Origin of the sequence: Streptomyces deccanensis, assembly GCF_022385335.1 — a bacterium.
Classification (GTDB): Bacteria; Actinomycetota; Actinomycetes; order Streptomycetales; family Streptomycetaceae; genus Streptomyces; species Streptomyces deccanensis.
Genome location: NZ_CP092431.1, coordinates 4738843 through 4793903, shown reverse-complemented (window position 1 = coordinate 4793903; position 55061 = coordinate 4738843). Strand labels below are relative to the sequence as shown.

Genomic DNA, 55061 nt, shown 5'->3' with positions numbered 1-55061 from the left:
CGGGGCGTGGTCCGTGTTCGTCAAGGGCGTCGTCGGCGGCTGAGCACCTTCGGGTGAGTGCAGCCCGGTATCGGGACGCCTGTGCCGTGGCATGGCTATGGTGAAGCCATGGCTGAGACCACCACCATCCAGGTGTCCAAGCAGGCCCGCGACCATCTCGCCCAGGTCGCCAAGGAACGCGGCATGACCCTGGGCCAGCTCATCGAGCAGCTGGCCTCGGAACAGCCGACGGCGGAGCAGATCGCGGAGCGGGTCGCGGCCGATCGTCAGGTCGTGCGTGAGGTGATCGGCCTCGACATCAGCGACGAGGAGTTCGACCGGGCTCCCGACGTGCTGGGCAACATCCAGAGGATCGCCGCCGAGAAGGCCCGCACGGCACGAGGACAGGCCGCGTGATCATCCTGGACACGGGGGCCACCCGCGCGCTCGCCGAGGGCCACAAGACCCTGAACCTCCTCGCCGGGAACATGGCACGAACCCCGGGCGATCTCCTGCGAATCCCGGCCCTCTGCCTCATGCAGGCGGAGTCGGAGGACGCGGACGCGGGACGGCGGGTGCTCGCGTTCTCCTCGGTAGTCGTCGATGACCTGGGTACAGCGGCCTCGATCACCGTTGGCGGCATGATCCGCGACGGTTACGGCGGGCCGGACACCTGCCACGCCCTCTACTGCGCGCTGCCGCGCCCGGAGTTCACAGGTATGTCGATCCTGCTCACGGACCGCGAACAGAACTATCCCCCCGGCGTGATCACGGTCGACATCGACTCCCCCGGCATGCTCGGCTTCCACTGACCCCGAGCGCCCCGGCCCCCGCTCACGCACTCTCCGGAGGCGGAACCGCCGCCCCCGGCAGCCGTACCGTCGCCAGGGTGCCGCCGCCGTCCGCTCGGGACAGGGTGACTTCGCCGCCCGCCTGCTGCACCGTGCGGGCCACGATCGACAGGCCCAGGCCCGAGCCCGGGAGGGAGCGGGCCGACGGGGAGCGCCAGAAGCGGTCGAAGACGTGGGGGAGTTCGTCGGCGGGGATGCCGGGGCCGTGGTCGCGGACCGTGAGGACACCCGCGTCGAGGGAGACCTCGATCGTGCCGCCCTCGGGGCTGAACTTCACCGCGTTGTCGAGGATGTTGACGATGGCGCGCTCCAGCGCGGACGGCTCGGAGCGGACGTACCAGGGGTTCAGGTCCGCCGTGATCGTCAGCTCGGGACCGCGCAGGCGGGCCCGGCGCAGGGCCGCCTCCACCGTCTCCTGGAAGTCGACGACCTGGAGGTGCCGGCCGCCCTGGTGGCCCGCGTCCGAACGCGACAGCTCCTGCAAGTCGCCTATCAGCGATGCCAGTTCGGTCATCTGGGCCTTCACCGAGGCGAGCAGGGCCTTGCGGTCCTCCGCCGGGATCGGGCGGCCCGTCTCCTCGCTGCGGGTGAGGAGTTCGATGTTGGTGCGGAGGGAGGTCAGGGGCGTACGGAGCTCGTGGCCCGCGTCCGCGATCAGCTGTTGTTGCAGGTCGCGGGAGCTCGCCAGCGCGCTCGTCATCGTGTTGAAGGAGCGGGAGAGACGGGCGACCTCGTCCTCGCTCTCCTCCTCCACGGGGATGCGGATGCTGAGGTCTTCGGTGCGCGCCACATGCTCGACCGCCTCGGTCAGCTTGTCGACGGGGCGCAGGCCCGCACGGGCCACGGCGAGTCCGGCCGCGCCGGCGCCGACGACTCCGATGCCGGAGACGACGAGGAGCAGCAGCGCCAACTCGTTGAGCGTGGACTGGGTGCCCTTGAGGGGGATGGCGACGACGTAGGCGGCGTCCGGTGCCACGTACTGCTCGCCGCCCACCTCGACGACGAGCGCCGTGGTCAGGGCCCGGACCGAGTTGCCCTCGCTGTCGGTGCCGTTGCGGATCGTCCCGGACTTGGGATCGGGGTTCGCGGCCATCTCCTTGTCGCTGTCGGCGACGTTCACCACGCCCGTGGAGTTGGGGAAGACGCACGTCGTGCCGTCCGTCCGCACCACCTGGGAGTAGCCCTTGTTCCTCGGCCCCCAGTACGACTGCGACGGCGCCTCGGGGCAGGGGGTGAGGACGTTGTCCTCCACCATCTCCTTGGGCAGCGCTCGGCTGACCATGGCCCTCAGGTCGTTGTCGACCTCCCCGTACAGCTTCCCCTGAACGATGAACCAGCACGTCACCGACACCGCCGCCACCGCGAACGCCACCGCCGCCGCGACCAGCATCGACAAGCGGGCCCTGATCGGCAGGGACCGGTAGCGGCTCAGGAGTCTCTTCACTCCGCGCCGCCCTGTCGCAGTACGTACCCCACGCCGCGCACGGTGTGGACGAGTCGCGGCTCGCCGCCCGCCTCGGTCTTGCGGCGCAGGTACATGACGTACACGTCGAGGGAGTTGGAGGACGGCTCGAAGTCGAAGCCCCAGACGGCCTTCAGGATCTGCTCGCGTGTGAGGACCTGGCGCGGGTGCGCCATGAACATCTCCAGGAGCGTGAACTCCGTGCGCGTCAGCTCCACCGGGCGCCCGCCCCGCGTGACCTCCCGCGTCGCGAGGTCCATCCGCAGGTCCGCGAAGGTGAGCGCGTCGTCCACCTCGGCGGTCGCGGCGACCGCCGCCGCGTACGAGCTGCGGCGCATCAGCGCGCGGACGCGGGCGAAGAGCTCGTCCAGCTCGAACGGCTTGACCAGGTAGTCGTCCGCGCCGGCGTCGAGGCCGGTGACGCGGTCGCCGACGGTGTCGCGGGCGGTGAGCATCAGGATCGGCGTGGTGTCGCCCGCCCCGCGGATCCGGCGGGCGGCGGTCAGTCCGTCCATGCGCGGCATCTGCACGTCGAGGATCACCAGGTCCGGCCGGTACGCGGTCGCCTTCTCCAGCGCGTCGGCGCCGTCCACGGCGACTTCGGTGTCGTAGCCCTCGAAGGCGAGGCTGCGCTTGAGTGCGTCGCGCACGGCCGGCTCGTCGTCGACGATGAGGATGCGCTGGGGTTCGGGGGCGCGGGCGCCTTCGGCGGAGCTCATGTGGTCTTCGTTCCTCGGAAGCGGTGGAGTGCGGGGGCCGGGGCGCCGTGGGGGTTCTCGTGCGGTGCCTGGTGCGGGTCCGGTGGGGCATCTCGCGCAGTTCCCCGCGCCCCTGATGGGGCGCGCGCGGTTGCGCCCTAGCCTTGCACGTCCCCTGGCCGCGCAGTAGGCCGTACCGGATCAGCCGCGCACCGTACGTCGGCGCGGGCGCGCGGCCGTGTTGCGACGGGCCGGGGCATGGGTGGCCGCCACCTCGGGGGCCCGCGTCACCGCCGGGTGGAGTTCGGCCGCCACCGCGAGGGCGAGGCCCAGCCCGGCCGGGTCGACGGCGGTGGCGACGGTGTGGGAGACCTGCGTGATCATGTCGAACTCCTTGGACTCAGCGGGACTGACGGGACGGGAGGGAAAAGACCTGGTCGGAGCGTCGGACCTCAGTCAGACCCGCCCGCCCGCAGCGTGCTCAGGTCGGCCTTGACCGTGTTGATCGGGATGGCGAAGCCGAGGCCGACGCTGCCGGCGCTGGAGGAGGTGGCGTCCGCGGCGGAGTACATCGCGGAGTTGATGCCGATGATGTTGCCGTTCATGTCGATGAGGGCGCCGCCGGAGTTGCCGGGGTTGAGGGAGGCGTCGGTCTGGAGCGCCTTGTACGTCGTCGTCGACGAACCCGTGTCGCCGTTGAACTGCTGACCGCCGAACTCGAACGGCCACTGCCCGCCGCCACCGCCCTGCTGCTGGCCCTGGCTCTCGTCCGTCGAGACCGTGACGTCGCGGTCGAGCGCGGAGACGATGCCGCTGGTCACGGTGCCGGTCAGACCCTCGGGGGAGCCGATCGCCACGACCTGGTCGCCGACCTTGACGCCGGCGGAGTCGCCGAGCGTGGCGGCCTTCAGCCCGGAGGCGTCCCGCAGCTTGATGAGGGCGAGATCCTTCTTGCTGTCCGTGCCGACGACCTCGGCGGTGTAGGACTTGCCGTTGCTGGTCGTCACCTTGATCTGGGAGGCGCCGGAGATCACGTGATTGTTGGTGATGATCTCACCGGTGCTGGTGATGATCACACCGGAACCGGTGGACTCACCCGCGTTCGAGGTGGCGTTGATCTCCACGATGCTCGGGCTGACCGCCGTGGCGACCCCGGAGACCGTGCCCTTCTGGCTGGTCGGCACGACGCTGGTGCTGGTGGAACTGGAGGTCACGGTGCCCGAGCCGGTCAGCTCCTGGATGCCGTACGCCGTACCGCCACCGATCGCCGCCGCGACGAACGCCACGGCCGCGAGCAGCGCGATCGGCCCCCGGGTACGCCTTCTCGGAGCGGGCGCCTGGGCCACCGGCTCGGCGAGGAGCGCGCTCGGAGCACCGTACGTGTCTTGCGCGCCCTGAGCCGACGCCGCCGGCTCGTACGCCGGCGGGGGCGGCCACTCCGGGTTCACCGGAGTGGAGGCCTGCTGCTGGAGGTACGCGGGCTGCTGCTGGGTCTCGCCCTCGGCGTACCCGGAGTGCTGCTGCTGCCCCTGGTAGGGGTTCTCGTACTCGCCGCTGCGGCGGAAGCTCTCGGTCATGACTCAGAGCCTGCCGCCCGACCATGAGACCTTCCTGAGTGCTCCCTGAGAACCCCACCAGAACCTCGTTCGCCCCATATAAAGGCGGCCCGTCGTGCCCGCAGGGGAAACAAAGGGTGGCCGGGCGGTGATGTCACGGAACGCGGCATCCGAATACTTGTGTGACCCCGGTGGATGCCGTGTCCGGTGGGGTCACCGGGGCCTACGATCACCCAGCCGGAGGGGGGCTCCGCGATACGACCCGAGGCCGGGGCAACCGGTGACGGGGCGGTCGGCGTCGTACGCCCTGCTCGGGCGCCCACGACACCCACGCACCCCAGGAGCCCTGAGTGATACGTGCCTTCAAGGCACTGCCCGCCGCCACGCTCGCGCTCGCGCTGAGCGGCGCCGGCGTCCTCGCGGCACAGCCCGCGACGGCGGCCGACGAGCCGGCGCACCCCACGGTCACCCTCGACCAGCCCGCCGCACCCGCGGCCTCCGCCAAGGAACTCCGCCAACGCGTCATCAAGGCGGCGGAGGACCAGGCGAGACCGTCCTCGAACGAGCCCGGGACAGCTGGCGACGCCTCCCCGACGTCCCCGTCACCCTCCTCGCCTTCCTCGCCCTCCTCCCAGTCCCCGTTCATCATCGGCGGCAGCGAGACGACGATCTCCGCCGCTCCCTGGATGGTGCAGCTCGCGTACTACGACGCGACCACCGACGAGGGCTCCTTCTGCGGCGGCACCCTGGTCGCCCCCAACAAGGTCCTCACGGCCGCTCACTGCGTCGACGGTCTCGACTGGGCGGCCAACGGGGCGGTCCTGGCCGGTACGACCGACCTGTACGACGACACGACGGGCACGGTCGCGGGCGTCCTGCGCGCCTGGCAGCACCCGAGGTACGACGAGAAGACCATCAGGAACGATGTCGCCGTCCTCACCCTGGACCGCCCGCTGGAGCAGAAGACACTGCGCTTGGCCGCGTCCGACGACAACGCGCTCTACACCGCCGGCACGAACGGCACCGTGTACGGCTGGGGCCTCACCTCCGGCGGCGCGGACGCCGAGCTCTCCGCGAAGCTGAAGAAGGCGACGCTGCCGCTGGTCAAGGACACGACCTGCGACAGCGCCATGAAGTCGGTGCTCGGCACGGACTACTTCGCCGAGGGCTCCATGGTCTGCGCGGGCACCCCGGCCTCCGGCGGCGACGCGGGCACCACGAGCACCTGCAACGGTGACTCCGGCGGCCCCCTGGTCGTCGGCGGCAAGGTCGTCGGCATCGTCTCGTGGGGCGTCTCGGGCTGCACCGCCAAGGGCGCCTACCCGGTCTTCACCAAGGTCTCCTCGTACGCCTGGGCCGCCCAGCCCCGGATCAACGACACCGACCTGACGTACGACGGCCGCGCCGACCTCCTCGCGCGCACACCCTCCGGGGGCCTGTTCCAGCAGGACAGCAAGGGCACGTCGCTCGCCACGCGCGCGTACCAGGGCAACGGCTGGCAGAACGTGAGCTGGGGCATGCAGGCCGATCTGGACCGGGACTTCTACCAGGACCTGATCATCCGGGACAAGAACGACGGCAAGCTGTACCGCAGCTACATGAACCACTCCACCTGGGAGTGGACGTGGATGCAGATCAGCTCGGTCTGGGGCGGCTACAAGTCGTACGCGATCCCCGGTGACCTGACCGGCGACGCGCTCCCCGACCTCGTCGCCCTCGACGCCGACGGCTCGGTCTACCTCTACCCCGGCAAGGGCAACGGCCAGTTCAACGCCAAGATCCGGGTGGTCAGCAAGGCCTGGAAGGGCGCCAAGCTCCTCGGCCGCGGGGACCTCTCCGGCGACGGCAAGGCCGACCTCCTGGTCCGCTTCTCCGACGGCACGCTCTCCCTTTACCGGGGCACCGGCAAGGCCTCGACCCCCTGGTCCTCCCAGATCAAGGCCCGCACCGGCTGGAAGTTCACGGCCTACGTGACCAACGGCGACGTCACCGGCGACGGAGTCGCGGACGTCCTCGCCCGCGACTCGGGCGGCACCCTCTGGCTGTACCCCGGCACCAACAAGGCCTCGTCGTCCCTGTTCGGCAGCCGCATCAGCCTGGGCACGGGCTTCAACCAGTACAACGCGTTGTTCTGACGGCACTTGTCGTAAGCCGAGGCCCGCGCCGACCTTTGGGGGCGCGGGCCTCGATCACGCTGGGAGCGCGGGACGACCACGTGCTTTGCAGGGGCGCGGGGAACTGCGCGACAAGCCACGACGCACCCGCCGCCGACGACGCACCCCCAAGCCCCTACGGCGCCCCGCGCCCCGGCGGAGCTACGCGCAGCCGCACGACCGTCGAGTCACCAGCGTCGACGGGAACAGCTTCACGCGTTCGCCGCGGGAGCCGGCGACGCGGATGCCGTCGTCCAGGACCAGATCCACCGCCGCTCGGGCCATCCCCGTGCGGTCCGTCGCGATCGTCGTCAGCGGCGGATCCGTGAGCGCCGCCTCCTTGACGTCGTCGAAGCCGGCGACGGCCAGCTCGGTCGGGACCTCGATCCGCAGCTCGCGCGCGGCGCGCAGCACCCCGATCGCCTGGTCGTCGGTGGAGCAGAAGATCGCCGGCGGCCGGTCGGGGCCCGACAACAGCTTCAGCGCCACCTGGTACGCGTCGTACCGGTTGTAGGGCGCCTGGAACAGCCGCCCCTCCGTGGAGATCCCGGCCTCGTCCATCGCGCGCCGCCAGCCCTCGACGTGGTCCGAGACGGGGTCACCGATGAGCGGGGTCTCGGCGACGCCGCCCATACAGGCGACGTACGCGTAGCCGTGGGAGAGCAGATGGTCGACGGCGAGCTTCGCGCCGCCGATGTCGTCGGTCACCACGGCCACGTCGTCGATCGCCTCGGGCCGCTCGTGCAGCAGCACGACCCGCGCGTCCCACGCCTCTATCTCGGCGGCCGCGTTGTCGTTGAGGGCGTGGCTGACGAGGATCAGCCCGGAGACGCGCATCCCGAGGAACGCCCGCAGATAGTGGACCTCGCGCTCGGCGACATAGTCGGTGTTGCCGACGAGCACCATCTTTCCGCGCTCGGCGGCGGCCTGCTCCACGGCGTGGGTCATCTCGCCGAAGAAGGGCTGGCGCGCGTCCGGCACGATCATGCCTATGAGGTCGGTGCGGCGGGAGGCCATCGCCTGGGCGACCCGGTCGGGCCGGTACGACAATTCCTTGATCGCGGCGAGGACACGCTCGCGCGTGGCCGGTGCGACCGGCCGGGGTCCGTTGTTGATGACGTAGCTGACGACGGCGGTCGACGTACCCGCCAGTCTTGCCACGTCATCCCGAGTCACCTTGGCCACGCGCGGAGTCTACGCGGATGGACCGGCCCTGGGCAGGGCGTACGACGGCGCACCTGTGAGTTACCTGTGCGTACGCCGCCCCGGTCCTCGGTCACTACGCCTCGGCCGCGATCTCCACGGCGTCCAGGGGCGCCGTCTCGTCCGCATCCGCCGCCTTTGAGGGGGCCGTCTTGGTCTTCACGTCGTCGCCGACGCGCTCCGCCTTCTCGGGCGTAACGAATCGATAACCCACGTTCCGGACGGTCCCGATCAGTGACTCGTGCTCGGGGCCGAGCTTGGCGCGCAGCCGCCGTACGTGCACGTCGACCGTCCGCGTGCCGCCGAAGTAGTCGTAGCCCCAGACCTCCTGGAGCAGCTGGGCGCGGGTGAAGACGCGGCCCGGGTGCTGGGCGAGGTACTTGAGGAGCTCGAACTCCTTGAAGGTGAGGTCGAGCACGCGCCCCTTGAGCTTGGCGCTGTAGGTCGCCTCGTCCACCGAGAGATCGCCGTTGCGGATCTCCATGGGGGAGTCGTCGTTGACGATCTGCTGCCTGCCCATGGCCAGCCGCAGGCGCGCCTCGACCTCCGCGGGGCCGGCCGTGTCGAGGAGTACGTCGTCGATGCCCCAGTCCGCGGTGACGGCGGCGAGACCGCCCTCGGTCACGACGAGGATGAGGGGGCAGCCGGGCCCGGTGGAGCGCAGCAGCTGACACAGGCTGCGGACCTGCGGGAGGTCGCGGCGCCCGTCGATGAGGATGACGTCCGCACCGGGGGTGTCGACGAGAGCGGGGCCTTCCGCCGGAGCCACGCGCACGTTGTGCAGCAGCAGGCCGAGGGCCGGGAGCACCTCCGTTGACGGCTGGAGGGCGTTGGTCAGGAGCAGCAGAGAACTCATGCGTCTGGTTCCTCCTCGGTCCCTGCGAGGACGCGTGTGGCGGGGGCTCGTACAGCTACGGTCACCTGGCGTTTTTCCGCTCGTATACAAGCTTCCCTAAAGCACGAAAGGACCCGGGGGCTACATTGCCCGAGTCCTCTGTCCAGCAGAATAGCCCACATGAGTGCAGGTCCGGCAGGCCATGTGACGCGATCCTTCGACATTCCGAACTCTGAGACGGCCCATCGAGCCCTTTCGGGGCCGCCGCGAACCCCTTTGCGCGGGTTTCTACGGACTGACGACGGGGTGAATATCGAGGTCGTATACGATCCAAAAGCCGTTGTATACAACGGCGCGGAAGACACCGGAACTCCATCCTCCGGCCACCTTCCCGACCCCTCCGCCGACCACCTCGCCCTGGTCGTCGCGCACGGCTTCACCGGTGACGCTGATCGTCCGCATGTTCGGAGGGTGGTGGCGGCGCTCAGCCGGTACGGCTCCGTCGTCAGCCTCTCCTTCCGGGGCCACGGGCGATCCGGCGGCCGCTCCACGGTCGGTGACCGCGAGGTGCTCGACCTCGCGGCGGCGGTCCGCTGGGCCCGTGAACTCGGCCACGCGCGCGTGGCCACCGTCGGCTTCTCCATGGGCGGCTCGGTCGTCCTGCGCCACGCGGCCCAGCGGGACGCGGGCACCGACGCCGTCGTCTCGGTCAGCGCCCCCGCCCGCTGGTACTACCGGGGCACGGCCCCCATGCGCCGTGTCCACTGGCTCATCACCCGCCCCGAGGGCCGCCTCCTCGGCCGCTACGGCTTCCGCACCCGTATCCACCACCGCGACTGGAACCCCGTCCCCCTCTCGCCCGTGGAATCCGTGCCCCTCATCGCCCCGACGCCCCTGCTGATAGTCCACGGCGACCGGGACGGCTATTTCCCCCTCGACCACCCCGAGATGCTGGCCGCGGCGGCGGGCGACCACGGGGAACTGTGGTTGGAGCGGGGCATGGGCCACGCGGAGAACGCGGCGAGTGGGGAATTGCTGGAGAGGATCGGGGAGTGGGTGGTGAAAGGGGTCGCGGTCAGGGGCGTAGCCTGAGCCCGTCACGACTCATACAAGAGGAACGCAGATGCCAAAGGGCACCGTCCGCTACTGGGCCGCAGCCAAGTCCGCAGCCGGCGTCGCCGAGGAGCCCTACGACGCGGCCACCCTCGCGGACGCCCTGACCGCGGCCCGCGACCGACACCCCGGCGAACTCGTCCGCGTCCTGCGGCGCTGCTCGTTCCTCGTCGACGGAAACCCCGTGGGTACCCGTGCGCATGAGACGGTACGTCTGGCCGAGGGCGGCACGGTCGAGGTGCTCCCGCCGTTCGCAGGAGGGTGACCCCCACATCATGAGCAACCAGCCGTACGGGTACGAGGGCCACCAGGGGCACGACCACCAGGGACAGCAGGGCCACCACGGCAACCAGGGCCACCAGGGCTACGACGCGTACCAGCAGCCGCAGCCCCACGCGCAGCCGCAGCCGCACTGGCAGGGCTACGACGAGGGCCAGGCCGCCCACGCCCAGCAGTACACCCAGCAGTGGGAGGGCCAGACCTGGGAGACCCAGCTCCAGCCCCGGACCTCGCCCGCCGCCAACGTGACGGAGACGGCGTACCTGCCCCAGCAGACGGACGCCGGCCAGTACGCCGCTCAGGCCCAGCACCAGCCCCAGCACCACCCCCAGCATGCGCACCAGCCGCAGCACCCCCAGGCGCAGCACGCGCACCAGTTCCAGGGACAGCCCCAGGCGCACGCTCAGCCCCAGGCCCAGGCCCAGGCGCAGCCCCAGGCCCACGCTCAGCCCCAGGCCGCTCCGGACACCGCCGTCGCCGCCGATTCCGCGGCCGGCTACGGTCCGCCCACGCTCACCGGCAACAGCCGGGTCACCGACGCCCAGCGGGCGCGGGCCGAGGGCCGGTCGCCGATCATCGAGCCCGGGATGCAGCCGGCGCTGATCACGGCCGTACTGGGCCTGCTGCTGGCCGGTGCCGCCGCGATCGGGGAGTACGCCCTCGCCGTACCCCTGGTGGTCCTCCAGGCCGTGACGGCGGCGGGCTGGTTCCGGCTGAACGGCATGTGGCCGGCCCGGCAGGGCATCGTGCTGGCCTTCGCGGGCGCGCTCGCGGCGGACGCGGCGCTCTTCGTGGCCGGCCGGGAGAACGCGCCCGCCGCGATTCTCGGGACGCTCGGCGTGTGGGTGCTGCTCGGCATCGTGCTGGGGCTGCGCAGCCACGCGGACCCCGACGAGCGGATGTACGGACTGATGGCGACGGTGGCCTCCTCGGCGCTGGCGATCATCGCGACCGGCTATCTGGCGGCCGTGGCGGACGCGGTCGCGGTCGGCGGTGTCGCCGTCGCTGTGGCCGTCCTCGCCCGCGCGCTGCCGCTGCCCACCCCGGCCTCGGTGGTCGTCGCGCTGCTGGCGGCCACCGGTGCGGGGATCGCCGTCGGCGGGGCGATCGATCTGGGTACGTCCGGTGCGGGTGCGGGTGCCCTGCTCGGGGCGGGCGCGGGTCTCTGCGCGCTCATCGGGCACCGGGTCGCCAGCTACGACTACCCCTCGCGCTTCGTCCACTTCACCGCGGGGGTGGCGCTGCCGCTGACGGCGGCGGCCCCGGCGGTGTATCTGCTGGGTCGCGCGCTGGTCTGACGGGAGTGCGTCGTCCGGGTGCGGGGGGCGTCGTCGGGTGCGGGTGCGTGGGGCTTCTCGCGCAGTTCCCCGCGCCCCTGAAAAACCAGGCCCTGCGGGCCTGAAAGACACGGCCCTGCGGGCCTGAAAAGCACGGGGCGCAGCCCCTGCTTTTCAGGGGCGCGGGGAACTGCGCGAGAAGCCCCACCGGAGCCGCACTGGACCACGCGCCCGACACCGCCCCCCTGTCACAGCTGATCAACAAGGCGAACCGGCCCTCCCCGCCCCCGCGCCCGCCCGATTACCCTCGCGTAGACACCGTTCGGCCGCCGAGTGGACTACGTGGGGAACACCGAGAGATGCGCGCACTGCGAATACTTGTCATCGTCGCCGTGATCCTGGGCGGCCTCTTCGTGGTCGCGGACCGCGTCGCCGTCGGATTCGCCGAGGACGAGGCGGCCCAGCAGCTGAAGGCGAGCGAGGGCCTGACGAGCACCCCGGACGTGTCCATCAAGGGCTTCCCCTTCCTCACCCAGGTCGCGGGCGGCGAACTGGACGACGTCGAGGTCGGCATCGAGAACTTCGAGGCGAGCACCGGCAAGCCCGACGAGAGCATCCGCATCGCCGACCTGAAGGCGAACATGCGCGGCGTCGCCTTCTCCAGCGACTACAGCTCCGCCACGGCCACCAGCGCGACCGGCACCGCGACCATCTCGTACGACGAACTCCTGAAGGCCGCCAAGTCGGAGCCCACCGACGTGGGTCTCGGCTTCACCGCCCGCGTCGTCGGCCTCTCCGACGGCGGCAAGGGCAAGATCAAGGTCAACGTCGAGATCGACCCGCCGGCCCTCGAACCGCAGACCGTCTCGGTGCTCAGCACCGTCAGCGTCAAGGGCGACAAGGTCGAGGTGGAGGCCGACTCCCTGCCCAGCCTGGGCGGCACGGACCTCGCCGAGAACGTCGTCCGTTCGATCACGGACTTCCAGCAGGCCATCGACGACCTCCCCGGCGGCATCAAGCTCGACAAGGTCGAGGCGGCACCGACCGGTGTGGAGATCACGGTCAAGGGTTCGAACGTCAGGCTGGCGGGGTAGGACGACGGTCGGCTCTCCCCACGGCCGTACCCCCGTCCCGTACCCCCGTGCCGTGTCCGAAGGGCGAGACGACGCCGTCCGCACCGTAGATGTGACGACGGCTACAGGGGGCCGTCCGCCCCGTCACCCCAGCCTCGACGGCCACTGCATCCCACATTCCGGACGATCGCGTCTCAGAATACGACATGCCGGTGACACGCCCGCCTGTCCGTCCCTACGATCGACAACCATGAAGCGACAGGCGGATCTCACGAAGCGGCGGGCAGTAGACCTGTGCCGCGTCGCCGCCATGCTCTGTCGCGCTTTCTGAGCGAGCGAACGGCGGATCGAGAACGACCCCCGCCGCCGCGCGTCCCCCGATGCCTGCCCTGTTCGAGCCAGGGCCCATCCCTGCGCGCCCCGGCCGAACCGCCGGAGGCACCCGCAACCCGCCCCCGCCGTAACTGCCCCGGAGGAGTAAGAGCATGAGCCGCAGCGACGTCCTGGTCGACGCCGACTGGGTCGAGGCCAACCTCGACGACCCGAACATCGCCATCGTCGAGGTCGACGAGGACACCACCGCGTACGAGAAGAACCACATCAAGAACGCGATCCGGATCGACTGGACGAAGGACCTCCAGGACCCGGTCCGCCGCGACTTCGTCGACCAGGAGGGCTTCGAGAAGCTCCTGTCGGCCAAGGGCATCGCCAACGACACCCTCGTCGTCCTCTACGGCGGCAACAACAACTGGTTCGCGTCCTACGCCTACTGGTACTTCAAGCTGTACGGCCACGAGAACGTCAAGCTGCTCGACGGCGGCCGCAAGAAGTGGGAGCTGGACGCCCGCGAGCTGGTCGACGAGGTGCCGGTGCGCCCCGAGACCTCGTACAAGGCCAAGCCGCAGAACACCGCGATCCGCGCCTTCCGCGACGACGTCGTCGCCGCGATCGGCAGCCAGAACCTGGTGGACGTCCGTTCCCCCGACGAGTTCTCCGGCAAGCTGCTCGCCCCGGCCCACCTTCCGCAGGAGCAGTCGCAGCGTCCGGGCCACGTCCCGTCCGCCCGCAACATCCCGTGGTCGAAGAACGCCAACGACGACGGCACCTTCAAGTCGGACGACGAGCTCAAGGAGCTCTACGCCGAGGAGCAGGTGGACCTGGCGAAGGACACCATCGCCTACTGCCGCATCGGTGAGCGCTCCGCGCTGACCTGGTTCGTCCTGCACGAGCTGCTCGGTGTGGAGAACGTCAAGAACTACGACGGCTCCTGGACCGAGTACGGCAGCCTCGTCGGCGTCCCGATCGAGCTCGGCGCCAACAAGTAAGCACCCCAGCGGTACCCGCACCCCCCGTTCGTCCCGACCGGCCTTCCTCCGGTCAGACCCCTTATGGAGAAAGACATGTGTGGAGCGAAGGCCGGCGGCCCGGACGCCTCGACGATCAAGCCCGGTGAGACCACGATCCAGGGTCAGGTGACCCGCGACGGCGAGCCGGTGACGGGCTACGTCCGTCTGCTGGACTCGACCGGCGAGTTCACGGCGGAGGTCCCCACCTCCGCGACGGGCCAGTTCCGCTTCTACGCGGCCGAGGGCACCTGGACCGTCCGCGCGCTCGTCCCCGGCGGCACCGCCGACCGGACCGTCGTCGTCGCCGAGAAGGGCGGCCTGGCGGAGGTCGCGATCGCCGTCTGAGACGGGCTCGTCGAGTCGGTCGAACGGTCGAACGACTGAGGGTCTGAGGGCCGCACTCCCCTGGAGTGCGGCCCTCAGCCGTGCGCGGACCTACGCTGGAGGTATGTACGCCCGCCGGCGCCACCAGTACTTCGCCATGATGGGCACGTGCCTGGCCCTCTTCGTCCTGGCCTGGAGCGTCGTACGCCTCTGGTCGGTCCCGGTCGCGGTCGGCATGTGCGTGGTCGCGATGGTCATCCCGCCGCTCGCCGCCGTCGTCGCCAACCGGCGCGGCCCCGACGACCGCTGGTGGGACGACCCCTCCGGCGACCCGAAGTCCGACGAGTGGTGGGACGAGCTGGACGGCAAGAGACCCCGTCGGTAGCTCTCAGTACACGAGGGCCTGGGTGTCGTCCGCCAGGGCCTCCTGCACGAACACCTGGGCGCCCGCGATCCGTACGCCCTCGATGACGTCCTTCTCGGTGATGTCCCGGCGGGCCGCGCACTGGGTGCACAGGGTGAGCCGGCCACCGGCGAGGACCGAGTCGATCAGGTCGGGCAGCGGGGCGGCGTGCGGCAGCTCGAACTCGGCGGCGCGGCCGGGCAGCGCGAACCACGCGGACTCACCGGTCAGCCACAGGGACACCTCGACGCCGCTGGCGACGGCCACCGCCGCCACCGTGAACGCCTGCGAGCACCGCTCAGGGGCATCGGCCCCCGCCGTCACCTTGATCACGAGCTTCTTCGCCATGGCCGCATGCTAGTGCCGCGACAGGCAACGTTCGCCCCGTCGCGGCGCCCGGCACGCCCTCTCGCCGCACCGGCCGAAAACCCAAGTACATCCAGTACGAGGGCTTTCGGCCGGCACACCGAGAGCACGCACCGGACGCCGCTCCTTGACGGGCAAACGTTGCCTGCCGCGGCACTGGTCCGAATCGTGATCATCCTCGGCGCAACCCCGTGGGCGGCTGATGGGTCTCCTGTGCGCGGATGTGGAGTCCGCGCTGCGAGTTCCGTGTCCGCGTGCCATGGGGGAGTGCCTTGGAAGTGCCGGTAAGACCCGAAGAAGAGTCCGTGGAGGGCGCGGAGCCCGCGGGGCCGGCGGCCCGCGCGCCGCGTCGGCGGCGCGGGGTCCTGTTCGTCGCCACGGCGGCGGTCCTGGGGGTGGTCGCCGGAACCTGCGCCGGATACCTCGTCCAGGCCGACCGCGAGCCCACCGAACTGCCCCCGCTCTCCCAGCCGGTGATGGACCGGGCCCAGGGTGAGGGACCCGAGCCGCTCTCCGCCGCCCAGGACCGCAAGGTGCGGATGGACGGAGATCTGCGCAGGCTGCTGCTCAAGAAGCCGACGGGCGCCAAGGAGGTCGAGTGGCTCGATGACTCCGACGGCTGGATGACCATGGCCGCATACGCCGACACCTTCACCCAACCGAACGACAAGTTCGGCGCCCTCGTCAACGACGAGTTCCGCCGGGCCGCCGTCGTCGGCTGGGAGGTGGGCAGCTCGTACCAGGTGGAGATCAGGCTGGTCCAGTTCCGGCAGCACGACAGCATGGCCGCCGCCGACTCCAGCAACAACCACCAGACCTGGGCGGAGAAGGAGCCGGACACCGACAGCTGGGGCATCCCGGGGACGGGGGACGGCACGGCGTACGTCCACACCCGGCCGGACATCGAGCCCGGATACAAGCCGATGTACAGCGCCGAGGCGCACGCCTGGCGCGGGGACGTCTCGATGGAGATCTGGGTCTACGGCGACAGGCAGATCCCCAAGAAGATGATCATGGATCTGGCCGACCGGCAGATGGAGCGGTTGTGAGCGCGGAGGAGACGCCCGAGCAGGAGATGCCCGGGCAGGGAAGGCCCGGGCTGGGGATGCCTGGGCACGAGACGCCCGAGCGGGACACGTCTGGGCAGGCGACGGCCGTCGTGGCTACGACCGTCGTGGCGAACCCGCCGCGTTCCGCTCGGCCCGCGCCGCTGCGGCGTATCGCGGCCGCCGCCGGGTCCGTGCTGCTCGTCGGGGCCCTGGTCGTGGGTGTGGGGTTCACGGTCGTGACCGTGCGGGGCGCGGACCGCGACGCGGGCGCCCCTACCTGGAAGTTCCCCGACGACAAGGGTGAGAGCGAGAGCGAGGCGCGGGCCCGGGCGAAGAAGGCGACGGCACAGCCGGGACTCGCGGGGCTGCTCGTGCCGTACGGCACCGACACCTGGGTCCAGGGGCCGGATCTCGCGGAGTTCGGCTCCGACGCGGAGTTCAGTGGCGCCCAGGCCACGGCCCTGCGCAAGAAGTCCCTGAGCGGTCTGCCCCGGGCCCAGCGCAAGCGGCTGGAGAGGCAGGTCGACCGGCAGCGCATCAAGGGCATGGCGATGCGCAGCTACTTCAGCGCGGCTACGTTCGGCTACCGGACCGACGAGGGCATCTCCTCGATCAGCATCACGCTCGCGCGCATGGAGAACAGGAGCGCCTTGCGCGACAGTTCGACGTTCCAGAACGAGTTCCTCGCCTCGCTGGACGTCTTCCGCGACGGCCCGCGGATCAAGGGCCACGACAATGCGAGGTGCTTCCTCACCCCGAAGGGCACCGACAAGACCCTGGACGGGATGATCTGCTCCGCCTACGCGGGAGACGTCCTCGTCACCCTCACCGCGAGCGCGGCGAAGCCCCTCGACAAACAGGGCGCGGCCGAACTTCTGCGCACCCAGTTGGACCGTGTCGCCGAACAGGGGGTGTCCGTATGAGCGAGCAGTCAAGCACCACGGAAGAAGCCGTGCCGGAGGCACCCGAGAGACCGGAGGCACCGGCAACGCTGGAGGCACCGGAGACGTACGACGCCCCAGCTTCGGCGGTGGACATCCTGGAGCCGTCGGCCACGGAGCCCTCTGCCGTCGGGCCGGCTCAGCCCCCTGCCGTCCGGCCCCGCCGTGACCGTCGGGTCCTGCGTGTGTTCCTCCGGTGGACCGCCGCCGTCGTCGTCTTCGCCTCGGCGGGGACGGCCACGGCGTACGGGATCGCCGCGGCGCCGCGCACGGACGTACCCGGTCTGGCCACGGAGTCGGACGGGCGCTGGGTCTTCCCCCGGCTTGTCAGGCCACCGCTGCCGTCCGGCAGCCCGGAGCCGTTCGCCGAGGACAACCCGGCCGGAGCCCATCATGCCGATCTGCGTGCCCTCGTCCTGCCCGCCCCCGAGGGGGCCACGGAGGACAAGGCGCTGCGGGGCTCGGACGGCTGGCTGCCGGTGAAGGAGTACCTGGCGGAGTTCGAGGCGGAGGACCGCGGGGAACTGCGGCAGAAACTCGTCGACACCGGCCTGCGGCACATCGCCGCTCGGGGCTGGACCACTCCGGACGGCACCCGGACACGGGTCTACCTGCTCCGGTTCAACACGACGAACGTCGTGGACTCCGAGCTGGCGACCCACGCCCTGGCCCACGTCAGCCCGACGTACCGGGTACGCGGTGCGGGGGAGGTCGAGTACGACGAGGACTTCCCGGAGGAGGCCGCCGTGACGGGGACGGCCCGGACCGCCTATGCCGAGGCGAAGCCGTACGGCGCCGAGCAGGTCCGCCAGGCCTATGTCTCGGCGGGGGACGTGTACGCGGTGATCCTGCAGTCCCGCGAGGCGGGGGCTCCGGCGGTCCCCTTCCAGCAGACCGTGGTCCTGCAGAGCCAACTGCTCGGCTGACGCCCGCCGGGAGGGTAGGGCCGACCTCACGCCGGACCCCGGACCCCGGCCGCGTAAGCTGGGGTCCGGCCCTGTGTGCGTACCGCACGTCTCCCGCTCAATCGAGGAGCACCTCGTGATCATCTTCTTCGAGACCCTGCTGGTCCTGGTCGCCGTCGGCGTTCTCGCCTTCACCGGCCTGGCCGTGAAGAAGCTGTACCAGGGCCAGCGCTGACCCGCGCCCGACCGACGCCCAGGACCTCCAGGACTCCCAGGAACCGCCACTCATGATCGAGATCCCGTCCGACCTCCACAAGGACCTCGTCCCCCTCGCCTTCCTGCTCGGCGACTGGGCCGGCGCGGGCGTCCATGACTTCCCCGGCTCCGAGAAGTGCAACTTCGGTCAGGAGGTCACCTTCAGCCACGACGGCCGGGACTTCCTGGAGTACCACTCCCACACCTGGGTGCTGGACAACGACGGCAACAAGGTCCGTCCGCTGGAGACCGAGTCCGGGTTCTGGCGCGTGGACGCCGACCGCAAGGTCGAGATCGTCATGACCCGCGACGACGGCGTCGTCGAGGTCTGGTACGGCGAGCTGGCCAAGCAGAAGCCGCAGATCGACCTGGTCACGGACGCGGTCGCCCGCACGGCGGCCTCCGGCCCCTACAGCGGCGGCAAGCGGCTCTACGGCTACGTCAACAGCGACCTGATGTGGGTCGGCGAGAAGGCCACCCCCGACGTCGAGCTGCGCCCCTACATGTCCGCACACCTGAAGAAGGTCGTCACCCCCGAGGACGTCGAACGCTGGGCCAAGGCCCTGCCCGACGACATGCCGGACGACGGCATCGCGTTCTTCAAGTAGGGCGACCCAGGTCCCTCCAGCAGAACCCCTGCACGCCCCCTGTCCAGCGGCAGGGGGCGTCGTGTCCGTGAGTGGTTAACTCTGCTGGGGTTAACAGAATTGGCGGCATGGCAATGCGCTTGCGACGGGGGTGAGTCAAGGCTACAGTGACGAATGTCTTCGCGGGATCGTGAATGCGCGGAGCCCCGGTCGCAACTTGCCTGCGACCGGGGCTCCGGAGGCTGTGCCCTGGGTGGCGTGCGATGCAGAGGCGGGCCCAGAACATTCGTAGACCACACTATCACGACGCCTCCGAGGAAGCGTCAGGGCGGGGGAGCCATGAGTAGTCGTCTACCCGAGTGGATGGCCCGAGACCTGTCCCTGCCGCGGCTGCGTCGCTACATCCGCGCCGCGCACGGTGACGCGCGGGCAGCCGAGCGACTGTACTGGTGGAACGTCGAGGCGTCGGCCGCGCTGGTCGGCCCCCTGCACTGCCTGGAGCTTGCTCTGCGCAACGCCCTGCACAGCGCGCTCGTACGACATCACGGCCGACCGGACTGGTGGGAGGCCGCGCCTTTGAACGAGGGTGGTCGCCGGCTTGTGGACAGTGCACGCCGCTCTTGTGGGCGCCGCCTGCGACGTACGACGCCGGACGACGTCGTGGCCGAACTGACCCTGGGCTTCTGGGTGTCGCTGCTCAGCTCCGGCTACGACCGGCACTTCTGGGTGCCTGTGCTGCACTCCGCGTTCCCGCACTACGGCGGACGTCGTGACGACCTGCACCGCGACCTGACCTCACTGGTTCTGCTCCGCAACCGGGTCATGCACCACGAGCCCGTCCATCATCGGCACCTCGCGGCCGACCATGGCACCCTTTACCGCGTGCTCGGCCACCTCAGTCCCGAATTCGCCAAGGAGGCGCAGACCATGGACCGGTTCCCGGACGTGCTCGCCGACCGGGCGGCCGTCATGGGTGGAACCCGCCCGCCTCGGTTCTGACGTACTGACGCGGTGAAGGATCGGCTCGATGGAAGGAGTGGGGCCACATGACGACCGGCTCCGGTGCGCACTCACGCGGCACGGCGGCGATGTCGGGTGCGTTGCTGTCCCGGCCCGAGATCGCGCGCCTCGCGGGGGTGAAACGTCCCGCCGTCACCAACTGGGAACGGCGCTACCCGGAGTATCCCGCTCCGGTCGGTGGAGACCCCGAGCTGTTCCGCGCCGACGAGGTGCTGGCATGGCTGGCCTCCCGTACCATCCCGGCGAACGCCCTGCTTCCCGACGAGCCTGTGGGCACGACCTACGGTGACCGGTTCCGTGCGGGCCTGACCGGCGGGACGGCCGGCAGTCTGCTCCGGGCGGTCGAGCGGCTCGCGGGACCGGACGCGGACCGGATGCGGGGGCCGATGCCGTTGGACCAATATCTCCACTTCCTGTTGTACCTCGTCATGGTCCGGGTGGTGGAGGAGGCCGAGGGCTTGGCCAAGGTCGTAGACGCCTTCGCCACGGCGGACGACGCGTACGACTTCCCGGCGAAGGACTTTCCGCGCCCCCTGCTGACCGAGCTGTCCGACACGCTGGAGCGCACCCCCAGCGGGTCCGAGCAGGAAGCCCGCGAGGCGTTCGACCACGTTCTGACACTGTGGCGTGCCGCGTACGCACGGGAGGGCGGCGCGTTTCTCACCCCGCCCTCCGTCAGCCGGGTCATGGCCGAAGCCCTGGCTGCCCTTCGGCCCGGGGCGGTGTACGTGGAAGACCCGTACGCCCGCGCCGGCGAACTGCTCGTCGCCTACCTGCACGCGGTCGCCGCCCACGGCGGCGCCGAACCGCCTCGGGTCGCCGGCCAGGTGCCGGGGAACATGGAGCGCCAGGTGGCGGAGTGGAGCCTGCGCGTCCATCACGGGCTCAGGGCGCAGCTCGGCGAGGGGCCCGTCACCCCGGCACTCGATCCCCTCGGCCTTCGGGGCGAATTCGACGTGCTCCTCACCAACCCTCCCTTCGGCCGCCTCCCGGAGGACGTGACCCCGCCCCCGTACTGGACGTACGGCCCCGCCCGCCGGACCGAGTACGACTGGCTCCAGTACGCCGTCGCACGGCTCGCACCCGATGGCCGGGCCGCCGTGCTGATGCCGGCCGGAGCCTCGTTCAACACCGGGGCCGCCGAGACGGTACGCGGAGGGCTCGTGGCGGCCGGAGCCGTGGAGTGTGTGATCGCGCTGCCCGCCGGGCTGTTCACGCTCACGGCCGTCAAGACGCAGATCTGGTTCCTGCGCGCCCCCGGCTCCGGTGGAACCCCCGACCCCAACGTGCTGTTCGTGGTCGGCGAGCACCTCGGACACCAGGTCACCCGGACCCAGTGGGCCCTGTCCGACGACGACATCGCCCGGCTGGTGGGGGAGTACGTGTCCTGGCACCGGACAGACGCGGCCGGGAACGCCTTTGAGGGCACCCCGGGCCTGAGCCGGGCCGTGCCGGTGGCGGACATCGTGGAGCAGGGCCACAGCCTGGATCCCGTGAGGTACGTCCGACCTCCAGAGCCGGGCTCCGCCGTCCACGCGGCCGGCCCGGATGAGATCCGGGGGCGGCTCGCGGGGCTGACCGACGAGATCGCGGCCCTGCGCGCTCGGGCGGACGCGGCCGAGGCCGAGGCAGCCCGGTGGCTCGGGAGGTACGGACTGTGACGGACCGACGGACCGGGTCGTCTCCGCTGCCGAGCGGCTGGCCGATCTGCTTGTTGAAAGACCTGTGGGCCTCAGCCCAGGCTGGCCCGGGTCGGCGTCCTGAGGACAAGGACCTCACCCGGGCCGACGGTGGCGTCCCCGTCGTACTGCCACGCGACCTTCGGGGTCTGAGGATCGTCACCGGAGAACCCTGGGACGTCCCCGCGATCCCGTGGGACCGGGCGCGGACACTGGCGAAGTACGAACTCACCGAAGGGGACATTCTCCTCACCCGTACCGGCACCGTGGGGCCCTGCGCACTGGTCACCGGGGAGCACACGGGCTGGCTGTTCCACCCCAACCTGGTGCGGCTCAGGCTGCCAGAGACGGGACTCGTCCAAGCCGCGTACCTCGCCGCTTATCTGAGTGCGACCACGGCACAGGACTGGATCCGGGCCCGGACGGCCGGTTCGGTGATCCCTTCGCTGAGCATCCGCACTCTGGGGGAGCTGCCCGTCGTCCTGCCACCGCTCGCCGAGCAGGAGGTGATCGGTGCGACGCTCGCCGCGCTCGACGACAAGATCCAGGTGCATTCCGAGATCACCCGCGCCACCCGTGCCTACCGCGCTGTGCTCGCCGACGCCTTGCTGAACGGTGTCCTCTCGGCGGACCCCCTGACCCTGCCCGGCCCGCCCTAGACTGGACCCGTGGTGAGCACCCAAGGCACTGACTGGAAGAGCGACCTTCGGCAGCGCGGTTACCGGCTGACGCCGCAGCGGCAGCTCGTGCTCGAAGCCGTGGACGCCCTGGAGCACGCGACTCCTGACGCCATCCTCGTGGAAGTGCGGAAGACGGCGTCGGGGGTCAACATCTCCACGGTCTACCGGACCCTGGAGCTCCTGGAGGAGCTCGGGTTGGTCAGTCACGCCCATCTGGGGCACGGGGCGCCGACGTACCACCTGGCCGACCGGCACCACCACATCCATCTGGTCTGCCGGGACTGCGAGAACGTCATCGAGGCCGATGTCTCCGTGGCGCAGGACTTCACGGCCAAGCTGCGCGAGACCTTCGGGTTCGACACCGACATGAAGCACTTCGCGATCTTCGGCCGGTGCGAGGACTGCACACTCAAGGCTTCAAGTACCAAGTCGTAGGCTTAGGCATATGAAAAGCCCTCTGCTGTCCCTGCCCGGCGCCGTCCCCGCCGAGGGCGTGGACGAAGGCGTCGCCGCCCACTACGGCGACCTGTTCCGTGAACAGCGCGCCCTCGCCGACGGCACCGGATTCGTCGACCTCTCCCACCGGGGCGTGATCGCCGTCTCCGGGGAGGACCGGCTCAGCTGGCTGCACCTGCTGCTCACCCAGCACGTCAGCGAGCTGCCCACCGGCGAGGCCACCGAGGCGCTGATCCTCTCCGCCAACGGGCACATCGAGCACGCGCTGTACCTGGTCGACGACGGCACGACCGTCTGGGCCCACGTCGAGCCCGGCACCCAGGAGGCGCTGCTCGCCTACCTGGAGTCGATGAAGTTCTTCTACCGCGTCGACGTGGCCGACCGGACGGGCGACTTCGCGGTCGTCCACCTCCCGGCCGGTTCGATCGCCGAGGTCCCCGAGGGCACGGTCGTCCGCGAGACGCCGTACGGTCGTGATCTGTTCCTCCCGCGCGCGGACCTGGAGTCGTACGCGGAGAAGACGGGCCCCGCCGCCGGTCTGCTCGCCTACGAGGCGCTGCGGGTCGAGCACCACCGGCCCCGCCTCGGCTTCGAGACCGACCACCGCACGATCCCGCACGAGCTGGGCTGGATCGGCACGGCCGTGCACCTCCAGAAGGGCTGCTACCGGGGCCAGGAGACCGTCGCTCGGGTCCAGAACCTCGGCAAGCCCCCGCGCCGCCTCGTCTTCCTCCACCTGGACGGCAGCGAGGTCCACCTCCCGCCGCGCGGCGCGGAGATCCGGCTGGCGGACGAGGGCGCCGAGGGCCGCAAGCTCGGGTTCATCACCACCTCCGTACGCCACCACGAGCTGGGTCCGGTCGCCCTGGCCCTGGTCAAGCGCAACATCCCGGTCGACGCGCGACTGCTGGCGGACACGACGGCGGCGGCGCAGGAGGTCGTGGTCGAGCCGTAGGCCGGGCCCGTGCCTGCGTCAGGGCTCACATCTCCAGCAGCACCGTGAACGGGCCGTCGTTCGTCAGGGACACCCGCATGGACGCGCCGAACCGTCCCGTGGCCACGGTCGCCCCCAGCGAGCGCAGCTGGGCGACGACCTCGTCCACCAACGGCTCGGCGACGTCCCCGGGTGCCGCCGCGTTCCAGGTGGGCCGCCGGCCCTTGCGCGCGTCCCCGTACAGCGTGAACTGGCTGATGACCAGCAGCGGGGCGTCCACGTCGCTGCACGACTTCTCGTCGTGCAGCATCCGCACGGACCACAGCTTCCGGGCCAGCTGCGCCGCCTTCTCCTTGGTGTCCTCGTGGGTCACCCCCACGAGGACGCAGAGCCCCTCGCCCTCGATCGCCCCGACCGTCTCGCCGTCCACGACGACACTCGCGCCGTCGACCCTCTGCACCACCGCTCGCATGCCGACCATGATGCCGCCGCCGTCCATCAGCCGTACGTCAGGGGGTCCCTCTTCCGGGGGGTTTGTGATCACGGGGGTTTGAAGAGCGCTTTGCCCGGTCTTTCTCATTGATCCATTACCGCCCATCTGGGGTGGATCGCGGGGACTCGGTCACAAAGCGGCCACGGAGAGTGGCACGATGCTCACACACACCGGTCGAGGGGACGGTTGAGGCGCATGAGCACATCGAGTACCGGGCAGCCCCCGGGGACTGCGACGTTTACCCGTACGACGCCGGGGCCCGGCCCCGGCGTGCGTCGGCCACCGGTCCAGCGCACGGACAGCGGACCACTGCCGCCGCCGGATCAGGCCGAGCACGAGCTGGCCCGGCTGCGGCTGCCCGAACTGCGCACGCTGCGCCGGGACGCCCAGCGGGACGAGGCCGACCTCAGTTATCTGCGGCGGCTGCTCCAGGGCCGTATCGACATCCTGCGCGCCGAACTGGCCCGCCGGGGCGGTGCGGCGGATCCCACGGCACCGTCGTCGGGCTCGGCTGAGCCCTCGGCGCTCGTGGACAGGCTGTCGGCGATCCTCACGGACGCCCCGGCCCGGCACCGTTCCTCGGCCCGCCATGTCACGGTGGGCACGCCGCACGGAGAGGAGTACCGTCGGCTGGCCGCCGAGATGCTGGACGAGGTCGAACTCTCCGACCTCGGGGCCCGCACCGACGAGGAGCTCACCGCGGGCCTCGCCCGCCTCGTCCACCACGAGCAGCAGATCTCCGGCCGCCGCCAGCACCTGCAGCGCACGGCGGACGACTGCAGCGCCGAGATCGCCCGTCGCTACCGGGAGGGTGAGGCGCAGGTGGATGATCTGCTGACGTAGCGGGTGCGTCGTCGTCTGCGGCCGAGTGGGGCTTCTCGCGCAGTTCCCCGCGCCCCTGAAAAGCAGGGGCTGCGCCCCATGCTTTTCGCCCCTGAGTGGCCGTAGGCCCTCAAGGGGCGCGGGGAACTGCGCGACCGGCGGGGGCGAGGAAAAAGCCGGAGACACACCGCCGACACCCCCCTAGCGTGACCCCATGAGCCCCTCCCACGACACAGCCGTACGCCCCGTCACCGACGACGAGATCCCGGCCTGGCTGAACGCGCTGAACATCGGCTTCCTCCGAGCCCCGGAAACCCTGACCCCCCAGGAGCTCAAGGACCGCTCGTCCCACATAGACCCGTCCCGAACGCTCGCCGCGTTCGACCCCACCGCCCCCGCCCGCCAGCCCGTGGCGACCTTCCGCTCCTTCCCCCAGGAGCTCACCGCCGTCGGCGGCCGCCCCGTCCCCGCCGACGCCATCTCGAACGTCACGGTCAGCCCCACCCACCGCCGCCGGGGCCTGCTCACGCGGATGATGGCCCAGGACCTCACCGCCGCGAAGGACCGCGGCGACGTCGTCGCCACCCTGATCGCCGCCGAGTACCCCATCTACGGCCGCTACGGCTTCGGCCCCGCCACCTGGACCACCGAGTGGACCATCGACGTCACCCGCACCGGCCTGGACCCCCGCTGGTCCGGCCCGGCGGACGGCGGCCGCGTCGACCTCGTGGACGGCGCGACCGTACGCGCCCTCGGCCCCGCCCTCCACGACCGCCTGCGCGCCGCGCTGCCGGGCGCGGTGAGCCGCGACGAGCGCTGGTGGCGGGTCAACACGGGCGACCTGCGGCTCCACGGCTCCTGGACCGAGCCCTTCTACGCCGTCTACCGCTCGGCGGCCGGCGAGGTCGAGGGCATGGTCTCGTACGAGGCGGACGACACCTGGCAGATGAAGCAGCCGCAGAACACGGCCGACGTCAACTGGCTGATCGCGACGACCCCCGCCGCCGAGCGCGCCCTGTGGCACTACCTCTGCTCGATCGACTGGATCACCAAGGTCAAGTGCGGCTGGCGGGCCCCCGACGACCTCCTGCCGCACTTCTTCCCCGACCCGCGCGCCGTGAGCGTCACCACCCACGCGGACTGGCTGTGGGTGCGGATCCTGGACGTCGTACGGGCGCTGGAGGCGCGTACGTACGCGGGGACCGGGACGCTGGTGCTGGAGGTGGTGGACGGGGGCGGCTTCGCCGACGGGCGGTACCGGCTGGACGCGGGCCCGGACGGGGCGAGTTGTGTGCCGACGAGCGAGGACGGCGACCTCGTCCTGGAGGTCGCGGACCTGGCGACGCTGTGGCTCGGCGACGAGTCGGCCGTACGGCTCGCGGCGCTCGGGCGGGTGCGGGAACAGCGGAAGGGCGCCGCCTCCGTGGCCGACGCCCTGCTGCGGACGTCCAGGCGCCCGTGGTGCCCGGACATCTTCTGAGGTCCTTGGGACCTCTGGGGACCTTTCCTGGTGTGTTGCGGTTATCCGTAGCTGTTCAGTTGTTTCGCTTCGGTGCTGAGCTGTTCAGTTGTGGTTGTGGCTGCGCATTCAGTTGTGGCTGAACCATTCAGTTGTGACGGTGCGGACCGGTCGAACTCCCGGCTCCCCTCCGGAAGGGAGGTCGATCGGTCGGTCCTGGGTGAGGGTCGGTGGCAGTTGCCAGAGTCACCAACCATCGGAAAGTTTGACCAGGTTGCGAAAGTTGGCGACCAACTTCACCTTACTTATCTCCGCTTGGAGTCGTCTCATAACCACCTTCCCACGAACTGCCCAAAGATGGCGAGAAGTTGTAGTGTTTGTGCGTGGAGCGGGAACGCACGGCCGTCGACGGGCGGAAGTCGTCACAGCGGCCCCAGAGGTCACACCACGAGGTGGCTGACGTGTTGCGCGGCCGGATCAGGTCCGGCGAGCTGCGACCGGGACAGCGCATGCCCACGCAGGCGAAGCTGGCCGACGAGTTCGGCGTGGAACGCGGTGCCGTACGGCAGGCCTTGCGCATCCTGCAGTCGGAGCACCTGCTGACCAACGTTTCCAAGGGCAGTCCGGCGACTGTCGCCCCCCGCCTGGGCGCGGCGGCCGTCGGCGGTCCGGGAGCCGCCCCACGGCCGACGATGGTGGAGCTCGGCCCTCGCATATCCGCCGCCTTCGCGGCCCCGCACGTGAAGATCGACGCCCTCTGTCTGACCTCCGTGTCCCTCACGCTCGCCGTGGGTGAGTCGTTGCGCGAGATTCACGCGGGGCGCATAAAACCGGCCAGGGTCGACGTCCGGGTGATGCTGCCCAGCCGTGACATCCCGCTGGCCTTCCCGGCCCCGGTCGACGCGTCGGTCGACGGCCGGCTGCAGCGCCGCTGGCTCGCCCAGCGCAACGCCCAGGGGCAGGTGCTCAAGCACAACCTGCTGGCGTTACGGTCCACGCACGGCGTGGACGTCCATGTGTCCTTCCGCGCCCTGCCGTTCACCCCGCCCGTGAAGCTGTACCTCCTCAACGGCCAGGAGGCGCTGTTCGCGTACTACACGGTGCAGCGGAAGGAGGCCGAGGTGGACAGTGAGCAGCTGGAGATGTACGACGCCGAGGGCACGCAGTCCACGCTGTTCGCGTTCGAGCGGAGCGCGGGCGCGGCGCCTCGGGACACGACCTTCGTCGAACAGTCCCGCCTCTGGTTCGACGCGCTCTGGGAGACCATCAGCTCGGACCTGCTGCTCACGAGCTGAGGGCCGCCGATCACCGGCTGACGGCCGCCGGCGTCGGCCTCGGGGCAGGTCGTCTCACATCGCCGGTCCGGCGAACATCAGCGCGAGGATGACCGCGCCGATCGAGCTGCATGTGTGGTTGTTCGCCTTCAGCCCGACCGTGAGGAACAGCAGGCCGACGATTCCCATGGTGCCGTAACGCCATTCGACGAAGCGCTGGAGGGCGACGACGGCGAGGGCGGAGACGAGGGCGATGGCAGCGGGCATGGTGGTACCTCCTCCGAAGGGCTGGGGCGGGCGGAGCCATGAAGAAGGGGAACTTCCACCAACTCGACAAAGTTGGCAACCAACTTCGTTTAAATGGTTCCCACTTGGTCTATGTTCATAACCACCTTCCTCTGAACTCCCCAAAGATGGGTGAGAGTTGTAGCGTTTGGTCGTGACCCAGGAGAACGTTGCAGTGAACGGCAGCAAAAAGCTCTCGTCCCAGGAGATCGCCGCCACCCTGCGGGAGCGCATCCGCGGCGGCGACCTCCGCCCCGGCGAGCGCCTGCCCACCCAGGCCGAACTGGCGGAGGAGTTCGGCGTGGAGCGCGGCACGGTCCGCCAGGCCCTGCGCGCCCTCCAGGACGACGGGCTGCTGAGCAACGTGAGCAAGGGGAGCCCGCCCCGGGTCGCCGAGGTCGGCCACGCCCCCCGGGTCGAAGCGCCGCAGCCCACGATGGTGAGCCTCGCGCCCCGCCTGGCCGAGGCGTTCTCCGCACCGCACGTCCGCGTCGACGCGGCCTGTCTCACCGCGGAGACCCTGATGCTGGCCCTCGGCGAACCGGTCCGCCTCATCCATGAGGGAACGATCCGCCCCGAGTCCATCGACGTACGCATTCTCCTTCCTTCCCGGAAGATCAACCTGGCGTTCCCGGTGCCGGTGGAGGCGCGGGGCGAGGCGGACGAGGAGGACCCCGTCCACCGGCGCTGGCTCGACCAGCGCAACGCCCAGATCCGCGTCCTGCGCCACAACCTCCAGGCCCTGCGCACCTCGCACGAGCTCGACGTCCGGGTGACCTTCCGGGCCCTGCCCTTCACGCCGCCCGTCAAGCTGTACCTCCTCAACGGGCGGGAGGCCCTGATCGCCTACTACATGCTCATGAAGCGCGAGGAGCAGATGGACGACGGCCCCCTGCAGATGTACGACGCGTTCGGCACCCAGTCCCTCCTCTTCTCCTTCGAGAAGGAGACCGGTCCCCGCGACGCCGCCTTCGTCGATCAGTCCCAGCAATGGTTCAACGCCCTCTGGGAAACCATCACGACGGACCTGACACTCTCCTAGTGACTCCTGACACGGCTGATACGGCGCAGACTGAACCGGTGACAGCAGAGACAGACGCCCTTCGAGAGCTTCGAGAACTGATCACGCCCGTCCGCTTCGTGCTCTGGGACCTGGACGGGCCGATCTGCCGACTGTTCTCCGGGCACCCCGCGCACCAAGTGGCCCGGGATCTGGTGGCGTTGATCGACAGGCGTGGGCTGGGCGGTCTGCTGACCGAGCGGGAGCGGGGCACGGCCGACCCGCAGGTGGTGCTCCTGGGGCTGGGCCGGCGTCATCCGAGCAGCGACCTGATCATCGACGTGGAGGAGTGGCTCACCCAGCAGGAGCTGACCGCGGCGCCCAAGGCGTACCCCACCACCTGGGCCGACCCGCTCATCCGGACCTGGTCGCGGCGGGCGAGGTTCGCCATCACGACCAACAACTCCGCGCTCGCGGCCGCCCGTTACATCGAGACCCGGGGTCTCACCGACTGCTTCCCCTACATCTACGGCCGTACGCGCGACCTCGACCGCATGAAGCCGCACCCCCACACCCTGCGCCAGGCCCTCAACGCGATGGGCGCCGAACCGTCACGCTCCCTCATGCTCGGCGACGCCCCCACCGATTTCGAGGCCGCCCGTGAAGCCGGCGTTCCGTTCCTGGGCTACGCGCGTAACGAACGCAAGCTCAAGGCTCTCCTGGAAGTGGGCGTCCCTCTCTCCCACACGGTGAACTCCCTGAAACCGGTCCTGGACGTCCTCCGCACCCACCTCCCGGATCAGGCCTGAACCATCAGGAGGAGGAAGAGGAGCGCCGTCCACCAGGCCAGGCGTGCCTGGCCGATCCGCAGGGCCACGGCCACGACGACCATCAGGAAGAGCCCGAGAGGGCCGAGGGCCCGCCCCACCAGATGGGCCGCGAGGAATTGGACCGCTGCCACCAGCACCTCCCAGAACACCATGTTCGCCACCCCCGTCCGGCCGACTGCCCCGGCAGCCAGTCCAATTGGCCAGTGATTGACCTGTAATTGGTGTTCCCGATTGGACTGATCCCTTAACCAGCGGTCCAGTTGGGCTGCTGGCGACCGAAACTGGTTTGCCCGCGGGCGGGAGGCGGTACGGTCGGGACGTGGGCGATACATGGACCGGTGAGGGTGGCGGCAGCAAGTTCGAGCATGCCCTGGAGACACTGCGGGCCGGGATGGCGGACGGAACGTACCCGGTGGGGACGTCGCTGCCTCCCCAGCGGCAACTTGTCGAGACGCTCGAAGTCTCCCGTGACACCCTCCAGAAGGTGCTGGCCCGGCTGAGGGAGGAAGGCCTGGTCGAGACCCGGCGGGGGAGCGGGACCCGGGTGCGGGGCCGCGCCCGGCCCCGGGCAGCGGTCAAGGTGACACCGCGCTCGTTCTTCGATGCCGCCTTCGAGCAGCGCGAAGTGCTCCTGGACATCCACACCCTGACCTCGGAGTCCCTCAGCACGCACATCCGGCTGCAGGCGGAACGGGTGCGCGACGGGGAGATCAGGCCCGAACGCATCGTGCTGCGCATGCTGCTGCCACGCGAGTCGATGCCGCTGCCGTATCCGACCGCCAGAGGGGCCGAGGAGGACACACGGCCGCAAGAGCGCCTTCGCGGCATCACCCGGGTGCAGGAATCGTCGTTGCGCGAGGCGCTGGAGGATCTCCAACGCGAGGGCCTCGTCCCGCACGTCGACGTCGAGGTCCGGCACGCGCCGATCACTCCGACCTTCAAGGTGTATCTGCGCAACCAGACCGAGGCGCTGCACGGCTTCTACACGGTCGTCGTGCGTCCGATCGAGGTGGGCGGGGGCGAACTGGTCGATGCCCTCGACGTGCTCGGCCTGGGCGCCACCCTCACCCACCACGTCAAGGACAGCGATCCGTCGTCCCAGGGGAGCGAGTTCGTCGACGCCGCGCAGGCCTGGTTCGACTCGGTCTGGACCCTGCTCACGGACGAGCGTGACTGAGCGGGTGGAGGTGGCCGGCCGGGTGAGGTGCGCACGCGGCGATCAGCTCCGCGTGTGAGGCGACCACGGCGTGCGCCCCCGCGTGGCGCAGTCGGCGGTCCCGCTCATGGTCCGGCGCGTAGCCCAGGAACCCTACGCCTGCGGACGCCGCCGCCCGCAGGTCGCTGGGCTGGTCGCCGATCAGCACGGCGGCGTCCGGCCTGATGCCCCCCAAACGTTCCAGGGCGAACCGCACCGCACTCGGGTCGGGCTTCATACGGCGGGGGTCACGCGGGTCGCGGCCGCAGACCGCCTCGAACTTCCGGGACATCCCGTGAAGTTCGAGGAACTTGCGTACAGGTCCTTCCGCGTTGTTCGTCACGATCGCCAGCCGCTTCCCGTGTTCGACCAGGGTGTCCAGCAGCAGATCGACCCCCGGCGCCGGCATCGCGGCAGCCACCGCCTCGTCCTCGTACCGCGTGACGATGTCGCTCGCGGCGCGAAGGACGGCGGGGTCGAGGACGGCGGGGTCGAGGGCGCCGGGGTCGAGGGCGGACTCCCTCCTTCGGTCCAGCATGTCCCGGAGGAGCTGGAGGACGGTGTGCGAGTCGTCGCACGCCTCCACGGCGGGGTCCAGCACATTCCACTTCTTGCGTGCCATGGCCTTGATCTCCCTGGCGACGGGCCGGGTCGACCGTCCGGCGAACAGGTCGCAGACCGGGCCGTCGAAGTCGAGGAGGACGGCTCGGACGTCGTCGAGCAGCCGGCGCGGTCGGGGCGGCTCGGTCGTCTTGGGGAGGGTGGGGTTCATGGCAGTCATCGTGATCAGTGTGGTGCAGTCGACCGTCCGACCCACGCGTGGGACACCTTCGGACAGTCGCGCGATGCGTGTCAGTACGGGGGACGACGCGTGAGCGTTCAACCGGTGGACCGTCACCTGCGAAAGCCGCGCTTCTGGCACGATGCTCGCCCACGGAGGAGTACCGTGCCTCCACTTCCTGGATTTCACCACGGGTGCGACCACGGCGAGAGAACGGGCGATGCCAGCTGAATCGGATTCCACGGGGCGGCGCCGCGCCGGTGAGATGAGCGCCGACCCGGGTGAGGTGGAGGGACCGCTCAGCGGCTACCACCACGAGACGTATGTCTTCCGCCTGCCCCGCGAGGCCGGCGTCGGTGGGGGCGGACGCTGGAAGTGCCGTGAGCCGCGCGACAGCCTGCTGTGGTTCGACCGGCGCTGCTTCCATTCGGAGGAGCGCCTGCTCACGGAGCTCCAGGGGCGTATCGGCAACATTCCCGACCTCATCGAGGTCGAGGGAACGGTCCTCCAGCGGTTCATCGAGGGAGAGACGCTCGGGGCGCTGCACCCGTCCGACACGTCGGTCCCGGACAAGGAGTTCGAGCAGATCCTGGAGCTTTTCCGGCAACTGGTCGAGGTCCAGCCCCAAGCCCTCCTCGTGAAGCGCAGGTGCGAGGGGCTGGACCGCGCGCGGGAGGGCGACAGCGCGGGCTTCCTCGACCGGCTGATCTGCTTCACCGAGGACCGGGTGTACGGGGACAACCTGCCGGAGTACGGGAACCTGTTCGCGGACCTGAAGCTCGACTCCGACTCCTTCCGACAGCTCAGGAAGCACGTGTCAGGCCTGCGCGAGCGCCCCTTCTGCCTCCTGCACGCCGATCTCCACCGCGAGAACCTCATCGTCGACCGCGACCGCCGTCTCTGGGCCATCGACTGGGAACTCGCGATGTTCGGCGATCCCCTCTACGACCTCGCCACCCACCTCTACCTGATGCGCTACCCGCTGGACCAGGAACGCCGGATGACGGAACGCTGGTGCGCGCTCGTGGAGGACGTCCGCCCGGGAAGCTCCCGAGGCTGGCGGGATGACCTGCCGAAACTGCTCGACTACAAGAAGGCGCAGTCGGTGTTCACCGACGTCATCCGCACCTCGCAGGCGCTGTGCCTCGCGCCCACGGCGGACCGCGCGGAACACCGGGCCCGGCTCCGCCGCGCGAGCTGGGCGCTGTGGGACGTACTGAGCAAGGGCGCGTACCCCCTGGGCGTCGCGGAGGTCCCGGGTGTGTCGGCGATCGAGGCCGCGCTGACCCGGTGGCTCCGGGACCACGGCGGCGATGCCTAGGCTCGACGGCATGAGTGAGCGCGGGAGCGGGAGCGGGAGCCGGGGCGACGGCGGCAGCGGCAGCGGGCTGCGGGAGCGTAAGAAGCGGCGGACGTACGAGACGGTGTCGGACGTGGCGATCCGGCTGTTTCTGGAGAAGGGGTTCGACGCGGTGTCCGTGGCCGAGGTGGCCGCGGCGGCGGAGATCTCGAAGCCGACGCTCTTCCGGTACTTCCCGGCGAAGGAGGACCTCGTCCTGTACCGGATCGCCGATCACGAGGACGAGACGGCGCGGGTGGTCGCGGGCCGGGCCGAGGGCGAGTCGGTGGTCGGGGCCGTACGGGCGCATTTTCTGGCGGGGCTGGCCCGGCGGGACCCGGTGACCGGGTTGAGCGACCATCCGCAGGTGCTCGCCTTCCACCGGCTGCTCTACGGGACGCCGTCGCTGGTCGCGCGGGCGTACGGCCATCTGGAGCGGGCCGAGGCGGCGCTCGCCGAGGTGCTCGGGGGCGGGCTCGACGCGCGGGTCGCCGCCGGGCAGATCGTGACCGTACGGCGGGTGCTCGCGGAGGAGAACCGGCGGCGGGTGGAGCGGGGGGATCCGCTGGAGGAGGTCGAGCGGGACGCCGTCGCCGCTGCCGAGCGGGTCTTCGGGCGGTTGGAGGGGGCGCTGCCGCTCGGGGTGGGGTGAGGGGAGGCCGCCCGCAGCCGCTCGCAGGTTCTTGATCCTCGGTAATAAATGTAACTCGGTTGCGTTTTTGGGTACGCTCGGCGGAATGACGCCTCGCGAACCTGCCGACCACTACGCCGCCGACCCCGCCGCCGATTCCGCCCTCCTCCAGGACGTCCTGGCCAGGGAACGCGCGTACCACGACACCTGCCGCGCCGCTCTCGCCGCCATGGTCGCGGGGGCGGACGAGCAGGTCGTCGTCGGCGAGGACGTCTCCGCCTCGGGCGCCGACGCGGAGGTGCTCGGGTACCGGCTGCGCAGTCGTGCCAAGGAGATGCGCGAGCTGCCGGAGGGGCCGCTGTTCTTCGGGCGGCTCGACTTCGCCGCCCAGGTCGACAGCGACCATGCCGGGCAGGCGCACGGTGACCATGCCGGGCAGAGCTATCACCTCGGGCGGCTGCGGATCAGCGAGGACCCCGGTGTGCCACCGCTCGTCGTGGACTGGCGGGCGCCGGTCTCGCGGGCCTTCTACCAGGCGAGTTCGCGTGATCCCCAGGGCGTGGCCGTCCGGCGTCGTTTCGGGTGGGCACCGGGGAGCCGGGGGGACTCGGCCGACCTCACGGGGCTGGAGGACGACCACCTGGCCGGTGCCGGTGCCGGTGCCGGTGCTGCTACTGGTGTGGATACATCCTCCCCGGGCAGTCTCCTCGCTGCCGAGATCGAGCGGCCTCGGCTCGGTCCGATGCGGGACATCGCGGCCACCATCCAGCCGGAGCAGGACGATCTCGTGCGGGCGGATCTCGCGACCTCCGTCTGTGTCCAGGGCGCCCCCGGCACCGGCAAGACGGCCGTCGGGCTGCACCGCGCCGCGTACCTCCTCTACACCCACCCCCAGCGCATCCGTCGCGGCGGACTGCTGATCCTCGGCCCCAACCGCACGTTCCTCTCGTACATCGCCGAGGTGCTGCCCGCGCTGGGCGAGACGGGCGTACGCCAGTCGACGGTCACGGACGAGATCGCCCGGCACGAGGTGCGGGCCGAGGACGCCGAGCGGGCGGCGGTCGTGAAGCACGACGCCCGGATGGCGGGGGTGCTCCGACGAGCGCTGTACGCCGGCGTCGCAGGTGGGGAGCGGGCGCGTGCGGAGGCGTTCGGGGCCTTGGTGCTGGCGGAGGGCTCGTACCGCTGGCGGGTGGCCGGGGACGAACTGCGGCGCATCGTGGCGGACGTACGCGCCGAGCAACTGCCGTACGACATCGGGCGGGAGCGGGTCCGGGCACGGGTGGTTGGGCTGCTGCGGGAGCAGGCGGAGCGGCGGGCGGGGCCGCGCCCGAACGCCTGGCTGTACCGCATCTCGCGGTCGCGGCCGGTCGGCGCGTACGTCGACGCCGTATGGCCGAAGGTCCGGCCGGAGGAGGTCGTGGCCCGGCTGCTCGGGGACCCGGACGCGCTCGCCGACGCGGCGGAGGGGCTGCTCGACGCCGACGAGCAGAAGGCCATCGGCTGGGCGAAGCCGCCGCGCACCTGGCGGTCGGCGCGCTGGTCAGCCGCCGATCTCGTCCTCCTCGACGAGGTCGCGGGGCTCCTCGCCCACCCCGACGGCTACGGGCATGTCGTCGTCGACGAGGCGCAGGACCTCTCCCCGATGGAGTGCCGCGCGATCGCCCGCCGGGCGGCCTACGGCTCGGTGACCGTCCTGGGCGACCTCGCCCAGGGGACCACCCCGTGGGCCGCCCGCGACTGGCCCGGCCTCCTCGCCCACCTGGGCAAGCCGGATGCCCACGTCGTCCCGCTGACCACGGGATTCCGGGTGCCGCAGGCCGTCGTGGGACTGGCGAACGGGCTGCTGGGGCGCCTGGGGGTGGACGTGCCGGCCGCACGGTCCCTGCGGCGGGACGGGGAACTGCGGATCAGGAGGGTGGAGGGGGCTGAGGGGGCTGAGGCCGGGGCGATCGCGGTTGGTGCGGAGGTCGTCGCCGAGGCCGTGGCCGCCGTGCGGGACGCGCTCGGGCACGAGGGGTCCGTCGGGGTCGTCGCGGCCGACGGACCCGACGTCGTACGGCTGCGGCAGGCGCTCGACGAGGCCGGCATCGCGACGGGCGGCCCGGACGAACTCCGGTCGCGGGTGACGGTGTTGGGGGCAGGGGTGGCGAAGGGCCTGGAGTACGACCATGTCGTGGTCGTCGAACCGGCGGCGATCGCGGCGGCCGAGGAACGGGGGCTGCACCGCCTGTACGTCGTCCTCACCCGCGCCGTGTCGCGACTGGACGTGGTGCACACGCGTGCGCTGCCGTGGTGACCCGGGCGGGGTGCGTGTTACCGGAAGGCGGCGGAGTCATGACCGTACCGGCACCTCGCTGATCAGGGCCGTGGCTACGGTGAGCGGGTGCCGGTGAGCGGCGGTGCGAGCCCGATCTCCCTCCCCCCAGGGGGCTCGTGGCCGCCGCTCGCCGGTGGTTCACACGGTCGCTCGTCCCACCGCGCCCGGCGGCCTCCGACGGGCCCGCGTCCGTGCCTCTCTCACGAGGCCGCGGTCTCGCCCTCGCGCTCCGCCGCCCACTCCGCGGGTTGCGTCGCGGCCTCCAGCACCGGGATGAACTGCTCCTCCTCGTAAGCGAGATGGGCTTCGAGTTCGTCGATGAGGCGCTCCACCTCGGGGAGTACGACGACGGGGTCGGCGTTCTCGGCCGTCACCACCCGGCGTAGATCCTCGACGAGGGCGGCGATGCGCTCGTGCTCCTCGTCGAGGCGGATCAGGGCGGGGGCCAGCTCGGGGTGGCGTTCGCCGAGGAAGGGGAACAGGCCCATGGCCTCGCCGGTGTGGTGGTTGTGCAGCCCCTGGCAGAAGGTGAGGCAGTTGACGCGGAGCTGGGCGCCGAGTCCGGCCCGGCCGCCGCTGGCGATCAACTCCTTCTTGATCAGGGCGAGTTCGCGCCGGAAGGCGTCATGGACCACCTTGAGGGCCTCGCCCATGGAGTCGGCGTTGACGTTCGGCGGTCCGGCCACGGGCACCTCGCGCAGGGCGACGACCGGGATCGTACGGTCCGTCTTCGCCTGGTACTCGGCCCACCCCGGTTCGTCCTCGACGGCCCGCGCGAAGGCCCGGTCCCGTTCCTCGCCGTGCAGGACGACGGCGTCGGCCTCGTAGGTGAAGGCGCCGGTCTCCACGGTGACCCGGGGGTCGGCCGTGATGTTCCGGTACCAGTCGGGGTGTTTCGGTGATCCCCCGGCCGACGCGATGACCAAGATCGTGCCGTCGCCGTCGGGGAGGTAGCCGAGGGGGGTGGTGTGCCGGTTGCCGGTGCGGGCGCCGGTGGTGGTCAGGAGGATCAGACGGGCGCCTTCGAAATAGCCGCCGACCTCGCCGTGACGGGCGCGGAATTCGTCGATGACTTGCTGGTTGAAGGGGTTGGGCATTCTCTGCTTTCGGAGACGGCGACGTGCTGCGTCGCGGAATTCGGGCATGGGTGATTACCGCGGCGCGCGCGTCAGCACAGTGCCGTCAGCGCGGTTCCATCGAAATACGCGTCGACAGAGGAAGGGTCGACGGAAGCGGTGGAATGCGGGCAGCGGCGGCGGAATGCACGGCAAAAGGCATGGCGCCTTGCGGTGTTGGTGTGAAGGGGAGTTCGACGCGCGCGACGGAACACCGGCAGTTCGCAACGGTGTTGGAGAACGTCATGGAGGCGCGCGGAACTTCAACGGGCGGGCTCCTGGCCCGCCCCGGCCTCACTCGGAGGCCGGGTAACCCATCCGCTCACGGCACAAGGCCGACCCGGCAGTCATGCGCTCACAATAAGGGATGTCGGTAGGACTGGGCAATGTGTATTTAGGGACAGGCCTGCGGATTGCCTCTCGGCGAACGCCTGTTGCCAGCCGTTTTCACGCTTTTCCGTCGGCCTCCTTGGCCAGGCGTTCCAGGCGGTCCCGATAGTTCTCCCACCACGCCGGGTCGGTCGACGGGAGGCTGGTGTTGCCGTCGTTCATGCCCACCGTGCCGTCGATGAGTTCCCGGAGGATGTCGGCGTGGCCGGCGTGGCGGTGGGTGTCGGCGATCACGCGGACGACGGCGTGGTGCAACGTCACCTCGTCCCGGCCGTCGGGCCACCACGGCACCCGGCCGACGGTGTCCAGCGGCAGCGCGTCGATGGTCGCGTCCGCGTGGGCCCAGGCCCGGCGGTAGAGGCCCACGATGTCCTCACGGGACTCGGCGGCGGTGGCGTACATGTCCGCGTTGGGGTCGGCGTCGAAGTCGAGCTGGGCCAGAGGTTCTGTCGCGGGCCGTCCGAACGTGTCGCCGAGATAGCCCAGTTCGACACGGGCGGTGTGCTTCAGCAGCCCCAGGAGGTTGGTGCCGGTCGGCGTGAGCGGGCGGCGGGCGTCGTATTCCGACAGCCCGTCGAGCTTCCACACCAGGGCGTCGCGGGCGGCTTGCAGATAGTGATGGAGATCGGCCTTGGCGTCTGTGTCGGCGGCGGTCATGCCCCCAGTCTCCCGGCCACGGGATCTCTGTCCACCACATATCCGCGCCCGCGCCCGTGGCTGGGGCCCGGGCCACGGCGCCCGGCTCCCAGCGCCCCGCTGCCCGCCGTCGGTTCCCGCTCATCGAGGCGTCAGGCCGGCGGAGGACCCGCCTCGGGCTCGGGCTCGGGCGCGGTCGACGAGAAGTCGTACACCGTGAAGTCGGTGAGGCGGACGTACCCGAGACGCTGGTAGAGGGCGTTGCTGGTGGGGTTGCCGGGGTCCGTGAACAGCACGACCTCCTTCGCGCCCGCGGCCAGCGCGGCACGGCTCGCCTCGACCGTGACGGCCCCCGCGTAGCCGCGGCCCCGGAGGTGGGCCGGGGTGTAGACGGGGTCCACCCTGACCATGCCGCCGACGATCGAGGTCGCGGCGGCCATGGAGACGGGGCTGCCGTCCGGGGTCTGCCAGAACGTGAAGTTCCTGTCCCCGAAGCGTGAGTCGTCCCAGGCGCCGGCGTCGATCAGGTCGATGGAGTACTGCTCCCCGACATCGACGCAGAACTCACGGCACCAGCGGATGAGTTGCTCGCGGTCCCCCTCGCCCACGAGGTGACCCCGGCCTTCCGGGAAGGGGTCCTGTGGGGTGAGCGTGCCGAGGCGGTAGAGATGCAGCCGCGTGGTGACCACCGGCTCCGCGCCCGTACGCCGCTGCCAGGCCTCGGCGAAGGCGGTCGACGCGTCGTGGTCCGCGCTGACTCCGTGAACCGGGTGCCCCAGGTCCGCCAAGCGCGCGGCGAGCGCGTCGGCCTGCTCGGGGGTGACGGAGGTGAGGCTCAGGGGGCTGGTCGAGGCGCGCTGGTAGAAGGCGGCGTGGACCTCGCCGTCGCGCTCCAGTCGGCCGAATACGGGGGGTTCGGGGTGGCGCGAGGACGTCCCGTTCGCGCTCGTCCCGTTCGTGATCGGCCCGTTCGTGAGCCCTGCGTTCGCTCGGTGCTTCTCGGTCGCCGTCAGGTGCATGGTGTGCAGGGCGGGGCGCGAGCGCAGGAACTCTCCGGCTCGGGCGAGGTACTCGTGGACGTCTTCGGTGAGGTGCCAGTCATCCGGGCGCATGCCTCATGATTTCCCGCGCCGCGCAGCTGCCTCGCGCTTTTCCGCCAGGGTGGGGGAGCGGCGCCCCCATGAGGGGCAGGGCGGGGTGGGACCCGTCGGCGGCGCGGGGGCGGGGCGGCGGGCGAGGGCGTCCTCGCGATCGTTGTCCGGAAAACGTCGGCTCGTGGGTGCTGGCAGCCGCTGGGCGCGTTGCGCCACGTCGGTATGCCTGTGGCGCCACCGTGGTTCTCGATGGCGCTCGGTGGCGCCATTCGGTGTCAGGTGGCGCCATACGGTGCCATGTAGTGCTGCATTGGCGCCACTCGGAGGTGTCGGCGGCTCACCGGAAGCCCCATTGTGCCTGCGCGTGCCGCGTCGTGCGCCGCAATCGGAAGTGGCTCTGACCTGCGACAACTGTGTGGCTCTCGCCCGGTCGGCTAGATCGCCGACGCCCCGCCTGTGCCACTCCGGCTTCACATGGCGCCATCGATGTGCCATGATGGCGTCATGGACCTCACCCCCTACGTCGACCGCCTCCGCCAGGAGCTCGTCGTCGCTGCCGAGGCCGGCGGTGACGAGGCCCGGGCGTTGGCCGAGCGTCTCGTCGCGCCCCTGGACTCCGCCACCCGCCTCACCCTTCTCACCGCCCTCTCGGCGGCGATGGGCGAGGTCACCCGAGAGCTGGCCCCGGGCTCGGTCGACGTACGACTGCGCGGTGCCGACCCGGAGTTCGTGGTGACGCTGCCGCCCACCACGGTCGCGGAGGTGGCCACGCCCTGGGTCGAGTCACCCGCCCCGCCCCCCGTGCCGGAGAGCGACGACGGCGCCTCGGCCCGTATCAACTTCCGCCTCCCCGCTCACCTCAAGGCCCGCCTGGAGGAGGCGGCCGGCCGCGAAGGGCTCTCGGTCAACGCCTGGCTGGTCCGCGCCACCTCCGCCGCCCTCACCCCGGGGCCCGGCGCCCGTACGGCCGCGCCGCCCGCCCCCGGGCAGAACCGCGCACCCGGAGACAGGAACTTCACCGGCTGGGTCCGCTGACCGTTCCTGGGGACTGAGCATGAGTGAGCCCGCCCAGCCGCACGCCCCGAACGGTCTTGGGCGTACTGGTCCCCGGCGTACTCAACCCCAGGGCGGCGACACGCATCCTGTGCGTGGTCCGATCCCGGGAGGCCGGTTCCCTCACGACCTGGCCAAGGGGGTACGGACAGAGGGCGACGGAAAGGCCCCAGACCTTCCCTCCGGAGGAAAGGGGGCTCCGCACGCTGGCTCCGTTCCCGGTGTCCCAGATCGCCCGCTCACCGTAGCCCGAACAGCCCACACCGCCGCAAGCCGGGAAGCCGACCATCACACGATCGAGCTCATTCACCCTCCTACGCACCTCCCGGCAAGCAGTTGGCAACCCCTGCTCCAGAGCCCCGCACTCGCACTCCACCCTCACCCACCCCTCCAGAGAGGACGGGAGATCCGTCATGCCTTCGTACGACACCCCTGAGCCGATCACCGCGATCGTCGAGTACTCCATCGGCAACACCCGGATCATCGCCTCCGACCGCACCGACACCATCGTCGACGTCCAGCCCTCCAACCCCGCCTCCGACGCGGACCTCAAGGCCGTCGGCCAGACGAAGGTGACCTGCTCCGGCGGTGTCCTCACGGTGAAGGGCCCGCGCAAGAACTCGCCCTTCGGGAAGGTCGGTGGCATCGACATCACCATCGCCCTGCCGACCGGCTCCACCCTGGAGGGCACCACCCAGGTCGGTGACTTCCACTGCTCCGGACGCCTCGGCGAGACCCGGCTGAAGACCTCGGTCGGTGACCTTCACGTCGAGGAGGCCACCACCGCCCGGCTGAAGAGCGAACTCGGCATGGTCCACCTGGACCGCGCCACCGCCTCGGTCGAGATCATCGCGGCCGGCCGTGTCACCGTCGGCACGGTGGAGGGCGGCCTGGTCGTCAAGAACGGCAACGGCGACACCGAACTCGCCGAGATCACCGGCACGTTGGAGATCTCCTCCGCCAACGGCAGGATCGACGTCGGCGCCGCCCACTCCGACGTGGAGGCCAAGTCCGCCAACGGCGGTATCCGGCTGGGCCGCGTCAGCCGCGGCAAGGTCACCCTGCGCGGTTCCACCGGAGACCTGGAGGTCGGCATCCCCGAGACGACCGCCGCGTGGCTCGACGTCCACACCAAGGTCGGTGTCCTGCGCAGCACCCTCGGCTCCGCCGACGGCCCCGGCGACGCCGCCGACACGGTGGAGGTCACCGCCCGCACCTCGGTCGGCGACATCCACATCCGCCGGGCCTGACGGCTACGGGCGACGCCGGCCCGTAACCGGCGGGCGACGCCCCCCGTAGCCCCCGCCCGGCGCGCCCCGCCCCGGCCGCCCGCCGCCCTTCCTCCGTCGGAGCCCGCCTCCCCGCCTTCGTAGAACCCCTCTTGCTTCTCGAACTCCGCCAAGGAGCTATCTGTCATGCCCGCATCAAATCGTGCGTCCAACGCTGCACCCGCCACGAACACCCCGCACCCCGCCCGCGACACGACCACCACCGGCCTCACCACGGCCGGCATCCCGACCACCGGCACCCCCGCCGCCGGCCTCACCGCCACCGGCCTGACCAAGTCGTACGGCGACAAGCAGGTTCTGCGCGGTATCGACCTCGACATCCCGGCCGGCACCGTCTTCGCCCTGCTCGGCCCCAACGGCGCGGGCAAGACCACGACCGTCCAGATCCTGTCGACGCTGATCGCCGCGGACTCCGGCACCGCCCGCCTCGCCGGTCACGACCTGGACCGCGAGCCCGACGCCGTACGCAAACTCATCGGCGTCACCGGCCAGTTCGCCGCCGTCGACAACCTCCTCAACGCCGAGGAGAACCTGCTGCTCATGGCGGACCTGCACCACCTGTCCCGCCGCGAGGGCCGACGCCGCGCCGCCGAGCTGCTCGCCCGCTTCGACCTCACCGAGGCCGCCCGCAAGCCCGTCGCCACCTACTCCGGCGGGATGCGCCGCAAGCTGGACCTGGCGATGACGCTGGTCGGCGACCCGCGCATCATCTTCCTCGACGAGCCCACGACCGGCCTGGACCCGCGCTCCCGCCGCACCATGTGGGAGATCATCCGCTCCCTGGTCGACGAGGACGGCGTGACGATCTTCCTCACCACCCAGTACCTGGAGGAGGCCGACCAACTGGCCGACCGTATCGCCGTGCTCGACGGCGGAGAACTGGTCGCCGAAGGTACGGCGGAGGAGCTCAAGCGCCTGATCCCCGGCGGTCACATCTCGCTCAGGTTCGCCGATGCCGAGGCCCTGGAGCTGGCCGCGTCCCACTTCGCCGCGACCGCTCGCGACGACGAGGAACTCACCCTCCAGATCCCCTCCGACGGCACCGTCCCCACCCTCCGCGCGGTCCTGGACATCCTCGACGGCGCCGGGGTCACCCCCGAGGCGCTCTCGCAGCACACCCCTGACCTCGACGACGTCTTCCTCACCCTGACCGGCGACAAGCAGCAGCAGGAGATCTCCCGATGAGCAGCGTCAGCTACGCGGCCCGCGACTCCGTCACCATGTTCCGCCGCAACATCAAGCGCGCGATCCGCTATCCGTCCGTCGTCATCACCATCGTGATGATGCCGGTCCTCTTCCTGCTCCTCTTCAACTACGCCTTCGGCGGCGCACTCGGCGCCGGTATCCAGGTCCCGCAGGCGCCGCAGGGCGGCGGCGCGGCCGACATCGACTACATCGACTACGTGGCGCCCGGCATCATCCTGATGACCGTCGCCACCGGCTGCATCGGGGCCGCCCTCAGCGTGTGCATGGACATGACCGAGGGCATCGTGAACCGCTTCCGCACCATGTCGATCTCCCGGGCCTCGTTCCTCACCGGCCACGTCCTGGGCAACCTCGTCCAGACCGTCCTCGGCACCGTCGTGGTCACCGGCGTGGCCCTGGCCATCGGCTTCCGGCCGAACGCCACCGCCCTGGAGTGGCTCGCCGTGGTCGGCCTGCTGACCGTCCTGGCCCTCGCCCTGACCTGGCTCGCGGCCGGAATGGGCCTGGTCGCCAAGACCGTCGAGTCCGCGAGCAACATGCCCATGCCCATCACCTTCCTCCCCTTCCTGGGCAGCGCCATCGTCCCCACCGACTCCATGCCGACCGGTCTGCGCTGGTTCGCCGAACACCAGCCCTTCACCCCCATCAACGAGACCCTCCGCGGCCTGCTGATGGGCACCGAGATCGGCAACAGCGGCTGGATCGCCCTGACCTGGTGCGCGGCCATCGGCCTCACCGGCTACCTCTGGTCCAAGTCCGCGTTCAAACGGGGCGTCCGCAACTGACCCCGCGGGACCCGTCGCTGATCCCTCCGCTCAACCCGGCCGAGCCCTCCGCTGACCCCGCGGAGGGCTCGGCTTCGCACCCCAAGGCGGTGGCGACGGAACCCGGCGAGCGGGCGGGGTCGTGGGCGGGGGCGGGGCCGGGCCCCGCCCCCGCGACTCATCGCACGGCGACGTGATCCCCGGCCGACGACTTTGCTCCGGAGGTGGAGTTCCCGTAGTACGTCCACCGCCACGTACCCGGCCCGGTGGCCTTCACCGTGGTCCTGAGCGCTCCCGTACTGCTCGATTTCGCCTTCGTGACGGTCCTGTACGAGGAGGAGCCCGCCGCCTTGAACTGCAGGCTCACCGTGCGCCCGGCGTAGCCCTGATACGTGTGGGTGTCCCAGTTCGCCCGGGTGATCCGCCCGGTCACGGTGAGGGTCTTCCCCTGTGTGACCGGCTCCGGCGAGGCGTTGACGGTGACGCGGGTGGCCCGCAGGATCCGCAACGGGAGGTTCTCGTCGTCAGCGTCGTGGCCGTCGCCGGCAAGGAAGACCCGAGCAGCGGTCTTCCAGGTGCCGGCGTCCTCGTTCCCGACGTCGGGGTGCTGCGGGTCGATGTACAGCCATTCCTCGAAGTCGCAGATGCCTTTTGCCCTGTCCACGACCTCACAGTCGCTCGTGATGACGGCGTTGTGCACGGTGTCCGCGTTGTCGAGCCTCCCCCGGTAGGGGAACACGATCGGCCCGAAGTCGTACTTGAGCGTGGTCGTCATCCGGAAGGACGCACGCACCTCGACCTCCTCCTTGACCCCGATCACGATCGGCTTCCCGCCGTTCACCGCGACCCGGCTGAAGGAGACCCCGCCCTCCGCCGCTCCAGCCGGCCCCGCCGCCACCCCGGTGAACACGACCGCCGCCCCACCTGCCACCACCGCTCTCCACATCGCCTTCCCCATCCTCCACCCGCCCTTTCCCTCGCAGCCTGGACCGAGCGCGCAGACGCATCGGCCGGAGGTTCACCCCCGCGACTGAAGAGGGGACAGCAGAGCACCGGGCCGGGTTGTACGCGATGCGGCAACGATTCGATCACCGCGAAATTCCCCGACCTGTCACGCCGGGCCCCGGAACCCGCAACTCCTCGCGTGCCGACACGTACCGCCCCGAACACAGCCGCCCCAGTGCTCCCCACTCACGGACCCGGCCGCGCCTACGCACCTGACCTGTCTTGCATGAGTCCGGGCAGAGGTCGCTATCTCACAGTCCGGCGGGTTGCGTTCGCCGGGGCTGCGGTGGGCTCAGGCGTCGAGAGCGGTCGGGTCGAAACCAGCCGTGGTCAGGACATCCGCGGCGACTCCGCGGCCGACCTGGGCGAGGCCGATGAGCAGGTCGTCGCAGTCGATGTGGTCGGAGCCGTTCTGCTTGGAGCGCGACTCGGCGATGGCGATGGCCTTGCGGGAGTAGGGCGTCCAGGCGATGCGCTCGGCCGCCTGGGAGGCGCCCATGCTCAGCCTGGTGCCGACGGATCGGTGGACCGTCTCCGGCAAGATCCCGACGGCCCGCAGAAGCCGGGTGGCGCTGTTGTCCTCCGTGGTCAGTCCCCAGAGCAGGTGCTCGGTGCCGATGTAATTGTTGCGGTGGTGCACCGCCGCCTGCTTGACGTGGACCATCGCCTGTCGGAGGTCGTCGGTCATGGTGTCGGGGCTGTAGCGCTTGTGCGGCGCGTGGAAACGCTGCTGGACCGCCTGTCGGGTCACGCCCAGGGCGGTGCCGATGTCGGTCCATGAGGAACCGTGCATCCGGCAGTGCTCGACGTAGTCCTCGACCAGGTCGTCTGCCAGCGCCTGCATCTGGCCTGCGAGTTGGGCGGCGACGGTGAGCAGAGCGAGCCAGTCGGGCTGTTCTTGTCCGCCGGGGCTGCGGTGTGCGGTGTCGCAGCGCCGGTCGACTTCCGCGATGAGATCGTCCAGGTCTGGTAAAGCCATGAGGCAAGTACGTCTTGACAATTCCACATTGTCAAGACGTACTTGCCTATCCCATCTGGGGAGCAGCGCCTGTGCGGCCTCCGGACTACGTGTCTTGGGGATGCTGGTGAGTGCGCCAGAGGCGTCGGAGGGCTTCGAGTTCGGTTCGGGGGAAGTGCTCGCCCCACTTGCCCCTGTAGCCACTCTCGCCGTGGGTGTGTGCGACCTCGTCGAAACAGCGGATCACCGCGCGGGCGAGCTGGTCGATGCCGAGCTGGCTGGACCAGATCTCGGCTCCTTCGTTGTCGTGATCGCTGCCGTCGCACAGTTCCAGCACGCGGATCTAGATGTCCTCGCCTTCGCGGTAGAAGATCCACCGGTAGGCAGTCGGCTCGGCCTCGAACTGGGCACGCGTCTCTGTTTCGCCCGCGACGAGCCGGGCCACCGCGGTCAGGAACTCCTCGGGCGCACTGGAGATGTAGGACGCGGTCAGCTCGGCCTTCGCGTGCTGATCCTCAAGGGTGCAGTCGGCCCATCCGTGTGCCCCCAGCGTCCAGGAGATGCGCAGGCTGGATGTCAGTGCTGCTCCCCGGTGAGGAAGTGCCGGACGTGGGCCGCCAGGGAAGCCATCTGCTCGCCGGCCTCCAGCCAGGTGGTCACCGAGGCTCCCCAGCCTCCAGCGGCCTGTGGCCAGGGCCGCAAGGCCCAGGTCAGCCCGACGTGGCCGCCGGAACGGAAGACGGCCGACACCGCCAGGTCTCGGTCGTCGGTCCGCCAACTCCGTTGGCCGTCCCATCCCCGGTAGTCCGCGGCGAGCGCTTCCAGGAACGTGGTGAGATCGCTGTCCCAGGTCCAGGCGACGACCTCGTCGACACGAGCGGTCAGGCCCGGGGCTCGAAGCTCGACGGCATAGTGCACGGAGTCCGCGTCGAAGCCGAACCGATCGCAGAAGGTCACGCCGACGGAGGCGTTGTCCTGGCAGCGGATGGTCACGCTGAGCCTGTCGTCGGTGTCGTCGTCCGGGGAGGTCATGCGCGGAACGCTAGGCCGACGTCGCGTTCGACGTCATCGGGATTCTCCCCTTTCAGGTCTCTGCACCGCCAAGTCGACGGAGAAGGTGCTGTAGGGAGAGGAGGGTTGACGCCCCATGGTCGGGTTCTGGCTGCCCAGCGGACGGTCGGCGCCGGGACGGGTACCCACACGTCAGCAGTGGCGCTGCAAGGGCGGTGCGGCACGGCCGCTCGTCACGGTGGCTGCACGCGATGGGCCAACCTGCGGCCCCAGGTCCGGCTCGGTGCTTCGATGAAACGATAGGTCAGCATGCACAAGGGCAGCAGCACGACGAAGAACGCTATTCCGAGCGGAAGACTGTCCTGCCGCCGGCGGCCGACCGTACTGTCGATCACCGCCAGCAGCACCGGATGCACCAAATAGACCGAGTAGCTGATCGTTCCCAGTCCGGTCAGCAGACGCGGTATGCGCCGGCGACGCGACGCCAGTCCGGTGCCGAAGGTGAGCACAGCCAGTAGGAATGCAACGATCCAGCCGCGCCGTGTGAAGTGGTCACCGTCGCCGTACCGGTACGCGCTCCCCATGGCACAGGCGACCACCACGACGGCAGTGCCCGTCGTGTACCTCCAGGTGCTCTGACCGTTCTCGGCACGGTAGACGGCGGTGCCGAGGAACATCACCGCGAGGATCACCAGACCCTCCCACAGCGGTACCGTGCCGTTGAATGCGGCCAGAACGAGCGCCAGCACCCCACCCAACGCGCCCCCGAGCACCCGGAGTACGGGTGGCCTGGCGCTCGCACAGCAGATGGCGACCACCATGGCGATCGAGGCGAACGCGATCAGCGGACCGGTGCCGACTGCGCCGGACAGGGCGGAGGCCGGCAGCACGACCCCTGCCGTCACGCTCACAGCGGCGAGCACGGCCAAGATGACGGCGACCGCCGCAGACCGCCGGTGAAGGCGGACCGTGAAAAGGGCGACCACCAGCAAGTAGAAGGCCATTTCGTACGAGAGCGTCCACAGGACCAGCAGGAGATTGGGTGTCCCCAGCAACTCCTGGAGCATGGTCACGTGGGCGACAGCCACCGTGGCAGCGCTCTGCTGACCGAAGTCACGCATCTCCGCAATGCCCGAGAGGTTGACGGCGAGGAGCACAGTGACGACAGCCGCCCACAGCGGATACACACGGAAGATCCGCCCGATCCAGAACGTCCGGACGCAGCCTCGGCGCTCCAGCGACGCGGGGATGACGTAGCCGCTCACCAGGAAGAACACCATGATGCCGTAGCGGCTGGTGTTGAACTGCGGCATCAACTCCCGCCGGAAGTCCGCCATGAAGGTGTACGACGAATGGTCGAACACCACGACGAGTGCGGCGAGGCCGCGCAACGCATCCAGCCAGCCCAACCGCGACGGACCGGCCTTCGCCATGATTCTGAGTAATCGTGAAGTGATGGAGGGTGAGTCGTCCGGTGAAGTGGGGGCGACGGGTGGGGATTCCATGCCTGGACAAAAATCCTTTTGGTGAGGTGTTGGTTGGGCTCGTCGTGGGGGGCGCGCCGACGTGGTCCGTAATCGGCGGTGAGTGCGCCGAGGGGCGACGTAGACCTCCGCGCCTGCAGGCGGCCTCAACGCTCGCCAACCACCAGCAGGGCGTTTCCCGCCGCTCGCATCACCGAGTTCAGTGGCTGGCGCATTGTTCGGCAGTACCGTGCTGGCGGCCGAACAACGAATGCAGGAACAGCCGGAGGGGAAGAGGGCGTGGCGGGTCGGCGTGAGGTGCCGGTGGATCCGGCGGCGGGTCCGGTGCAGCGGTTCGCGTTCGAGTTACGCAAGCTGCGGGCGGAGGCGGGCGGGGTCACCTACCGGGCGCTGGCCCAGCGGGCGGGTTACTCGGTGACCACGCTGTCGCAGGCGGCAGGGGGTGAGCAGCTGCCGACGCTGCAGGTGGTCCTGGCCTATGTGCGCGGCTGCGGCGGCAATGCGGCGCAGTGGGAGGCCCGGTGGAGGGAGGCGGTGGAGGAGTCCGCCTGTGACGGCTCTCAGGGCAACGACGGAACACTCCCGCCGTACCGGGGCCTTGCGCGGTTCGAACCCGGTGACAGCGCCTTGTTCTTCGGTCGACAGCAGCTCACCGCCGACCTGGTGGACCTGCTGAGCCGTCGGCGGTTCGCGGCGGTCTTCGGCCCCTCCGGCAGCGGCAAGTCCTCCCTGCTGCGGGCCGGCCTGGTACCCGTCCTCCGGCAGGCTCAGGAGCCGGACCTGCGTCCGGCCGCGATCCGCATCCTGACCCCGGGCGAGCGCCCCGCCCGCACCCACGCTCCCCTCCTCACACCCGCAGCTCCCCGCGACGGCGGCGCCGGTGCGGACACGCTCGTGATCGTCGATCAGTTCGAGGAGGTCTTCACCCTCTGCCGCGATGCCGCCGAGCGTGCCCGCTTTATCGGCCTGCTGCTGGCCGCCCGGCAGCCCGAAAGCCGCTTGCGGGTGCTGTTGGCCGTGCGCGGCGACTTCTACGGCCGCTGCGCCGAGCATCGCGACCTGGCCGACGCACTGTGCGATGCCAACCTGCTGGCCGGTGCGATGAGCCCGGCGGAACTGCGCGACGCTGTCGTCAAGCCGGCCACGGCCGCCGGACTGACCGTGGAACGCGCCCTTACGACCCGGCTGGTCAAGGAGGTCGCCGACGCGCCGGGCGGGCTGCCGCTGTTGTCCCACGCGTTGCTGGAGACCTGGCGTCGACGCCGCGGCAAGACGCTGACCATGGCGGGCTACGAAGCGGCGGGATGTCTGGACGGCGCGATCGCCAAGACCGCCGAGCAGATCTACGGCCAGTTCACCGAGGACCAGGCGGCTGCTGCCCGCCGGGTGGTGCTGAGGCTGATCGCCCCCGGCGACGGTACTCCCGACACCCGCCGTTCCGTCGACCGCTCCGAACTGTCCGGCAGCGAACGGAATGACACCGCCCAGGTGTTGGAGGCACTGGCCGGGGCACGGCTGCTCACCCTGGACGGCGAAACGGTGGAGTTGGCCCACGAGGCCCTGATCACGGCTTGGCCCCGGCTGCGCGGATGGATCGAGGAGGACCGCGAACGCCTGCGGGTGCACCGGAATCTGACCGACGCCGCCCACGCCTGGCAGGAACTGGGCCGTGAGGACGGAGCCTTGGTCCGGGGAAGCCGACTCGCCGCCGCCCAGGAACACTTCGGCGGTGCATCGCGCGAGGACCTGACCGACTTGGAGCACGCCTTCCTCGAAGCCAGCCGTGACCACGAGCAGAAGGGGCGTCGCCGGTACCGGCTGGTGCTGGCCGCGGTCACTACCGCCCTGTGTCTCGCCCTCGTCGCCGCAGGCCTCGCTGTGGGGCAGTGGCAGAGCGCGGTCACCGCCCAGCACCTCGCCCAGTCCCGGCAACTGGCCGCTCAGTCCGGTGCGTTGCTCGACTCCGAGCCGGACCTCGCCTCACTGCTCGCTGTCCACGCGTACCGCACCAGTCAGACCCGCGAAGCCACCGCCGCCCTGTACGCCGCTGCGGCGCTACCGCTGCGCAAGCGCCTGACCGGCGGCACCGAGCCCGTGGACGCCATCGCGCTCAGCCCGGACGGACGGACCCTCGCCGCGCACAGCGGAGACGGCTCGGTGCGGATTTGGGACCTGCCCGGAGGCCGGGTCCGACGAGCCTTGTTCACTGGCCACAACACCAGCAGCGAAGCCGCGGCGTTCAGCCCGGACGGAAGCAACCTCGCCGTCGCTGCTTCCGGGGGCACCGGGGCGGTGGTAGGCCTGTGGGATCCGGTCACCGGCAGGAAACTCAGAACCCTCACCGTCCCCGATGGTTCGGTACGTGGGATGGACTTCAGCCCTGACGGTCGTGCCGTGGCCGTGTCCTCCCCGGCGGCTGTACGGGTATGGGACGTGGCCACCGGGCGCAAGCGGCACAGCTTCACCAGCCGCACCGACGAGGAGGTGGTCGCCTTCGGCCCTGACGGACGCACCGTTGCCGCGATGAGCCGCAACGGGGTGGTGCGGGTGTGGGATATGGCCACCGGCCGTACCCGCACTGTCCACGACAGGCAGGTCGAGCGTGGGCTGGGTTTCAGCCCCGATGGCCGGACATACGCGGTTGGCCGCACCGACGGTTCGGTGCAACTGCGGGAAGTGGCCACCGGCATCGTCCGACGCACCATCAGGGACGGCGCCATGAAGGTGGACCAGGTGGCCTTCGCCCCGGACGGGCGGACCCTCGCCATCCCAGGCCCTGCGGACACGGTCCGACTCTGGGACACCGCTTCCGGCCCGGCGCGAGCCACCGTGACCGCCGGTCACCAGGGACGCGGGCTCATGGCAATGGCCCTCGGCGCGGACGGCCGCACCCTGGTCACCAGCAGCTACTCGGAACCCACCATCCGCGTCCACCGCCTCTCCGTTGATCAGCCGCTGCTCTCTCTTCGAGGCATTGCCGGCGCGTCCGTTGATGACATGACCTTCAGTCCGGACGGGCGCACGGTGGCCGCGGTTCACCAAGGACTCCCCGGCCGTGGGTCGGTACAGGTCTGGGATGTCAGGACCGGCGATCGCAAAGCCACACTGGCGCTCGACACCGACCTGGCCCTCCAGGGAAAGCAACTGCCTTCCTCGGTTTGGCGCCTCAGCGCTGCGGGGTTCAGCCCGACCGGGCGTGCCCTGGCCGCAAGGGCCGTGAAGAACGGGGTGGTGATCGAGGTGCGGGATGTCGCCACCGGCCGCCTTCACCAGAGCCGAGCACTGGGCGCCATCAGGGCGGTCTTCAGTCCCGACGGGACGCGGCTCGCCGTCGCGGGCGGGAAGGGATGGGTGCGGATCTGGCGCCTCTCCACGGGGGCGCTGCACACCGTCCGCACCGGCCATGGCCAATCGGTCAGAACGTTGGCGTTCACCCCGGACGGACGCACCCTTGCCGTCGTGAACGTCGAGGACAGGGGCGGCGACCAGGTCACGCTGCTCGACGCCGCGACCGGCCGCACACAGCGCACCATCGAGCCGAGCAGCCGGAGCCCGTTGACCCTCGCGTTCAGTCCTGACGGGCACACCCTGGCCACCGCGAGCGCCGGCAACGGCCTCGTGGAGACGTGGGATGCGCGCACCGGTCGGCTCCAGGACAGCTTCAGTGTCAGCGGGGAGGTGGAGTCGTTGGCTTTCAGCTCCGATGGCCGCACCCTGGCCACAAGCAGCGCCAGAGGGGTCCAGTTGTGGGACCTTGCCACCAGTCAGCCCAGACGCACCTTGCCGACCCGCTCGCCCGGGGTGGTGGCGTTCAGCCCGGACGGACGCACCCTGGCTATCAGTACGGGCAGCTCCGTCGAACTGTGGAACGTCGACCTGCCCGACCCGGCCCGCGCGATCCGCACCATCTGCGGGACCGTCGACGCCGCCCTCACCCGTCGAGAACAGTCCCGCTACCTGCACGACCAGTCCGCTAGGACCGGCTGCCCACCGGCTGGGCGACAGGACCCCGCTGCGTCACCGGCCAAGGTCGACTGAGACACGCAGCCCGATGACTCAGATGGACCGGGAGTGGCCCACCTTCAGCGAGACGGCACATTACGCCCCCTACCCCCGTCGCAGTGGTCTAGCGCACTTTTGCAAGCGGGTGCTTGCAATAGTTAGCGGGGGTGGGGCATGGTGGAGGCATGGCATCGCTCAACGTCGGCAATCTCGGTGAGTACCTGCGTGAACAGCGGCGAAACGCGCAGCTGTCGCTCAGGCAGCTCGCCGACGCCGCCGGGGTGTCGAATCCGTATCTGAGCCAGATCGAGCGCGGGCTGCGCAAGCCGAGCGCGGAGGTGCTGCAGCAGGTCGCCAAGGCGCTGCGGATCTCCGCCGAGACGCTGTACGTCCGGGCCGGCATCCTCGACGCCGAGCGGGACCGGGACGAGGTCGAGACCCGTGCCGTCATCCTCGCCGATCCCACGCTGAACGAGCGGCAGAAGCAGGTGCTGCTCCAGATCTACGAGTCCTTCCGCAAGGAGAACGGATTCGAGATCGGGGTCGGGGTCGACAGCGAGGTACCGGCGGCGACCGGGGGTGACGTCGGGACCGACCACGTCGCCGGCGCGGGGACCGACGCGGCGGCGGATTCCGCGGGCGCCGAAGAAGCGTCCGCCCCCGGCCCTCGTGCAGCCGACGGCGGCGATGCCGGTCCGCGGCGGACGGCGAGTTGACCACGTGAACGACCACGACGAAGCTGTCGAACCGGACCAGAACGACACAAAACCCTCAGTCGCAAGCCAACCGGAGGACCCTCACCATGGCCATCACCGACGACATCCGCAAGGCCGTCACCGACCCGACCCCCTTCTACTTCGCCGCCGGCACCGCCGACCTCGCCCTCCAGCAGGCGAAGAAGGTCCCCGGCCTCGTCGAGCAGCTGCGCGCCGAGGCGCCGGCCAAGATCGACGCCGTACGCCAGACCGACCCGAAGGCCGTGCAGGAGAAGGCGACCGCCCGCGTCAAGGAGACCCAGGAGAACCTCCAGACCAAGGTCACCGAGATCATCGGCACCCTCGACACCGACCTGAAGAAGCTTGGCGAGACCGCTCAGGACCTCGCGCTGCGCAGCGTCGGCGTCGCCGCCGAGTACGCGGTGAAGGCCCGGGAGACGTACGAGCGGGTCGCCGAGCACGGTGAGCAGGCCGTGCGGACCTGGCGTGGCGAGGCCGCGGAGGAGATCGAGGAGCTCGCGATCGCCGTCGAGCCGAAGTCCCAGCCGGTCGAGGTCAAGGACGAGCCGGCGGCCGCGAAGCCGGTTCCGGCCCAGGCCGCGCCCGCGCCCGCCGCCGCCAAGAAGCCCGCGCCGAAGAAGGCCCCGGCGCGGAAGACGACGGCCGCGAAGAAGACCACCCCGCCCGCCAAGTAAGCGGCACGGCGAGCCGCCCCAGTGGGCGACATAACCGACGACGGAGTCGGTGACAGAGCGAGGGGTACGCGAGTGGTGCTTCTTGAAGCATTTCAGTACCTCGCAGTACCTCGCAGTACCTCGCGGTAGACGACGGGCCGGGCACCTTTGGGGTGGCCGGCCCGTTCTACGGGTACGGTGGCCGCGTGGGAGAAACGGTCGGCATTCGTATGCGTGAACGGAACGGGCGGTGGTGGGCACCATGCTGATGAGCGGCTTCGCGGGGTTCATGGGGCTGTTGCAGCTCGTCGTGATCGCACTCGCCGCGTTCGCGGTGATCGACGCCGCGTTCCGGCGGGAGGACGCGTTCCGTGCGACGGACAAGCAGACCAAGGTGTTCTGGCTGATCATCCTCGGGATCGCGCTCGTCGTGAGCCTGCTGTTCCCGCTCCTGTCGTTCCTGCCGATCATCGGCCTGATCGCCAGCATCGTGTACATCGTCGACGTACGTCCCGCGGTGCGGCAGATCTCCGGCGGCGGTGGCCGCGGCGGCAACCGAGGCTCCAGCAGCGACGGCCCGTACGGCCCGTACAACGGCGGTCGGTGACCTCCTCCCAAGTCACCTCGGAGGTCATCTCTGAGGTCACCTCGGAGGTCAGGCCTCCCGGTCCAGCAGGAGGACCGCCACGTCGTCGGTCAGTTCGCCGCCGTTGAGGGCGCGGACCTCGTTCACCGCGGCGCGCAGCAGTTCCTCGCCGCGCAGACCCTCGGCGAGCTGGCGGCGGACCATCTCCACCATGCCGTCCTGGCCCAGCCGCTCCTTGCCCTGGCCGATCCGGCCCTCGATCAGGCCGTCGGTGTAGAGCATCAGACTCCACGCGGCGCCCAGTTCGATCTGGGTGCGCGGCCAGCGGGCGTTCGGGAGCAGACCGAGGGCGGGACCGCCGTTGTCGTACGGCAGCAGCTCGGCCGGCGGGGTCGGCCGACCGCCCTGGCCGTGGCGGGCGATCAGCGGGGACGGGTGGCCCGCCAGGCAGAGGCCCGCCCGGCGGCCGTCGGGGGCGATGTCGACCGTGCAGAGCGTCGCGAAGATCTCGTCGCTCTCGCGCTCGTGCTCCAGGACGCGCTGGAGCGTGGACAGCAGCTCGTCGCCGCAGAGCCCCGCGAAGGTCAGCGCCCGCCAGGCGATGCGCAGCTCCACGCCGAGCGCCGCCTCGTCGGGGCCGTGCCCGCAGACGTCGCCGATCATCACGTGCACGGTGCCGTCCGGGGTGCGGACGGTGTCGTAGAAGTCGCCGCCGAGCAGGGCGCGGGAACGGCCCGGCCGGTAGCGGGCGGCGAACCGCAGGGACGAGCCCTCCAGGAGCGGGGTAGGCAGCAGGCCCCGTTCCAGGCGGGCGTTCTCCTGAGCGCGCAGCTTGGACTCGGTGAGCCGGCGCTCGGCGGTGTCGGACCGCTTGCGCTCCACCGCGTAGCGGATCGCGCGGCTCAGGAGGCGGCCGTCCACTTCGTCCCGGAACAGGTAGTCCTGTGCGCCCACCCGTACCGCCTCCGTGCCGCGTTCGGCGTCGCCCGAGTCGGTGAGGGCCAGGACCGCGTGGCGGGGGGCCAGGTCCAGGACGTACTTGAGGACGGCGAGTTCGTCGTCGGGGCGGTCGGCCGACTCGGTGTCCGGGTCGGCCGGGCGGGCCGGGGCCGGGAGTGCCAGGTCCAGGAGGATGCAGTTGACGTCGTCGGTCAGCAGCCGCTGGGCCTCGGTGAGGTTGCGGGCGGTGCGGACGCGGATCGGTTTGCCCGCCGAGTCGAGCAGT

At 70.6% G+C, this 55061-nt stretch carries 57 protein-coding genes (2 of these 57 only partly in view); 37 read left to right on the top strand and 20 right to left on the bottom strand.

Annotation, left to right across the window (positions count from 1 at the left end; translation table 11 throughout):
• The 3 genes from L3078_RS21365 to L3078_RS21355 all read left to right on the top strand — a co-directional run.
• Positions 1-43, top strand: the end of a protein-coding gene (locus L3078_RS21365) for a DUF397 domain-containing protein (protein ID WP_239755605.1). It extends 158 nt beyond the left edge of the window; only the last 43 of its 201 coding nucleotides appear in the window; its start codon lies off the left edge, out of view; it ends in the stop codon at positions 41-43.
• Positions 44-108: 65 nt separating this feature from the next.
• Positions 109-396: a hypothetical protein gene (locus L3078_RS21360; RefSeq protein WP_239755603.1), complete on the top strand. Its 288-nt coding sequence runs from the start codon at positions 109-111 to the stop codon at positions 394-396.
• Positions 393-791 (top strand): PIN domain-containing protein, encoded by a 399-nt coding sequence (locus tag L3078_RS21355; RefSeq protein WP_060884175.1) that lies wholly within the window; start codon positions 393-395, stop codon positions 789-791. Before L3078_RS21360 ends, L3078_RS21355 begins: the two co-directional genes overlap by 4 nt.
• Before the next feature lie 22 nt (positions 792-813).
• On the opposite strand, the gene L3078_RS21350 is transcribed toward L3078_RS21355, so the two are convergent.
• The 4 genes from L3078_RS21350 to L3078_RS21335 form a co-directional block, all read right to left on the bottom strand.
• Entirely contained in the window at positions 814-2220 is a 1407-nt protein-coding gene (locus L3078_RS21350) for a sensor histidine kinase (RefSeq protein WP_420864179.1), read from the bottom strand.
• A 50-nt stretch (positions 2221-2270) separates the two neighbouring features.
• A complete protein-coding gene (locus L3078_RS21345; RefSeq protein ID WP_239755601.1) occupies positions 2271-3011 on the bottom strand; it encodes a response regulator transcription factor in 741 nt (246 codons plus the stop codon).
• A gap of 180 nt (positions 3012-3191) precedes the next feature.
• On the bottom strand, positions 3192-3374 hold the full coding sequence (locus L3078_RS21340) for a hypothetical protein (protein ID WP_045555929.1): 183 nt from the start codon (positions 3372-3374) through the stop codon (positions 3192-3194).
• A 68-nt stretch (positions 3375-3442) separates the two neighbouring features.
• A complete protein-coding gene (locus L3078_RS21335) occupies positions 3443-4567 on the bottom strand; it encodes a S1C family serine protease (protein WP_239755600.1) in 1125 nt (374 codons plus the stop codon).
• A 329-nt stretch (positions 4568-4896) separates the two neighbouring features.
• Between L3078_RS21335 and L3078_RS21330 the strand changes: the two genes are divergently transcribed.
• Positions 4897-6681, top strand: a complete 1785-nt coding sequence (locus L3078_RS21330) for a trypsin-like serine protease (RefSeq protein WP_239755599.1) — start codon at positions 4897-4899, stop codon at positions 6679-6681.
• Between the two features lie 180 nt (positions 6682-6861).
• Here L3078_RS21330 and L3078_RS21325 read toward each other — a convergent pair whose 3' ends face one another.
• Positions 6862-7884 (bottom strand): LacI family DNA-binding transcriptional regulator, encoded by a 1023-nt coding sequence (locus L3078_RS21325; protein ID WP_239755597.1) that lies wholly within the window; start codon positions 7882-7884, stop codon positions 6862-6864.
• Between the two features lie 94 nt (positions 7885-7978).
• Complete coding sequence (locus L3078_RS21320) at positions 7979-8758, bottom strand: winged helix-turn-helix transcriptional regulator (protein WP_239755596.1); 780 nt, start codon at positions 8756-8758, stop codon at positions 7979-7981.
• A 159-nt stretch (positions 8759-8917) separates the two neighbouring features.
• On the opposite strand from L3078_RS21320, the gene L3078_RS21315 reads away from it, so the two are divergent.
• From L3078_RS21315 to L3078_RS21285, 7 genes are all read left to right on the top strand, one after another.
• Entirely contained in the window at positions 8918-9829 is a 912-nt protein-coding gene (locus L3078_RS21315; RefSeq protein WP_239755595.1) for an alpha/beta hydrolase, read from the top strand.
• A gap of 31 nt (positions 9830-9860) precedes the next feature.
• Positions 9861-10115, top strand: a complete 255-nt coding sequence (locus tag L3078_RS21310) for a MoaD/ThiS family protein (RefSeq protein WP_033526019.1) — start codon at positions 9861-9863, stop codon at positions 10113-10115.
• Positions 10116-10125: 10 nt separating this feature from the next.
• Positions 10126-11427 carry a hypothetical protein gene (locus tag L3078_RS21305; protein WP_239755594.1) on the top strand — a complete coding sequence of 434 codons (1302 nt, stop codon included), beginning with the start codon at positions 10126-10128 and terminating at the stop codon, positions 11425-11427.
• 338 nt (positions 11428-11765) lie between these two features.
• Entirely contained in the window at positions 11766-12500 is a 735-nt protein-coding gene (locus L3078_RS21300; RefSeq protein ID WP_239755593.1) for an LmeA family phospholipid-binding protein, read from the top strand.
• A gap of 464 nt (positions 12501-12964) precedes the next feature.
• Positions 12965-13804: a sulfurtransferase gene (locus L3078_RS21295; protein ID WP_239755592.1), complete on the top strand. Its 840-nt coding sequence runs from the start codon at positions 12965-12967 to the stop codon at positions 13802-13804.
• 75 nt (positions 13805-13879) lie between these two features.
• Positions 13880-14170: a DUF1416 domain-containing protein gene (locus L3078_RS21290; protein WP_184892349.1), complete on the top strand. Its 291-nt coding sequence runs from the start codon at positions 13880-13882 to the stop codon at positions 14168-14170.
• A gap of 103 nt (positions 14171-14273) precedes the next feature.
• Positions 14274-14534: a DUF3099 domain-containing protein gene (locus tag L3078_RS21285; RefSeq protein WP_239755591.1), complete on the top strand. Its 261-nt coding sequence runs from the start codon at positions 14274-14276 to the stop codon at positions 14532-14534.
• A 3-nt stretch (positions 14535-14537) separates the two neighbouring features.
• On the opposite strand, the gene L3078_RS21280 is transcribed toward L3078_RS21285, so the two are convergent.
• The gene (locus L3078_RS21280) at positions 14538-14900 is read right to left on the bottom strand and encodes a DsrE family protein (protein ID WP_239755590.1); all 363 of its coding nucleotides are present in this window, start codon (positions 14898-14900) and stop codon (positions 14538-14540) included.
• Positions 14901-15196: 296 nt separating this feature from the next.
• Between L3078_RS21280 and L3078_RS21275 the strand changes: the two genes are divergently transcribed.
• The 9 genes from L3078_RS21275 to ygfZ all read left to right on the top strand — a co-directional run bounded on the left by L3078_RS21275 (position 15197) and on the right by ygfZ (position 23445).
• Positions 15197-15967 (top strand): hypothetical protein, encoded by a 771-nt coding sequence (locus tag L3078_RS21275; protein WP_239755589.1) that lies wholly within the window; start codon positions 15197-15199, stop codon positions 15965-15967.
• Positions 15964-16890: a hypothetical protein gene (locus L3078_RS21270; protein ID WP_239755587.1), complete on the top strand. Its 927-nt coding sequence runs from the start codon at positions 15964-15966 to the stop codon at positions 16888-16890. The genes L3078_RS21275 and L3078_RS21270 overlap by 4 nt, the downstream gene beginning before the upstream one ends.
• Entirely contained in the window at positions 16887-17834 is a 948-nt protein-coding gene (locus L3078_RS21265) for a hypothetical protein (protein WP_239755586.1), read from the top strand. Before L3078_RS21270 ends, L3078_RS21265 begins: the two co-directional genes overlap by 4 nt.
• A 266-nt stretch (positions 17835-18100) precedes the next feature.
• A complete protein-coding gene (locus L3078_RS21260; RefSeq protein WP_239755584.1) occupies positions 18101-18676 on the top strand; it encodes a heme-binding beta-barrel domain-containing protein in 576 nt (191 codons plus the stop codon).
• Positions 18677-18994: 318 nt separating this feature from the next.
• Positions 18995-19654 carry a hypothetical protein gene (locus L3078_RS21255; RefSeq protein ID WP_239755583.1) on the top strand — a complete coding sequence of 220 codons (660 nt, stop codon included), beginning with the start codon at positions 18995-18997 and terminating at the stop codon, positions 19652-19654.
• A gap of 47 nt (positions 19655-19701) precedes the next feature.
• A complete protein-coding gene (locus L3078_RS21250; protein ID WP_239755582.1) occupies positions 19702-21336 on the top strand; it encodes an N-6 DNA methylase in 1635 nt (544 codons plus the stop codon).
• Positions 21333-22013: a restriction endonuclease subunit S gene (locus L3078_RS21245; RefSeq protein ID WP_239755580.1), complete on the top strand. Its 681-nt coding sequence runs from the start codon at positions 21333-21335 to the stop codon at positions 22011-22013. Before L3078_RS21250 ends, L3078_RS21245 begins: the two co-directional genes overlap by 4 nt.
• 9 nt (positions 22014-22022) lie before the next feature.
• On the top strand, positions 22023-22469 hold the full coding sequence (locus tag L3078_RS21240; RefSeq protein WP_239755578.1) for a Fur family transcriptional regulator: 447 nt from the start codon (positions 22023-22025) through the stop codon (positions 22467-22469).
• A gap of 10 nt (positions 22470-22479) precedes the next feature.
• Positions 22480-23445 carry a CAF17-like 4Fe-4S cluster assembly/insertion protein YgfZ gene (gene ygfZ, locus L3078_RS21235; protein ID WP_239755576.1) on the top strand — a complete coding sequence of 322 codons (966 nt, stop codon included), beginning with the start codon at positions 22480-22482 and terminating at the stop codon, positions 23443-23445.
• 25 nt (positions 23446-23470) lie between these two features.
• On the opposite strand, the gene dtd is transcribed toward ygfZ, so the two are convergent.
• Entirely contained in the window at positions 23471-23896 is a 426-nt protein-coding gene (gene dtd, locus L3078_RS21230; protein ID WP_239760403.1) for a D-aminoacyl-tRNA deacylase, read from the bottom strand.
• A gap of 216 nt (positions 23897-24112) precedes the next feature.
• On the opposite strand from dtd, the gene L3078_RS21225 reads away from it, so the two are divergent.
• The 3 genes from L3078_RS21225 (at position 24113) to L3078_RS21215 (ending at position 27493) form a co-directional block, all read left to right on the top strand.
• Complete coding sequence (locus tag L3078_RS21225) at positions 24113-24760, top strand: RsiG family protein (protein WP_239755574.1); 648 nt, start codon at positions 24113-24115, stop codon at positions 24758-24760.
• A 193-nt stretch (positions 24761-24953) separates the two neighbouring features.
• The gene (locus L3078_RS21220; RefSeq protein WP_239755573.1) at positions 24954-26219 is read left to right on the top strand and encodes a GNAT family N-acetyltransferase; all 1266 of its coding nucleotides are present in this window, start codon (positions 24954-24956) and stop codon (positions 26217-26219) included.
• A gap of 431 nt (positions 26220-26650) precedes the next feature.
• Positions 26651-27493, top strand: a complete 843-nt coding sequence (locus L3078_RS21215) for a winged helix-turn-helix domain-containing protein (protein ID WP_239755572.1) — start codon at positions 26651-26653, stop codon at positions 27491-27493.
• A gap of 54 nt (positions 27494-27547) precedes the next feature.
• On the opposite strand, the gene L3078_RS21210 is transcribed toward L3078_RS21215, so the two are convergent.
• Complete coding sequence (locus tag L3078_RS21210) at positions 27548-27739, bottom strand: hypothetical protein (RefSeq protein WP_033526007.1); 192 nt, start codon at positions 27737-27739, stop codon at positions 27548-27550.
• A 193-nt stretch (positions 27740-27932) separates the two neighbouring features.
• On the opposite strand from L3078_RS21210, the gene L3078_RS21205 reads away from it, so the two are divergent.
• Entirely contained in the window at positions 27933-28799 is an 867-nt protein-coding gene (locus tag L3078_RS21205) for a GntR family transcriptional regulator (protein ID WP_239755570.1), read from the top strand.
• A gap of 38 nt (positions 28800-28837) precedes the next feature.
• Positions 28838-29566: an HAD family hydrolase gene (locus L3078_RS21200; RefSeq protein ID WP_239755569.1), complete on the top strand. Its 729-nt coding sequence runs from the start codon at positions 28838-28840 to the stop codon at positions 29564-29566.
• On the opposite strand, the gene L3078_RS21195 is transcribed toward L3078_RS21200, so the two are convergent.
• Positions 29557-29739, bottom strand: a complete 183-nt coding sequence (locus L3078_RS21195) for a hypothetical protein (RefSeq protein WP_239755568.1) — start codon at positions 29737-29739, stop codon at positions 29557-29559. The genes L3078_RS21200 and L3078_RS21195 overlap by 10 nt on opposite strands.
• 167 nt (positions 29740-29906) lie before the next feature.
• Between L3078_RS21195 and L3078_RS21190 the strand changes: the two genes are divergently transcribed.
• Positions 29907-30764, top strand: coding sequence for a winged helix-turn-helix domain-containing protein (locus L3078_RS21190; RefSeq protein ID WP_239755566.1), 858 nt, complete (start codon positions 29907-29909; stop codon positions 30762-30764).
• Here the strand turns inward: L3078_RS21190 and L3078_RS21185 are convergent.
• On the bottom strand, positions 30745-31563 hold the full coding sequence (locus L3078_RS21185) for an HAD family hydrolase (RefSeq protein WP_239755564.1): 819 nt from the start codon (positions 31561-31563) through the stop codon (positions 30745-30747). The genes L3078_RS21190 and L3078_RS21185 overlap by 20 nt on opposite strands.
• 220 nt (positions 31564-31783) lie before the next feature.
• On the opposite strand from L3078_RS21185, the gene L3078_RS21180 reads away from it, so the two are divergent.
• From L3078_RS21180 to L3078_RS21170, 3 genes are all read left to right on the top strand, one after another.
• Complete coding sequence (locus L3078_RS21180; protein ID WP_239755562.1) at positions 31784-32884, top strand: aminoglycoside phosphotransferase family protein; 1101 nt, start codon at positions 31784-31786, stop codon at positions 32882-32884.
• Positions 32885-32894: 10 nt separating this feature from the next.
• On the top strand, positions 32895-33554 hold the full coding sequence (locus L3078_RS21175; RefSeq protein ID WP_239755561.1) for a TetR family transcriptional regulator: 660 nt from the start codon (positions 32895-32897) through the stop codon (positions 33552-33554).
• Between the two features lie 85 nt (positions 33555-33639).
• A complete protein-coding gene (locus tag L3078_RS21170) occupies positions 33640-35832 on the top strand; it encodes a HelD family protein (RefSeq protein WP_239755560.1) in 2193 nt (730 codons plus the stop codon).
• A gap of 221 nt (positions 35833-36053) precedes the next feature.
• On the opposite strand, the gene L3078_RS21165 is transcribed toward L3078_RS21170, so the two are convergent.
• The 3 genes from L3078_RS21165 to L3078_RS21155 form a co-directional block, all read right to left on the bottom strand.
• Complete coding sequence (locus L3078_RS21165) at positions 36054-36950, bottom strand: nitroreductase/quinone reductase family protein (protein WP_239755559.1); 897 nt, start codon at positions 36948-36950, stop codon at positions 36054-36056.
• Positions 36951-37415: 465 nt separating this feature from the next.
• Positions 37416-38015: a DinB family protein gene (locus L3078_RS21160; protein ID WP_239755558.1), complete on the bottom strand. Its 600-nt coding sequence runs from the start codon at positions 38013-38015 to the stop codon at positions 37416-37418.
• A gap of 131 nt (positions 38016-38146) precedes the next feature.
• The gene (locus L3078_RS21155; RefSeq protein WP_239755557.1) at positions 38147-39106 is read right to left on the bottom strand and encodes a GNAT family N-acetyltransferase; all 960 of its coding nucleotides are present in this window, start codon (positions 39104-39106) and stop codon (positions 38147-38149) included.
• Between the two features lie 486 nt (positions 39107-39592).
• Between L3078_RS21155 and L3078_RS21150 the strand changes: the two genes are divergently transcribed.
• The 4 genes from L3078_RS21150 (at position 39593) to L3078_RS21135 (ending at position 43421) form a co-directional block, all read left to right on the top strand.
• Entirely contained in the window at positions 39593-40123 is a 531-nt protein-coding gene (locus tag L3078_RS21150) for a toxin-antitoxin system HicB family antitoxin (RefSeq protein WP_239755555.1), read from the top strand.
• A gap of 431 nt (positions 40124-40554) precedes the next feature.
• On the top strand, positions 40555-41391 hold the full coding sequence (locus L3078_RS21145) for a DUF4097 family beta strand repeat-containing protein (protein WP_239755554.1): 837 nt from the start codon (positions 40555-40557) through the stop codon (positions 41389-41391).
• Between the two features lie 165 nt (positions 41392-41556).
• Positions 41557-42615 carry an ATP-binding cassette domain-containing protein gene (locus L3078_RS21140; protein ID WP_239755553.1) on the top strand — a complete coding sequence of 353 codons (1059 nt, stop codon included), beginning with the start codon at positions 41557-41559 and terminating at the stop codon, positions 42613-42615.
• Complete coding sequence (locus tag L3078_RS21135; protein WP_239755551.1) at positions 42612-43421, top strand: ABC transporter permease; 810 nt, start codon at positions 42612-42614, stop codon at positions 43419-43421. The genes L3078_RS21140 and L3078_RS21135 overlap by 4 nt, the downstream gene beginning before the upstream one ends.
• A gap of 157 nt (positions 43422-43578) precedes the next feature.
• Here the strand turns inward: L3078_RS21135 and L3078_RS21130 are convergent, their stop codons facing one another.
• The 5 genes from L3078_RS21130 to L3078_RS21110 form a co-directional block, all read right to left on the bottom strand.
• Positions 43579-44358 carry a hypothetical protein gene (locus L3078_RS21130; RefSeq protein WP_239755550.1) on the bottom strand — a complete coding sequence of 260 codons (780 nt, stop codon included), beginning with the start codon at positions 44356-44358 and terminating at the stop codon, positions 43579-43581.
• 339 nt (positions 44359-44697) lie between these two features.
• On the bottom strand, positions 44698-45384 hold the full coding sequence (locus L3078_RS21125; protein ID WP_239755548.1) for a Clp protease N-terminal domain-containing protein: 687 nt from the start codon (positions 45382-45384) through the stop codon (positions 44698-44700).
• 85 nt (positions 45385-45469) lie between these two features.
• A complete protein-coding gene (locus L3078_RS21120; RefSeq protein WP_239755547.1) occupies positions 45470-45700 on the bottom strand; it encodes a hypothetical protein in 231 nt (76 codons plus the stop codon).
• Positions 45701-45939: 239 nt separating this feature from the next.
• The gene (locus tag L3078_RS21115) at positions 45940-46395 is read right to left on the bottom strand and encodes a DUF6228 family protein (protein ID WP_239755545.1); all 456 of its coding nucleotides are present in this window, start codon (positions 46393-46395) and stop codon (positions 45940-45942) included.
• A gap of 212 nt (positions 46396-46607) precedes the next feature.
• Positions 46608-47807: an acyltransferase family protein gene (locus tag L3078_RS21110; RefSeq protein ID WP_239755544.1), complete on the bottom strand. Its 1200-nt coding sequence runs from the start codon at positions 47805-47807 to the stop codon at positions 46608-46610.
• A 330-nt stretch (positions 47808-48137) separates the two neighbouring features.
• On the opposite strand from L3078_RS21110, the gene L3078_RS21105 reads away from it, so the two are divergent.
• The 4 genes from L3078_RS21105 (at position 48138) to L3078_RS21090 (ending at position 53857) form a co-directional block, all read left to right on the top strand.
• The gene (locus L3078_RS21105) at positions 48138-51896 is read left to right on the top strand and encodes an nSTAND1 domain-containing NTPase (RefSeq protein WP_239755542.1); all 3759 of its coding nucleotides are present in this window, start codon (positions 48138-48140) and stop codon (positions 51894-51896) included.
• Positions 51897-52045: 149 nt separating this feature from the next.
• Positions 52046-52576 carry a helix-turn-helix domain-containing protein gene (locus L3078_RS21100; protein ID WP_239755541.1) on the top strand — a complete coding sequence of 177 codons (531 nt, stop codon included), beginning with the start codon at positions 52046-52048 and terminating at the stop codon, positions 52574-52576.
• Positions 52577-52662: 86 nt separating this feature from the next.
• Positions 52663-53271 (top strand): hypothetical protein, encoded by a 609-nt coding sequence (locus L3078_RS21095; RefSeq protein ID WP_239755540.1) that lies wholly within the window; start codon positions 52663-52665, stop codon positions 53269-53271.
• A 241-nt stretch (positions 53272-53512) separates the two neighbouring features.
• A complete protein-coding gene (locus L3078_RS21090; RefSeq protein WP_239760402.1) occupies positions 53513-53857 on the top strand; it encodes a DUF2516 family protein in 345 nt (114 codons plus the stop codon).
• Positions 53858-53905: 48 nt separating this feature from the next.
• On the opposite strand, the gene L3078_RS21085 is transcribed toward L3078_RS21090, so the two are convergent.
• A protein-coding gene (locus L3078_RS21085) for a PP2C family protein-serine/threonine phosphatase (protein WP_239755538.1) crosses the window boundary here: on the bottom strand, positions 53906-55061 show its 3' portion. The gene runs 263 nt beyond the window's last position; the window shows 1156 of its 1419 coding nt (coding positions 264-1419); the start codon falls outside the window, past its right edge — the gene reads right to left on this strand; it ends in the stop codon at positions 53906-53908.

Excerpts from the sequence above, each read along its gene's own strand:
- L3078_RS21320 (WP_239755596.1), bottom strand. The coding sequence starts at position 8,758 with ATGAGTTCTCTGCTGCTCCTGACCAACGCCCTCCAGCCGTCAACGGAG.
- L3078_RS21255 (WP_239755583.1), top strand. The coding sequence starts at position 18,995 with ATGAGTAGTCGTCTACCCGAGTGGATGGCCCGAGACCTGTCCCTGCCG.
- L3078_RS21335 (WP_239755600.1), bottom strand. The coding sequence starts at position 4,567 with ATGACCGAGAGCTTCCGCCGCAGCGGCGAGTACGAGAACCCCTACCAG.
- L3078_RS21295 (WP_239755592.1), top strand. The coding sequence starts at position 12,965 with ATGAGCCGCAGCGACGTCCTGGTCGACGCCGACTGGGTCGAGGCCAAC.
- L3078_RS21265 (WP_239755586.1), top strand. The coding sequence starts at position 16,887 with ATGAGCGAGCAGTCAAGCACCACGGAAGAAGCCGTGCCGGAGGCACCC.
- L3078_RS21165 (WP_239755559.1), bottom strand. The coding sequence starts at position 36,950 with ATGCCCAACCCCTTCAACCAGCAAGTCATCGACGAATTCCGCGCCCGT.
- L3078_RS21155 (WP_239755557.1), bottom strand. The coding sequence starts at position 39,106 with ATGCGCCCGGATGACTGGCACCTCACCGAAGACGTCCACGAGTACCTC.
- L3078_RS21170 (WP_239755560.1), top strand. The coding sequence starts at position 33,640 with ATGACGCCTCGCGAACCTGCCGACCACTACGCCGCCGACCCCGCCGCC.
- L3078_RS21210 (WP_033526007.1), bottom strand. The coding sequence starts at position 27,739 with ATGCCCGCTGCCATCGCCCTCGTCTCCGCCCTCGCCGTCGTCGCCCTC.
- L3078_RS21305 (WP_239755594.1), top strand. The coding sequence starts at position 10,126 with ATGAGCAACCAGCCGTACGGGTACGAGGGCCACCAGGGGCACGACCAC.
- L3078_RS21345 (WP_239755601.1), bottom strand. The coding sequence starts at position 3,011 with ATGAGCTCCGCCGAAGGCGCCCGCGCCCCCGAACCCCAGCGCATCCTC.
- L3078_RS21145 (WP_239755554.1), top strand. The coding sequence starts at position 40,555 with ATGCCTTCGTACGACACCCCTGAGCCGATCACCGCGATCGTCGAGTAC.
- L3078_RS21225 (WP_239755574.1), top strand. The coding sequence starts at position 24,113 with ATGAGCACATCGAGTACCGGGCAGCCCCCGGGGACTGCGACGTTTACC.
- L3078_RS21300 (WP_239755593.1), top strand. The coding sequence starts at position 11,766 with ATGCGCGCACTGCGAATACTTGTCATCGTCGCCGTGATCCTGGGCGGC.
- L3078_RS21290 (WP_184892349.1), top strand. The coding sequence starts at position 13,880 with ATGTGTGGAGCGAAGGCCGGCGGCCCGGACGCCTCGACGATCAAGCCC.
- L3078_RS21100 (WP_239755541.1), top strand. The coding sequence starts at position 52,046 with ATGGCATCGCTCAACGTCGGCAATCTCGGTGAGTACCTGCGTGAACAG.
- L3078_RS21090 (WP_239760402.1), top strand. The coding sequence starts at position 53,513 with ATGCTGATGAGCGGCTTCGCGGGGTTCATGGGGCTGTTGCAGCTCGTC.
- ygfZ (WP_239755576.1), top strand. The coding sequence starts at position 22,480 with ATGAAAAGCCCTCTGCTGTCCCTGCCCGGCGCCGTCCCCGCCGAGGGC.
- L3078_RS21185 (WP_239755564.1), bottom strand. The coding sequence starts at position 31,563 with ATGACTGCCATGAACCCCACCCTCCCCAAGACGACCGAGCCGCCCCGA.
- L3078_RS21260 (WP_239755584.1), top strand. The coding sequence starts at position 18,101 with ATGATCGAGATCCCGTCCGACCTCCACAAGGACCTCGTCCCCCTCGCC.
- L3078_RS21280 (WP_239755590.1), bottom strand. The coding sequence starts at position 14,900 with ATGGCGAAGAAGCTCGTGATCAAGGTGACGGCGGGGGCCGATGCCCCT.
- L3078_RS21310 (WP_033526019.1), top strand. The coding sequence starts at position 9,861 with ATGCCAAAGGGCACCGTCCGCTACTGGGCCGCAGCCAAGTCCGCAGCC.
- L3078_RS21220 (WP_239755573.1), top strand. The coding sequence starts at position 24,954 with ATGAGCCCCTCCCACGACACAGCCGTACGCCCCGTCACCGACGACGAG.
- L3078_RS21340 (WP_045555929.1), bottom strand. The coding sequence starts at position 3,374 with ATGATCACGCAGGTCTCCCACACCGTCGCCACCGCCGTCGACCCGGCC.
- L3078_RS21175 (WP_239755561.1), top strand. The coding sequence starts at position 32,895 with ATGAGTGAGCGCGGGAGCGGGAGCGGGAGCCGGGGCGACGGCGGCAGC.
- L3078_RS21140 (WP_239755553.1), top strand. The coding sequence starts at position 41,557 with ATGCCCGCATCAAATCGTGCGTCCAACGCTGCACCCGCCACGAACACC.
- L3078_RS21130 (WP_239755550.1), bottom strand. The coding sequence starts at position 44,358 with ATGGGGAAGGCGATGTGGAGAGCGGTGGTGGCAGGTGGGGCGGCGGTC.
- L3078_RS21285 (WP_239755591.1), top strand. The coding sequence starts at position 14,274 with ATGTACGCCCGCCGGCGCCACCAGTACTTCGCCATGATGGGCACGTGC.
- L3078_RS21125 (WP_239755548.1), bottom strand. The coding sequence starts at position 45,384 with ATGGCTTTACCAGACCTGGACGATCTCATCGCGGAAGTCGACCGGCGC.
- L3078_RS21195 (WP_239755568.1), bottom strand. The coding sequence starts at position 29,739 with ATGGTGTTCTGGGAGGTGCTGGTGGCAGCGGTCCAATTCCTCGCGGCC.
- L3078_RS21180 (WP_239755562.1), top strand. The coding sequence starts at position 31,784 with ATGCCAGCTGAATCGGATTCCACGGGGCGGCGCCGCGCCGGTGAGATG.
- L3078_RS21150 (WP_239755555.1), top strand. The coding sequence starts at position 39,593 with ATGGACCTCACCCCCTACGTCGACCGCCTCCGCCAGGAGCTCGTCGTC.
- L3078_RS21250 (WP_239755582.1), top strand. The coding sequence starts at position 19,702 with ATGACGACCGGCTCCGGTGCGCACTCACGCGGCACGGCGGCGATGTCG.
- L3078_RS21350 (WP_420864179.1), bottom strand. The coding sequence starts at position 2,220 with ATGCTGGTCGCGGCGGCGGTGGCGTTCGCGGTGGCGGCGGTGTCGGTG.
- dtd (WP_239760403.1), bottom strand. The coding sequence starts at position 23,896 with ATGCGAGCGGTGGTGCAGAGGGTCGACGGCGCGAGTGTCGTCGTGGAC.
- L3078_RS21110 (WP_239755544.1), bottom strand. The coding sequence starts at position 47,807 with ATGGCGAAGGCCGGTCCGTCGCGGTTGGGCTGGCTGGATGCGTTGCGC.
- L3078_RS21095 (WP_239755540.1), top strand. The coding sequence starts at position 52,663 with ATGGCCATCACCGACGACATCCGCAAGGCCGTCACCGACCCGACCCCC.
- L3078_RS21135 (WP_239755551.1), top strand. The coding sequence starts at position 42,612 with ATGAGCAGCGTCAGCTACGCGGCCCGCGACTCCGTCACCATGTTCCGC.
- L3078_RS21115 (WP_239755545.1), bottom strand. The coding sequence starts at position 46,395 with ATGACCTCCCCGGACGACGACACCGACGACAGGCTCAGCGTGACCATC.
- L3078_RS21315 (WP_239755595.1), top strand. The coding sequence starts at position 8,918 with ATGAGTGCAGGTCCGGCAGGCCATGTGACGCGATCCTTCGACATTCCG.
- L3078_RS21160 (WP_239755558.1), bottom strand. The coding sequence starts at position 38,015 with ATGACCGCCGCCGACACAGACGCCAAGGCCGATCTCCATCACTATCTG.
- L3078_RS21360 (WP_239755603.1), top strand. The coding sequence starts at position 109 with ATGGCTGAGACCACCACCATCCAGGTGTCCAAGCAGGCCCGCGACCAT.